This is a genomic window from Undibacterium sp. FW305-107 (assembly GCF_058788535.1).
In genome coordinates, this window is the sequence record NZ_JBYTAV010000010.1 from 57,672 (window position 1) to 115,342 (window position 57,671).

At 51.1% G+C, this 57,671-nt stretch carries 46 protein-coding genes and 1 other RNA gene (1 of these 47 only partly in view); 24 read left to right on the top strand and 23 right to left on the bottom strand.

Features of this window, described 5'->3' with window-relative positions; genetic code table 11:
• Window positions 1-273 precede the first annotated feature (273 nt).
• The 4 genes from AC3WQT_RS21415 to AC3WQT_RS21430 all read left to right on the top strand — a co-directional run bounded on the left by AC3WQT_RS21415 (window position 274) and on the right by AC3WQT_RS21430 (window position 5,738).
• The gene (locus AC3WQT_RS21415) at window positions 274-2,667 is read left to right on the top strand and encodes a glycoside hydrolase family 65 protein (protein ID WP_492706909.1); all 2,394 of its coding nucleotides are present in this window, start codon (window positions 274-276) and stop codon (window positions 2,665-2,667) included.
• Window positions 2,660-3,313 carry a beta-phosphoglucomutase gene (gene pgmB, locus AC3WQT_RS21420; RefSeq protein WP_492706911.1) on the top strand — a complete coding sequence of 218 codons (654 nt, stop codon included), beginning with the start codon at window positions 2,660-2,662 and terminating at the stop codon, window positions 3,311-3,313. Before AC3WQT_RS21415 ends, pgmB begins: the two co-directional genes overlap by 8 nt.
• A 75-nt stretch (window positions 3,314-3,388) precedes the next feature.
• On the top strand, window positions 3,389-4,645 hold the full coding sequence (locus AC3WQT_RS21425; protein WP_492706913.1) for an MFS transporter: 1,257 nt from the start codon (window positions 3,389-3,391) through the stop codon (window positions 4,643-4,645).
• Window positions 4,646-4,721: 76 nt separating this feature from the next.
• A complete protein-coding gene (locus AC3WQT_RS21430) occupies window positions 4,722-5,738 on the top strand; it encodes a substrate-binding domain-containing protein (RefSeq protein ID WP_492707350.1) in 1,017 nt (338 codons plus the stop codon).
• Here AC3WQT_RS21430 and AC3WQT_RS21435 read toward each other — a convergent pair.
• Complete coding sequence (locus AC3WQT_RS21435) at window positions 5,732-7,768, bottom strand: di-heme-cytochrome C peroxidase (protein ID WP_492706915.1); 2,037 nt, start codon at window positions 7,766-7,768, stop codon at window positions 5,732-5,734. The two genes, AC3WQT_RS21430 and AC3WQT_RS21435, sit on opposite strands and share 7 nt — an antisense overlap.
• Window positions 7,769-8,102: 334 nt before the next feature.
• Between AC3WQT_RS21435 and AC3WQT_RS21440 the strand changes: the two genes are divergently transcribed.
• Entirely contained in the window at window positions 8,103-8,846 is a 744-nt protein-coding gene (locus AC3WQT_RS21440; RefSeq protein WP_492706917.1) for a transglutaminase-like domain-containing protein, read from the top strand.
• Between the two features lie 194 nt (window positions 8,847-9,040).
• On the opposite strand, the gene AC3WQT_RS21445 is transcribed toward AC3WQT_RS21440, so the two are convergent.
• Complete coding sequence (locus AC3WQT_RS21445) at window positions 9,041-11,584, bottom strand: DUF4962 domain-containing protein (protein WP_492706919.1); 2,544 nt, start codon at window positions 11,582-11,584, stop codon at window positions 9,041-9,043.
• 402 nt (window positions 11,585-11,986) lie between these two features.
• Here AC3WQT_RS21445 and AC3WQT_RS21450 point away from each other — a divergent pair, with 402 nt between their 5' ends.
• Window positions 11,987-12,646, top strand: coding sequence for a glutathione S-transferase family protein (locus AC3WQT_RS21450; RefSeq protein ID WP_492706921.1), 660 nt, complete (start codon window positions 11,987-11,989; stop codon window positions 12,644-12,646).
• A gap of 93 nt (window positions 12,647-12,739) precedes the next feature.
• Here the strand turns inward: AC3WQT_RS21450 and AC3WQT_RS21455 are convergent, their stop codons facing one another.
• From AC3WQT_RS21455 to AC3WQT_RS21490, 8 genes are all read right to left on the bottom strand, one after another.
• Window positions 12,740-13,348 carry a hypothetical protein gene (locus tag AC3WQT_RS21455; protein ID WP_492706923.1) on the bottom strand — a complete coding sequence of 203 codons (609 nt, stop codon included), beginning with the start codon at window positions 13,346-13,348 and terminating at the stop codon, window positions 12,740-12,742.
• A gap of 224 nt (window positions 13,349-13,572) precedes the next feature.
• A complete protein-coding gene (locus AC3WQT_RS21460; RefSeq protein ID WP_492706925.1) occupies window positions 13,573-14,247 on the bottom strand; it encodes a hypothetical protein in 675 nt (224 codons plus the stop codon).
• Window positions 14,248-14,340: 93 nt separating this feature from the next.
• Entirely contained in the window at window positions 14,341-14,925 is a 585-nt protein-coding gene (locus tag AC3WQT_RS21465; RefSeq protein WP_492706927.1) for a hypothetical protein, read from the bottom strand.
• Between the two features lie 751 nt (window positions 14,926-15,676).
• Window positions 15,677-16,036: a transfer-messenger RNA gene (ssrA, locus tag AC3WQT_RS21470) on the bottom strand.
• Window positions 16,037-16,080: 44 nt separating this feature from the next.
• Window positions 16,081-16,758 carry an HAD family hydrolase gene (locus AC3WQT_RS21475; RefSeq protein WP_492706929.1) on the bottom strand — a complete coding sequence of 226 codons (678 nt, stop codon included), beginning with the start codon at window positions 16,756-16,758 and terminating at the stop codon, window positions 16,081-16,083.
• Window positions 16,759-16,864: 106 nt separating this feature from the next.
• Window positions 16,865-17,569: a bifunctional 2-polyprenyl-6-hydroxyphenol methylase/3-demethylubiquinol 3-O-methyltransferase UbiG gene (ubiG, locus tag AC3WQT_RS21480; protein ID WP_492706931.1), complete on the bottom strand. Its 705-nt coding sequence runs from the start codon at window positions 17,567-17,569 to the stop codon at window positions 16,865-16,867.
• A gap of 237 nt (window positions 17,570-17,806) precedes the next feature.
• Window positions 17,807-18,463 (bottom strand): outer membrane protein OmpA, encoded by a 657-nt coding sequence (ompA, locus tag AC3WQT_RS21485; RefSeq protein ID WP_492706933.1) that lies wholly within the window; start codon window positions 18,461-18,463, stop codon window positions 17,807-17,809.
• 306 nt (window positions 18,464-18,769) lie between these two features.
• Window positions 18,770-19,354, bottom strand: coding sequence for an OmpA family protein (locus tag AC3WQT_RS21490; RefSeq protein ID WP_492706935.1), 585 nt, complete (start codon window positions 19,352-19,354; stop codon window positions 18,770-18,772).
• 297 nt (window positions 19,355-19,651) lie between these two features.
• Here AC3WQT_RS21490 and gyrA point away from each other — a divergent pair, with 297 nt between their 5' ends.
• The 12 genes from gyrA (at window position 19,652) to rfaE1 (ending at window position 34,116) form a co-directional block, all read left to right on the top strand.
• Window positions 19,652-22,303 carry a DNA gyrase subunit A gene (gene gyrA, locus AC3WQT_RS21495; protein ID WP_492706936.1) on the top strand — a complete coding sequence of 884 codons (2,652 nt, stop codon included), beginning with the start codon at window positions 19,652-19,654 and terminating at the stop codon, window positions 22,301-22,303.
• A gap of 6 nt (window positions 22,304-22,309) precedes the next feature.
• The gene (gene serC, locus AC3WQT_RS21500) at window positions 22,310-23,413 is read left to right on the top strand and encodes a 3-phosphoserine/phosphohydroxythreonine transaminase (RefSeq protein ID WP_492706937.1); all 1,104 of its coding nucleotides are present in this window, start codon (window positions 22,310-22,312) and stop codon (window positions 23,411-23,413) included.
• A 238-nt stretch (window positions 23,414-23,651) separates the two neighbouring features.
• A complete protein-coding gene (gene pheA, locus AC3WQT_RS21505) occupies window positions 23,652-24,725 on the top strand; it encodes a prephenate dehydratase (RefSeq protein ID WP_492706939.1) in 1,074 nt (357 codons plus the stop codon).
• A gap of 7 nt (window positions 24,726-24,732) precedes the next feature.
• Window positions 24,733-25,641, top strand: a complete 909-nt coding sequence (locus tag AC3WQT_RS21510; protein ID WP_492706941.1) for a prephenate dehydrogenase — start codon at window positions 24,733-24,735, stop codon at window positions 25,639-25,641.
• A gap of 51 nt (window positions 25,642-25,692) precedes the next feature.
• Window positions 25,693-27,030 carry a 3-phosphoshikimate 1-carboxyvinyltransferase gene (aroA, locus tag AC3WQT_RS21515; protein WP_492706943.1) on the top strand — a complete coding sequence of 446 codons (1,338 nt, stop codon included), beginning with the start codon at window positions 25,693-25,695 and terminating at the stop codon, window positions 27,028-27,030.
• Window positions 27,031-27,047: 17 nt separating this feature from the next.
• Window positions 27,048-27,725, top strand: a complete 678-nt coding sequence (gene cmk / locus AC3WQT_RS21520; RefSeq protein WP_162059727.1) for a (d)CMP kinase — start codon at window positions 27,048-27,050, stop codon at window positions 27,723-27,725.
• A 151-nt stretch (window positions 27,726-27,876) separates the two neighbouring features.
• Window positions 27,877-29,580 carry a 30S ribosomal protein S1 gene (gene rpsA / locus AC3WQT_RS21525; RefSeq protein ID WP_110257122.1) on the top strand — a complete coding sequence of 568 codons (1,704 nt, stop codon included), beginning with the start codon at window positions 27,877-27,879 and terminating at the stop codon, window positions 29,578-29,580.
• A gap of 23 nt (window positions 29,581-29,603) precedes the next feature.
• Window positions 29,604-29,909 (top strand): integration host factor subunit beta, encoded by a 306-nt coding sequence (locus AC3WQT_RS21530; protein WP_110256992.1) that lies wholly within the window; start codon window positions 29,604-29,606, stop codon window positions 29,907-29,909.
• Between the two features lie 156 nt (window positions 29,910-30,065).
• The gene (locus tag AC3WQT_RS21535) at window positions 30,066-30,380 is read left to right on the top strand and encodes a LapA family protein (RefSeq protein ID WP_162042230.1); all 315 of its coding nucleotides are present in this window, start codon (window positions 30,066-30,068) and stop codon (window positions 30,378-30,380) included.
• Window positions 30,381-30,509: 129 nt separating this feature from the next.
• A complete protein-coding gene (gene lapB, locus AC3WQT_RS21540) occupies window positions 30,510-31,685 on the top strand; it encodes a lipopolysaccharide assembly protein LapB (RefSeq protein WP_492706946.1) in 1,176 nt (391 codons plus the stop codon).
• Between the two features lie 111 nt (window positions 31,686-31,796).
• On the top strand, window positions 31,797-33,170 hold the full coding sequence (locus AC3WQT_RS21545; RefSeq protein ID WP_492706948.1) for a UDP-glucose dehydrogenase family protein: 1,374 nt from the start codon (window positions 31,797-31,799) through the stop codon (window positions 33,168-33,170).
• Between the two features lie 19 nt (window positions 33,171-33,189).
• Window positions 33,190-34,116, top strand: a complete 927-nt coding sequence (gene rfaE1, locus AC3WQT_RS21550; RefSeq protein ID WP_492706949.1) for a D-glycero-beta-D-manno-heptose-7-phosphate kinase — start codon at window positions 33,190-33,192, stop codon at window positions 34,114-34,116.
• A 53-nt stretch (window positions 34,117-34,169) separates the two neighbouring features.
• Here the strand turns inward: rfaE1 and AC3WQT_RS21555 are convergent, their stop codons facing one another.
• Complete coding sequence (locus AC3WQT_RS21555; RefSeq protein ID WP_492706951.1) at window positions 34,170-34,973, bottom strand: DODA-type extradiol aromatic ring-opening family dioxygenase; 804 nt, start codon at window positions 34,971-34,973, stop codon at window positions 34,170-34,172.
• Between the two features lie 173 nt (window positions 34,974-35,146).
• Between AC3WQT_RS21555 and AC3WQT_RS21560 the strand changes: the two genes are divergently transcribed.
• The 3 genes from AC3WQT_RS21560 (at window position 35,147) to cysM (ending at window position 37,840) form a co-directional block, all read left to right on the top strand.
• Window positions 35,147-36,031: a LysR family transcriptional regulator gene (locus tag AC3WQT_RS21560; RefSeq protein WP_492706953.1), complete on the top strand. Its 885-nt coding sequence runs from the start codon at window positions 35,147-35,149 to the stop codon at window positions 36,029-36,031.
• A 153-nt stretch (window positions 36,032-36,184) separates the two neighbouring features.
• Window positions 36,185-36,688, top strand: a complete 504-nt coding sequence (locus AC3WQT_RS21565; protein WP_492706954.1) for a ComEA family DNA-binding protein — start codon at window positions 36,185-36,187, stop codon at window positions 36,686-36,688.
• Window positions 36,689-36,937: 249 nt separating this feature from the next.
• Entirely contained in the window at window positions 36,938-37,840 is a 903-nt protein-coding gene (gene cysM / locus AC3WQT_RS21570) for a cysteine synthase CysM (protein WP_492706956.1), read from the top strand.
• Window positions 37,841-38,181: 341 nt separating this feature from the next.
• Here the strand turns inward: cysM and AC3WQT_RS21575 are convergent, their stop codons facing one another.
• The 5 genes from AC3WQT_RS21575 to AC3WQT_RS21595 all read right to left on the bottom strand — a co-directional run bounded on the left by AC3WQT_RS21575 (window position 38,182) and on the right by AC3WQT_RS21595 (window position 43,914).
• A complete protein-coding gene (locus AC3WQT_RS21575; RefSeq protein ID WP_110257001.1) occupies window positions 38,182-38,481 on the bottom strand; it encodes a hypothetical protein in 300 nt (99 codons plus the stop codon).
• 334 nt (window positions 38,482-38,815) lie between these two features.
• Window positions 38,816-39,955: a lytic murein transglycosylase B gene (gene mltB, locus AC3WQT_RS21580; RefSeq protein ID WP_492706958.1), complete on the bottom strand. Its 1,140-nt coding sequence runs from the start codon at window positions 39,953-39,955 to the stop codon at window positions 38,816-38,818.
• Between the two features lie 17 nt (window positions 39,956-39,972).
• Window positions 39,973-41,985, bottom strand: coding sequence for a transglutaminase TgpA family protein (locus AC3WQT_RS21585; RefSeq protein WP_492706959.1), 2,013 nt, complete (start codon window positions 41,983-41,985; stop codon window positions 39,973-39,975).
• Between the two features lie 5 nt (window positions 41,986-41,990).
• Window positions 41,991-42,965: a DUF58 domain-containing protein gene (locus AC3WQT_RS21590; RefSeq protein ID WP_492706961.1), complete on the bottom strand. Its 975-nt coding sequence runs from the start codon at window positions 42,963-42,965 to the stop codon at window positions 41,991-41,993.
• A gap of 28 nt (window positions 42,966-42,993) precedes the next feature.
• Window positions 42,994-43,914, bottom strand: a complete 921-nt coding sequence (locus tag AC3WQT_RS21595) for an AAA family ATPase (protein WP_492706963.1) — start codon at window positions 43,912-43,914, stop codon at window positions 42,994-42,996.
• A 287-nt stretch (window positions 43,915-44,201) separates the two neighbouring features.
• Here AC3WQT_RS21595 and AC3WQT_RS21600 point away from each other — a divergent pair, with 287 nt between their 5' ends.
• Genes AC3WQT_RS21600 through AC3WQT_RS21610 form a run of 3 tightly spaced genes read left to right on the top strand, consistent with a single transcriptional unit; the run spans window position 44,202 to window position 46,257 of the window.
• Entirely contained in the window at window positions 44,202-45,140 is a 939-nt protein-coding gene (locus tag AC3WQT_RS21600; protein WP_492706965.1) for a histone deacetylase family protein, read from the top strand.
• A 3-nt stretch (window positions 45,141-45,143) separates the two neighbouring features.
• On the top strand, window positions 45,144-45,698 hold the full coding sequence (locus tag AC3WQT_RS21605; RefSeq protein ID WP_492706967.1) for a GNAT family N-acetyltransferase: 555 nt from the start codon (window positions 45,144-45,146) through the stop codon (window positions 45,696-45,698).
• A 49-nt stretch (window positions 45,699-45,747) separates the two neighbouring features.
• Window positions 45,748-46,257, top strand: coding sequence for a nuclear transport factor 2 family protein (locus tag AC3WQT_RS21610; RefSeq protein ID WP_492706968.1), 510 nt, complete (start codon window positions 45,748-45,750; stop codon window positions 46,255-46,257).
• 31 nt (window positions 46,258-46,288) lie between these two features.
• Here the strand turns inward: AC3WQT_RS21610 and AC3WQT_RS21615 are convergent, their stop codons facing one another.
• The 7 genes from AC3WQT_RS21615 to AC3WQT_RS21645 form a co-directional block, all read right to left on the bottom strand.
• On the bottom strand, window positions 46,289-46,783 hold the full coding sequence (locus tag AC3WQT_RS21615) for a phage tail protein (RefSeq protein ID WP_492706970.1): 495 nt from the start codon (window positions 46,781-46,783) through the stop codon (window positions 46,289-46,291).
• 96 nt (window positions 46,784-46,879) lie between these two features.
• Window positions 46,880-47,353 carry a phage tail protein gene (locus tag AC3WQT_RS21620; protein WP_492706972.1) on the bottom strand — a complete coding sequence of 158 codons (474 nt, stop codon included), beginning with the start codon at window positions 47,351-47,353 and terminating at the stop codon, window positions 46,880-46,882.
• A 12-nt stretch (window positions 47,354-47,365) separates the two neighbouring features.
• Window positions 47,366-48,922: a hypothetical protein gene (locus AC3WQT_RS21625; protein WP_492706973.1), complete on the bottom strand. Its 1,557-nt coding sequence runs from the start codon at window positions 48,920-48,922 to the stop codon at window positions 47,366-47,368.
• 82 nt (window positions 48,923-49,004) lie between these two features.
• Window positions 49,005-53,360 (bottom strand): hypothetical protein, encoded by a 4,356-nt coding sequence (locus tag AC3WQT_RS21630; protein ID WP_492706975.1) that lies wholly within the window; start codon window positions 53,358-53,360, stop codon window positions 49,005-49,007.
• A 21-nt stretch (window positions 53,361-53,381) separates the two neighbouring features.
• On the bottom strand, window positions 53,382-54,359 hold the full coding sequence (locus AC3WQT_RS21635) for a hypothetical protein (RefSeq protein WP_492706977.1): 978 nt from the start codon (window positions 54,357-54,359) through the stop codon (window positions 53,382-53,384).
• 1 nt (window position 54,360) lies between these two features.
• A complete protein-coding gene (locus AC3WQT_RS21640) occupies window positions 54,361-55,881 on the bottom strand; it encodes a hypothetical protein (protein WP_492706979.1) in 1,521 nt (506 codons plus the stop codon).
• Window positions 55,882-55,954: 73 nt separating this feature from the next.
• Window positions 55,955-57,671, bottom strand: the 3' portion of a protein-coding gene (locus AC3WQT_RS21645; protein ID WP_492706980.1) for a DUF6603 domain-containing protein. 1,547 nt of this gene lie beyond the right edge of the window; 1,717 of the gene's 3,264 nt are visible here — the last part of the coding sequence; its start codon lies beyond the right edge, outside the window; its stop codon occupies window positions 55,955-55,957.

Genomic DNA, 57,671 nt, shown 5'->3' on the forward strand with positions numbered 1-57,671 from the left:
GAAGGCAGGAGCCTGGCAGTGTCGTTCGTCGATTGACCTCGTTCACCTTAAAAGCGAATGCACAAAAGTTTCCTTAAATTCCTTCCATTTCCTGTCTTCATTTACAAATTTTAAAAGCAGGGCTGGAAAAATAAAAATTTACTTCATTGACTTTTAAAACCGGTTTAAATAGAATTAATTCAAATTTCAAACCGGTTTGAATAAATTTAAAAATTATAAAACTGGAAAAGACCTCATAAAACACCCATAAACACCCAAAATCAAGAAAAAAAAATGAAGGACAACACCGTGCAAACAAGCGATGCCTTGCAACATCAATTTCCGCTGGAAGGCTGGGGGATTACAGAAAATCAACTCGATGACGGGCATCACCTGCTCAGCGAAACCCTGTTTGCCCTGGGAAATGGCTACATAGGCTTACGCGGCACGGCAGAAGAAGGTAACCAAAGAATCGCAGCAGATTCACTGAACGGCAGTTACCTCAACGGTTTTTATGAATCCGAAGCCATACAGTACCCAGAAAACGCCTACGGCCTGGCACGCACCAATCAATTCATGCTGAATGTGCCGAATGCCAAATGCCTGGCATTAATGCTGGAAGATGAGGCTTTCGATTTACAGCAGGGCAGGGTAGACAGTTACCAGCGCCAACTGGATTTTCGTACTGGCTTGCTGACGCGCACGCTGGAATGGACATCCGCACAGGGGCGCAGCATACGCCTGCACAGCCAACGCCTGGTCAGTTTTGACAACAAGCACGTGTACGCGATGTCGTATAAAGTCACGCCGCTGAATTTTTCTGGCGAGATCAAACTGGTTTCTGCCATTGATGCAGCGGTTAAAAATATAGCGGCTGGCGACGACCCGCGCGTAGGCTCGGCTATCAGCGGCCCGGTGCTGCACAAACTCGAAGTGATGCAGGAAGATGATTTCTCCGCCTTCCTGCACCGCACCCACAATAGCGGCCTGAGCCTGGCAACTGCCATGCAAAATCATTTGCAAACACAGAGTGCTTACACCAGCAGCTTGCAGCAGGATGATGAGAAGCTGGAACAGCAATTCACTATCCAGTCAGTACAAGGGCAGGCAATAAAGCTGGACAAATTCTGCAGTTATTTTTCATCCCGCGATTATCCTGCCGCATCTTTGCTTTCACTCAGCCAGCAAACACTAGACAAGGTACGTGAACAAGGTTTTGCACAACTGGCAGCCAGCCAGCAAGCTTATCTGGATGACTTCTGGGCGCAGGCCGATGTACACATCAGCGGTGACGCTGCCTTGCAACAGGGCATACGCTTCAATATGTTCCACCTGCTGCAGTCAGTAGGGCGTGACGGCAAGACCAATATTGCTGCCAAGGGCCTGACAGGTGAAGGTTATGAGGGCCATTATTTCTGGGATACAGAAATTTATATCTTTCCCTTTTTCCTCTACAACAAACCAGAGATCGCCAGGAAGTTGCTTGAATACCGCTATCAATACCTGCCGCAAGCTAGGGAGCGTGCGCGTCAGATGTCGCATGCCAGCGGCGCACTCTACCCATGGCGTACCATAGACGGTGAAGAATGTTCAGCCTACTTCCCAGCAGGCACGGCGCAATATCATATCAATGCTGACATAGCCTATTCCATCAAGCTGTATATGGACGCAACGGCAGACATGGATTTCTTGCTCACGCAAGGTGCAGAAATCGTACTGGAAACTGCCCGCCTGTGGATGGGCCTGGGCCATTACACCCGCTTGCCTGGGCACAACGAGGAATCATTCTGCATCAATGAAGTGACCGGCCCTGATGAATACACGGCGCAAGTCAATAACAACTATTACACCAATGCCATGGCGCAAATGCATTTGCGTTTTGCGGTTGATATCGTCAGGCAATTGCAGGCTGAACACACAGAGAAATTTTCTGAACTTGCCACAAAAATCCACCTGCAAACGGATGAAGAAAACGCATGGCAACGCGCCGCTGATCTGATGGCTTTGCCCTATAACCAAGAGCGCGGCATCCATGAACAGGATGACAGCTTCCTCAATAAAAAGGTCTGGGACTTTGCCAATACCCCCAAAGAAAATTATCCTCTTCTGCTGAATTACCACCCGCTGGTTATCTATCGCCATCAGGTTTGCAAGCAGGCAGATGTAGTGCTGGCCTTGCTCTTGCTCAGTGACCAGTTCAGTCTCGATGACAAGCGCCGTGACTTTGATTTTTATGAGAAGGTCACGACCCATGATTCATCCCTGTCCACCTGCATCTTCAGCATCATCGCTGCAGAAGTTGGTTATCAGGACAAGGCCTATGATTACTTCATGCAAACCGCCAGGCTGGATCTGGATAATACCCATGGCAATACCCACTATGGCGTACACACGGCAGCCATGGGCGGCACCTGGTTGGGCATTGCCTATGGCTTTGCAGGCATGCGCATCAGCAAGGGGCAATTGAGTTTTGCGCCGGTCTTGCCTAAGCAATGGCAGGACTACCAGTTCCGCGTACATTTCCAAGGGCAACTACTGGAAATCACCGTGGGCCAAACCCATGCCGAATACCGTCTCATGCGCGGCGCGGCATTGCAATTCCAGCACAATGGGCAAAGCCTGCAAGTGACTGAGCAGCAAGCGACATGCAAAGTAGTTTTGCAGGCACAGGAGCTGAGCCATGCGTAAATATGATTATCGCGGTGTCATCTTTGATCTGGATGGCGTGCTGACAGACACTGCGCATTATCACTATCTGGCCTGGAAAAAACTGGCTGAGAGTGTTGGTGCGAGTTTTGACGAAGCCTTCAATGAGCAGCTAAAAGGTGTCGATAGAATGGGTTCGCTGAACCTGATCCTCGCAACATCCGGCAAAGACTTTAGCGATGCAGATAAACTGGCACTGGCAGATCAAAAAAACCTGCATTATCAAAGCTTGATCGCACAACTCAGTCCTGCTGACTTATTGCCCGGCGCGGCAGCGTCCTTGCAGCAGATACGAGCAGCCGGTTTAAAAACAGCCTTGGCATCCGTCAGTAAAAATGCCCAGGCAGTGATAGAAAGACTGGGTATCGCAGATCAGTTTGATGTTGTCGTCGATGCCGCAAAAATAAAGAATAGCAAACCGGACCCAGAAATTTTCCTGACCGCAGCAGCAGGGCTGGGTTTGACTGCAGATGTATGCTTTGGCATCGAAGATTCCATCGCAGGCATACGCGCGATCAAATCTGCGAACATGTTTGCGTTGGGCATAGGCAGCCCGGCAGTATTGACTGAGGCAGATGTCGTCATCGCAGGTTTGCATCAATTCAGTTTGCAGGATTATTTGAAGTAAGAGCAGTAAAAGCAGTAGCAGTAAAAGTAAAACATAAAAAAATAAGCAGTAAAAATAAAAAAGGCAGGAGACAACATGACCAATCAGGCTCAGCACGCAGCCAGCAGGCGGCGCATTATTCTTGCGCTATTCCTGCTGTATTTTGTATTCGCCATCCTGCTCAACAGCGTGGGCACGGTGATACTGCAAGTCATCAAGACTTATGGCGTCAGCAAATCTGCTGCCAGTGTGCTGGAGGCTTTCAAGGATATCCCCATCAGCATAGTCTCGTTTTGCGTCGCGTCTTTCCTGCCGCGCCTGGGCTATAAATATGCAATGCTGACAGGCATGGCGATAGTGACCGTCAGTACGGCAGCCATGCCGCTACTACCGGGTTTTTTAATGACCAAGCTGCTGTTCCTTAGCGTGGGTGTTGCCTTTGCCCTTATCAAGGTATCCGTCTATGCGACCATAGGCCTGATCAGCGCTGACCGCAAACAACATGCGAGCCTGATGAATACGCTGGAAGGCTTTTTCATGGTGGGCGTGCTCAGTGGTTACTGGATATTTGGTTATTTCATTGATGCCAATGATCCCGCCTCACCAGTCTGGCTGCACGTCTACTGGCTGCTGGCAACCTTGTGTGCCTTGACCTTCCTGCTGGTGGCGACCACCAGCTTCACCGAATTTGAAGCAAAGCTGACAGTCAGTCATAGCAGCCTGCTTACCGATTTTGCCGATATGCTTAAACTGATGGCGCGTCCCCTCGTCTGTGTTTACATAATCTCGGCTTTTTTATACGTACTGCTGGAGCAGGGCATAGGCACCTGGCTGCCCACTTTCAATAATGAAATCCTCAAGATGCCGGTAGACATGAGCGTGCAAGCCACCAGTATCTTCGCGGCTTGCCTGGCCATAGGCCGGCTGGGGGCAGGTGCAGTCATGCGCAAGCTCAACTGGTACCTGGTCTTGAACATCTGCCTCATCAGCATGGCAGCGCTGGTCTTGCTGACGCTGCCATTGACCCATAACATCGTCGCCAACCCCGATCTGCGCTGGAGCAATGCGCCGCTGGCGGCCTTCATCTTCCCTTTGATAGGCCTGTTCATGGCACCGATTTATCCTGGCATTAATTCTGTCATGTTGAGCTCTTTACCGACTAACCAGCACGCCGCCATGACGGGTTTGTTGGTCTTGTTTTCAGCCCTGGGCGGTACCAGCGGTTCCATGATCACTGGTTATGTGTTTGGTGCGATGAATGGGCAAACGGCGTTTTACCTCTCCTTGTTGCCCTTGAGTGTTATCTTGATGACTCTGTTTTTCTTCAAGCGAGCCATTGAGAGGCTGGACTGATCCACCCTGCACAAGTATATAATCCCAGCTTATTTCCAGCTTATTCATTTCCATCTTTCTCATTTGCCCTATGTCGATTACTTTAAAGGAGCTTGCTGCCAGTCTGGGGATGTCCAAGACCACGGTCAGCCGTGCCTTGAACGGCTACCCTGAGGTCGGCGAGCAGACGCGCAAAAAAGTATTGGCAGCAGCAGAACAGCATGGCTATGAAGCCAACCCCATGGCGCGCAGCCTTGCCGTAGGCCGCACCAATGTGTTTGGCCTGATCTACCCCTTGCTGCCATCTGACTTGGGCGACCCCATGTTCCTGGGTGTCGTCGGTGGCATGGCCGAGGCGCTGGAAGCGCGCAAGATGAACCTGATGATTGCGCCTGTCTCGCCCGGCAATGAATTACCCTCGTACGAGCAAATGGTCAAAGGTCGCCGCGTCGATGGCCTCATCGTCAGCCGCACCATGGTGCAAGACCCACGCATCGCTTATTTGTCGAGACAGGGTTTTCCCTTCATCGCCCATGGCCGTACCCAGACAGACAAGCCCTATGCCTGGTTTGATTACGACAATGCAAACGGTATACGGCTGGCTGTGCAGCACTTGCTGGGACTTGGCCACCAGCGCATCAGCCTTATCAGCGCACCGCTGGAATTGAACTTTGCGCGCCAACGACGTACCAGCTTTGTCGAAGCCATGAGCAACGCCGGCCTCGATATTGATACCCGCTATCTGATACAGGATGCTCTCGACAGACGCAGTGGCTACCTGGCAGTGCAGCAGCTATTGAACTGTTCACCAAGACCCAGTGCCATCATCGTCGATAACCATCTCTCAGGTGTCGGTGCCATGCGCGCTCTGATGGATGCTGGTATTACCATAGGCCGCGACATCTCCGTCATCGTCTGGGGCAATATGGAAGACACCCTGGTCGGTGACCAGGTCACCATCATAGACCAGCCCGACCCAAGAGCGGCTGGCACCAAGATGAGTGAAATGCTGCTGGCGCTGATGAGCGGCACACCCGCAGCAGACTTGCAGGTCTTGTGGCAGCCGGTGCTGATCGCGGGATCAACCACCGGCCAATGTGAAGATCATCACTGATCCTTCAAGTACTCCAGCAAATCCAGCCTTTGTTCCTTCGTCAGCATAGGCAAGTCACCTGGCTCTTTTGCTGCCTTGGTACCATATTCATGACCAAAGTTACGGTTGCCATTGAGCCTGGTATCGAAGGTAAAGCCTTCATAACCTGTGCTCTTCATGCCGACTTTTTCTGCATCAAATTCACGCGAACCAACGAGGAATTTTTCAGGGCGGCATTCTGCATCTTTCTGGTCTGCAGGGCAGGTCGCTGGCAGCAACAAATCATACAAGGTAGGCACCGAACCATTATGCAGATAAGGCCCGGTCGCCCAGATGCCATTCAGTGAGCGTCCCTTGTAGGCTTGCAGTGAAGAGTAGGGATTCATCGTGGTATCAGGTATGTAATTACCATGCTTGTTTGAATCCTTGATCTCATTGCCAAACAGAGCCTGGATGATATTGTGCAACCACTCAGACCAGCGGCGTATGAAACCCTTGTCTGCATCTGGTGTAGTCACCACGCCCAGAGTCGCCTTGGTCAGCAGGGCAGCGATAGGGGCTTTTTTATCCAGCAAGACATCACCCACACCCGCGCCTACGTATTGATTGCGCAAGATGCCTGAATAACCATCGTATTTGATACTGTTGTCGGCCATGGTGGGGTCGGTACCCACTTCTTCCAGCTTGGACATATGCGCCACCACGCGCCGTTGTGGTGAACTGCGGTCTATCTCTGCATGGCAGCTGACGCAATAATTGGCAAACAGTTTTTCACCACGCTTGATGCGGGTCTGATCCAGCTTGCCCAAAATCTCTTGCGGCCATTTGGGTGACTGCAATTCAGTCAGCTGGTTTTCTATGCGGCGCAAGTTCTGGGTATTGATGGAGCTGTTATACTCAACGACCTTCTTGGTCCAGCCCTGGCCAGAAATCAATGAAGTAATAGAGAAGCGCTTGCCTTCATGCCAGTCCAGCGAGCCAAATACGCCAATGACTTCTCCTGTATTGCGCCCCAACGGCCCCAGGCCACCATTGCCACCAAGGCCATTCCACTGCACATAGTCATGCTGGGCAATATCCCACAGAAATGGGTAACTGACAGGCGCATCCGCCTTGATGAATAATTCCTGCCTGAGTTTGACGATGTTCTTGGCCGAGGTCGCCACTCTTTCCACGATCTTGTCGCGGTCGGCAGAACTGATATCCGGCCCTATGCCAGCCAGCGCTGTCCTCACTTCATCTTCAGTCAACACCTTGCCCAGCACTTCTTCTATCTGCTGGCGGTTCAGCAAATGTTCCAGCGTGCGGTTATAGATACGGCCAAAGGCATCCAGCCGCGCGTAACCATAATCGACCGGGCTGTGGTTGATGATGTTATAGCTGGTCAGGCGCAGGGTATAAGTCTTGATATCGGCAATCACATCCGCTTCATTACTATAAGCACCGAGTTTCAAAACAGCCTGGACAAAACGTTTTTGCACATCAGGTTTGTCCCTGACTGCCACCATCGCCTGGGTCAGTCCTTTCAGGAATCCCGCCATGTCTGCACTGGCCGGGCCACCGTCAATACGCATGCCCGTACCCTTGTAATTGACTTGCGCAGTATGGCAGGCGGCGCAGGTGAAGCCCATGTAATTCTTGCTCAGGTAATTGTCTTTGACAAAGCCCACAGGCAAGGCATCAGGGTTACTGGAGGTTTTTTTCTGTGGCAGATAACGGTAGCGATTAATGTTCTCATCACTGCGGAATAGCTCAGGCTTGTCGTCCTGTTCCAGCACCAGGAAAAAATCATAAGGCAGCAAGTTGGAGCCCTGCGTCGTGGTGTAGAACCACAGACTCTGCTCAGGCTTCCAGTTCTGTTCCAGGTAAACAATCTTGCTTGCGCTGTCACCAAATACATCCTGCTTGACCGTCATTGCACCGCGATCAGGATCACTGTCAGACACTTCCCATCTCTGTGACAAAGTGATGATGAGGGGCGGGATGATGAATAGCAAAATCAGCAGCAAGAAGCCATGCCATATTTTGAATTTTATTTTTGGAAGTTTCATGATGCTCCCTGAGTGGAAAGACGCGGGAAATCCGGTGATTTGGCGTTGTTTATGATTGTATTTTTATCATGTCGATATTTTAAGTGTTTTTTTGTGGACCATTGTTTTAGTTGAAGTGGTTGTGCGTATTTAGCAACAACATTTTGAGGCAGGCAAGCCAGGTTTTTCTCACAGGCGTGTGGCTGGGTTGCAGCAAACACTTTGTCGCTGGCAAGCGGGGGTGAGCTCAGGGTGTCATTTCACATTGAACTAAAAAAGTGATTGACTCTATAGTTACTACAGGGTTTTAAATGGTTATCAGACTCAAATTTAATTTTAAGAAAATAACGAAATCATGGCTGATACAAACACAAAAGAGGCACAGGCTCGCAATTTTGCGACGGAAAACGCGCTGCTCAAACCCAGTGCCTTGCTTGATTACCAGCACCCTTCCATACAGAAACTGATTGCAGTGCGTGGGTGGAAGAATCTGGATGAATTCGACCGCATTGGTGCAGCTTATGGTTTCGTGCGTGATGAAATCGCTTTTGGCTATAACACGGCAGATGATTTGCCTGCATCACGAGTGCTGGCAGACGGTATAGGGCAGTGCAATACCAAGGGCACTTTACTCATGGCCTTATTACGTGCATTGGATATCCCTTGCCGTTTCCATGGGTTCACCATAGACAAGGCTTTGCAAAAAGGGGCCATCACGGGCCTGGCTTACGCCCTGGCACCACGCAGCATTATCCATAGCTGGGTTGAGGTCTGGTTTGCCGGGCGCTGGCTTCATCTGGAAGGGTTCATTCTCGATAAAAAATACCTTTGCCAATTGCAGCAAAGATTTTCACGTGAGCAAGGCGCGTTTTGCGGCTATGGAGCAGCAACGCCAGATTTACAAAACCCGCAAATTGAGTGGAAGGGAAGTGATACCTATATACAAAAAGATGGCATCAATGCTGATCTGGGTATCTATGAAACGCCTGATGAATTCTATGTGCAACATGGGGTGAATTTGTCGGGCATAAAACGCTGGATTTTCCTGAATATCGTCAGGCGATGGATGAATAATAATGTGGCAAATATCCGTGGATGAAGAGTACGCTTCGTTTGCATAAAGATGTAGAACATGAATTTGCAAATGGAGAACTGGCGATGCCATGCAAACTCAAATCAGAGCTGATTTAGTTCCAGGCATACAAGGCCGCTTGCGTAATACTTGAACTCATCCCTGTTGATGAAATGAGTTCAAGCTCCGTGAGACCACCTTGGATGCGGTGGGCCAATTATCTATTTCTTGAGGATGGAAACGACCTTCTTGTTAAATTCCACGCCCTTGCTGCCTATCATGACCTGAGCATCCGTACCGCTCACGTTGATGTTAATCGGCGTTATGGCGCAATCTTCACGTATTACGGTGATGGCGGTCAGTTCTTTACTTGGGGCTGTTGCCGTCGAGCGCAGATGGTACTGGCTTGGAGATGGCTTGTCTGGCTGGATATCGACCTGATCAGTCATCGTCATCACCGATGGAAAGTTGTGGTGAGTGATACAGATGGACGACGGGGCGTTGACAAGCCTGGCCGCGCCGGTAGTATCAATATTAAACGGTTGCAAGGCATGGAAGTTCAATTCCCAGGTGCGCGCTGTTGAACTATTGGCCCAGTCATAGATGACGATAATACGCTCATCCTTGAAATAAGCCATGGAACGTATCGCATTATCGAGCAGTGGCACCCATGTCGCTGGCGTGCCGCTGGCAGTCTGGCGGCGGTAAGCTTTGCTCGCATCGCCGGTCACGATGGCAATGCCGTTACTCTCGCCACCGTTATAGAGCTGGCCTGCGGCATCCGATGTGCTGACCGGGACAGTTGGTTTGAGTGGTGACACCGTCGTCTGGGATTCTGACTGGCCTATCCCGCCATCAAAGGTCAGGGCATTCTGTGACCTGGTTGAACGGGTTTGCCTGTGATGTTCTGAATCATAAGCATAATAATAGCCGCTGCTGATGAGCATGTCCCTGCCTTTGGAAACCAGGGTAAAACTGTTCTGGTCCGCATAGGAATGGTTGTAGGCACCCCATTCACTGGACCGGAAGGCAATGCTGGACCTGTTTGCATCCGTGAACTTGCTGGTCAGCGAGGCCAACCCCGCATTCGGGAAGAACCAATTGTCCTGCGTTGGCGCAACCGGGGTGACCGGTTTGGCACCCATGGCGACCAGATTAAAATAATAAACCGGACGGATATTCTGATTGCTGAGATTGTCCTTGTTTGCCTGGAAATACCATTCATGCGTAGCATTTTGCGTCAGCAAGGCAAATGGCTGCAAGGTGTCGAATGAATAGGCCAGGTAATCATAGTTATAGGTGTGGTCATCGCCAAATGGCGTCATCAACTGCTTGTACAAAGGCGCGGTGAATGCCATTAGGTAATCCACATACTTGGCATAGTAGGGCTGATTGCTGATATCGTAGCCAGTAACAGATTTGATGTTGATCAGGGTTTCGAGCAAGGTTGCGACATACCAGCCATAACCTGTACCGTTCTGGAACGCGCCATCGTCACCACCATGGGCGGTACTGCTGACCAGGAAGGTGGTATAGGCATCACGCAGATATTGCTCTGCTTCCGGGAAGTTCTGGTCGCCTGCCAGCAGCAATAATACATTCAGCAAGAAACCGACATTGGTCACGCCATGCGAATCTTTTTTGTGCAAATGATGATTGGCAATCAGCGGCATCATTTGTTCCGCTCTCGTTTTGATGACGCTGATGACCTTGCTTTTTTCTGCAGCGCTCAGATCATCATAGAAATAATCATAGCCTTTGGCCAGCGCCAGCAGCACCTGGCGTGCTGCCTGATCCTGGAACGCATAGTTGCTGACACCATTAACCGGGTCCCAGTCTGCCAGTGCCAGCAAGCGTGCCTTGCCAGCGGTAGCCATACCGGCGTCATTCGTCAGCTTTGACACGTAGCCAAGATAATTCATGTCGCTGGCGGCGGCTGAGGCGATGTTGTTGAGTGAAATCAGCCAGCTTGTATAGTCAGTCGGGTTTGGTGTGTTGAGAGGCCGTTTCTGTGGTTCTGGATCAATTGGGTTCGCCTGTATTTTTTTTGCCCTTTCTTTCAGGATTGCAAATGGGGCGCTGGCATTTTGCGTGATATTGGCCAGCATGGCTTCCTTGCTCAAGCCTCTGGGGAACATGCGCGGCCTGATCGCTGATTTTGTTGCATTGATGATTTGCGTGGGGTTATAACTGGCCACATCAATCGCAGTGGCATCAACATAAAAACGCCTTGTCTGGCTCTGTGGTGTCGTGCCGTTCTTGCTTTTGTAACTGACTGTCCATTCGTAACTACCAGCAGGCAGATTACCTGGCAACTGATATTGCGGGTACTTGCTGGTGGCCGACAGATAAGGCTGGCCGTCCTTGATAATATTAATATTCCAGGGTTCTGCAATGGCGGTGTTCACCGGCAGATAACCTTCTGGCCATTGTAAAACTGGAGCTTTGGTTTTTGAGATACCACAATCTTCAGGATAAACACTCCCCAAAAGCTGGGGCTGGTTTGAAATAAAATCGGCCACCTGGTTTGGCGTACAGGCCTGGTTAAATCTCGCCTTATAGATATTGCCATCATAGGTTGCGACGACCGTAACGCCTGCTGGCGGTGCCTGCATGGCCAGTTTGGCCTGGGCCTTGTCACCATTGTCAGCGATTGAGCCGCTGCTGCAGGCAGTCAGTACAAAGACCGGCAGGCAGGAGCAAAAAACCGGTATGGCTTTAAAGATTCTTTCGATATGTGCATGTATATGTGCTTGTAAGGGCATAGTTTTAACTCACTTTTATTTTCATGAAAATGAAGCGTGTATCCATTCTTCGGGGGTAGAGAGGACCGCGTTTAATCACCTTTGCGCTGATGAGATAAATGCTTCCGCGGGCAACATCTATTGCCCTGTACTCACTTGTCGCCGACGTTGTTATATAGCAAGTCGTTTCATGATCATTCTCATTTTACAAGTTGTTGCATTTTTGACATAGTCGGCAAATAATAAGACTTGCCGCCGAATGGCAGTTTTGGATTCAATATGTGTGGCCGCGGAGAATCGGGCCAGGCGTGTATTTGCGGCGCATGACCGGGATGGCCCTGGTCATACGCACGGCCACAAAGCGAGACGAATACTTGGGCAGCGTGAACCTCATCAACGAACACATACTTAAAGGTATAGGCAATGTCACTCGCACTATATGGTCACCCATTCTCTTCCTACACCCAGAAAGTCCTCATCGCCCTGTATGAGAATGACACTGCCTTCGAATTCCGTTGCATTGGGCCAGATACCCCCGGATACACAGCAGAGTGGCTGCAACGCTGGCCCCTGGGCAAATTTCCCCTGTTGGTCGATGGTGAGCGCAATGTCGTCGAGACCAGTATCATCATCGAGTACCTGCAACTGGCCCACCCTGGACCAGTGCGCCTGCTGCCCGCAGATCCCATGCAGGCACTGGACGTGCGCTTTCTTGACCGCTACTTCGACCTGCACATCATGACCCCGGTGCAACATGCGGTAGGCGCAGCACTGACAGGCGACACTGTAAAAAGGCAGGAAGGTTTGGCCCACGCCGCCAGCAAGCTAGACCTTGCCTACGCATGGCTGGAGGGCCACCCCGATATCGGCACATGGACAGCCGGTGAAAGTTTCACACTGGCCGACTGTGCCGCAGCACCTTCACTTTTCTATGCAGACTGGACCCAGCAGATCGCAGAAAAATACCCACGACTGCGCGCCTACCGCAACCGCTTGCTGGCCCGCCCATCATTCGCAAGGGCAGTGGAAGAGGCACGGCCTTACCGACAGCTATTTCCGCTTGGGGCACCGGATAGGGATTGATGTGGGATGAGTCAGGGATTGATTTCCCTGAACGCTTGAAGATCTGTAAGGTGGATAGAGTCGTGAACTTTTTTGCGTGTGATTTTCTTGTCTTTAGATAAGAAAATATCCTATGCAACAGATAGCCAATATCATAAAAGGCAGGCCAAACAAGGCGATTCTGGCAAAACCTGTTTGCTGTGGGCGGGCTGGAAATCCCGGCTCAAGAAAAGAAAATGTCATGCCACGGCCAGCTCCATATTCCAGATTCCACAGCAAGCCCGCACTAAAATAAAGCACCGAGGATGCATAGATATTTGCCTCCCAGGTAATCGGGTAATGACCATCCCTGATCAACAGATACAAGTCATAACACCAGCTCGCCGAGAACATCCACAAGCCAATTGCGACCAGCACATGCCTGAGCCTGGCCTTGCCTCTTATCCCCAGGTAGAGCATTCCCGTTGCCCAAGGTGCAGTCAAGAATGTGAGTGCCGACATCATGGCCGCATCAAAATAATCCCAGGTCGGGTCAGCGGTGTAAGGTGCGACGACAGTAATCCCAATTGCAGCAATGCTGAAAGTAATCAGCTTCCAAGGCACGTACAGAAATGCTTTGTAAGCTTGTAGAGGAAAGGAATTACGGTCAGACAGATATAGCCAGATGCACAGGATGCAGTAGCTGATCCAAGTGGCGAGATAAAATTTGAGTTCTGTGGTCATAGATAATTGTATTCGGGATTCATTCACTATGACTCTGTGACCGAATCTGAATCACTAGGGATGCTGGTGTCGGCGGGAATCGAAAATGATGCTAGTAAAGGCTTCAAGAGGGTTTTGAAAAATTTACTGCGATAGTTACTGCATTTCGGTATTGCTCAACTCTGCTGACCCGAAGACTCGGTGTGAATGTCAGATCAGGTCGCAACTACTACAGTTAATTTTTTTTAATCGTCGCTATGCCTAATTACGCCATATATGTCACGCACTTGATATTTGCTTTGACTGTCAACGATATTTCCAAACATGTCCCTTGTTTTGTAGTCGCTTCTGCTATTTACTAGATTCCCATTCATATCTGTAGTTTGATAGCTACTTCTACTATTAACCAAGTTGCCGAGACTATCCTTGGTCATATATCCGTGTTTGTTCTGCTCAGTTGAATTTGAAATTGTTGATGCTATTGGCGTATAAATCTGGTTTGAAGCTGTACTGCCTTTTATATTATTCCTCGCCTCAAGTGCGGCATTCGTTGCATCAAGTAAAAAAAGTAATGCAGAGTTGTCACCGCCATAGTTTTCTTTTGCATACGCAAGGTCAATTTCAAGATTGGGATATTGCGGACGTTTCATTATGATTTGCAAATGACCGCCTGCAGAGACTAAGTAATTTTCAGTCACCTTTGCTCCACTTTTCCAGAAGGCGGTGACTGCGACAACTTTTCTACCCCCATTTGTCGAAAAAGTCCAAGTTAAGTCTGCTTGATTTTTTCTGGTTTGTGAGTCCACCAAAATAATTCCACCTTCAGGAGCGGTTTTAATCTCTAATCGCCCCTGATTTGATTTCATTGGAGTAGAACATGCCGTAAGAGCAAAAAATATAAGTATTAAAAAGCTTTTCATGGGTTTTCCTTATCCATATCTCGCTTCATACGCACTAACCAGTTTTTACAGTACTTTTACTGACAATCAGATATCCTCCAACGCTTGAACAGATTATTTATCATCATTTTCTTTCTTAACACGCGATCCCAAGTTGCTTAGACATTCTATAAGGGCTTGCTGCTCTGGAACGGACATTGGTGCGGAAAATTGAACGGTGGTATATAGAGACTCATTCTTCCTGGGGATTTGTATTTGCATTGTTTCACCCGTTGAAATGGCATCTAAAACTCTTATCGCGGATGGGGAGTCCTTAAACAAAGCAAGTGTGTAATTTTCACTTTCTGACTCCATAGGATGTTCAGAAGCAAGATTTATATTCTGTGCTGGGAATGCGAGATAAACCTTTTCTTGCCGACCGATTGGTAAAACACCTCCGGTATTTGCGTTAACGTTCAAGACCCCAAATTTAATGACGGTCATCATGGTCGAATAAATCACCAAAGAAAAATCTATAGCTCGCGCACTCTGTTTTTGTAATGGATCGTTATAAACAATCATTGAGCGGATGCCGCAAGATTTCTGGCCGCCTTCGTCTCTGGTTATCTGAAAGTTGGAATTTGCAGCAAGTGATACGGAGAAATTCTGCGCAAGTACGGCATTGCAATTGAGCATTGCAAGAAAAAGTATCTTCTTCATTTTTTCTCTAGCCTCTAAATATAGTGTAACTTTCAACTAAGGATGCGGTCGAAGTTTGCTGGAGGAGCCTCTTGTAGCTTTATTATAGTCCCCTAGCATCAAAGCTTTAATGCTAACGTGGCATTCTTTCCCGTATTCATTGTTCTTATGAGGCTGTCAGCGAATTAGCTTTCCCTGTTTCAGCTACTCATCTGTGGCTCACATTCTCATGCTTATGCAGCATCAGATTTTGCATTACACCTAAAGATTCTTCTCAAATCAAATCAACAAAAACAAAACAAGTCACCCAATAAATTGGATGGCTTTTGATATTCTGGTGGAGTCGGCGGGAATCGGCCATCCTGGCCAGCCATGGTGCTTGCAAGCGCCATGTCGCTCGTGGGTTCGCTGCATGCAGCTCGAATTCCCCACTCGCCCCGCGTCCCGCGGGTTCGTTTCCCATCAAATCAACAAAAATAAGAAACCACCCGATGAAGCTGAGTGGTTTTGTATTTTTGGTGGAGTCGGCGGGAATCGGCCATCCTGGCCAGCCATATCGCTTGCAAGCGATATGTCGCTCACAGGCTCGCTGCATGCAGCTCGAAATCCCTGTTCTCCACTTCGCAGCTTGCAAGCTGCTCAGATTCGTGAGGCAGGTGACAGCACGCAGGTGCTTTCACCTGTCCGCACTCATCCCCGCGTCCCGCGGGTTCAATTCCGCAGATCGTCAAAATAAAAAAGCCACCCAATAAATTGGGTGACTTTTTTATTTTGGTGGAGTCGGCGGGAATCGAACCCGCGTCCAGAAGCACTCTACAGACAGTTCTACATACTTAGTGCTGCCATTTGATTTAATCCTGACGACGCGGACGCACACGCTGCGGCAGGACGAGTTACCTATTATTTAATCGAGAGTCAAGTAACCCGGCTCAAGACGATTCCATATGAATGTCCTTACTGCTGTTGCCAGCCCACCCTATGGACGAAGTGGTGTAAGGTTAGCCGGTATTAAGCGGCTAATGCGTACGAGTTATCGTTTGCAGTTATATAGTTCAGATTGTATTTACGAGGTAGTCTGGCCTCGGTATGCCCTGCGCTGCTTTGCAACCCCTGTCGAAACCTGGTCGACCCCTAAGCTTTGCTAGTATATCCCATATATAGGCTGGTACGGAAGATTCAAGAGCCTGCTACCTGTAAATGTTTGGCGCGTACCAGTTCCAGTAGTTCCAGCGGGCTGTCGATGATGGCGTCGGCTTTCCAGTGTTTGGGCTCGGTCGCACCACAATAACCCCAGGCGGCGGCGATGCTGGTCATGCCGGCGGCTTCGGCAGCCTGGATGTCGCGCAGGTCGTCACCAACGTACCAGCAATTTTCTGAACGTATGCCCAGCTGCCTTGCTGCTTCCAGCAAGGGGGCAGGGTGGGGTTTGGAATGGGGGGTGGTGTCGCCGGAGATGACGCAGCGTGCTTCCTGCAAATCCAGCAGCGGGATCAGCGGGCGGGTAAAGCGCATGGCTTTGTTGGTGACTATGCCCCAGGCAACACCCATGACATCAAGGCCGCGCAGCAGATCTGGCACTTGTTTGAAGAGCTTGCTATGGACGGCGATGGCGGATTCATACTGGCACAGGAATTCATCGCGCATGGTGGGGTAGTCGGGGTGTTCCGGCGTCATGCCAAAACCTGCACCCAGCAAGCCGCGCGCGCCTGCAGAGGCATGAGGGCGCAAGCTGTGATAATGGACGGGAGTCAGTTGGCGGTTTGCACGCATGACGTTAACAGCTGCTGCCAGGTCGGGTGCCGTATCTGCCAGGGTGCCGTCCAGGTCAAACAGTATTGCTAGTGGAGTTTGCATAATAAAAGATCAAAGGAATCAAAAGCACGCGCTCATGTTTGGTGAGGGCGTTTTGTTAAGTTCATTGAGCACATCGGATTTATCAGGCTCATCAAATTTATCCGGTTCAAAGCTGGCGTGTACAGGCGACCATGTAGTTGACGCTGGTGTCGGCATTCAGTGAATAGATTTGGGTGAGTGGGTTATAACTCAAGCCCTTCATCGCATGTAATTCGAGACCTGCATTGCGTATGTCTTGCGACAATTCTGCCGGGGTAATGAACTTGGCATAGTCATGCGTACCTTTGGGCAGCATTTGCAGCAGGTATTCTGCGCCGATGACGGCAAACAGGTAAGCCTTGGCATTGCGGTTCAGGGTTGAAAAGAATATATGGCCACCGGGTTTGACCATCTTTGCACAGGCTTTGATGATGGATGCGGGGTCGGGCACATGTTCCAGCATTTCCATGCAGGTGACGATGTCAAACTGGCCAGCTTCGGCTTCTGCCATGTCTTCTGCAGCGATCTTTTTATAGCGCACGTTGACACCAGATTCCAGACCGTGCAGGTCGGCGACTTTGAGCGCTTTGTCAGACAGGTCTATGCCGGTAACGGTCGCGCCTTTTTTTGCCATGGACTCGGCCAGGATGCCGCCGCCGCAGCCTACGTCGATGACTTGTTTGCCCGCCAGCGGTGCGCGCTGGTTGATCCATTCCAGACGCAGGGGATTGATTTCATGCAGTGGTTTGAATTCGGAGGTGGGGTCCCACCAGCGATGGGCAAGTTCACTAAATTTCTGGATTTCTGCGGGATCAGCGTTCAAGGTCGACATGATGTGGTTTGAAGTGCCGGGTCAGGGCATGAGCTGCGAAACCGCTATTGTAGGCGATTCGGGGTTGTACCGCATTGGCGGAAAATAAACATAGTGTGGAAATGATCTGGAAGGGATTTGGAAAAGGATTTGGAAGGAGTTTGGAGCTGAAGCGGAAACGAAGCAGAAATGTATGAGCGCAAGCCACAAATAAAAAAACCCGCCGAAGCGGGTTTTTTTATTGAAGCCAGGCTTCGATTACTTAACGTTGCGTGTACCAACAACTTCGATTTCAACGCGACGGTTTTTAGCGCGGCCATCAGCTGTTTTATTGTCAGCTACTGGTTGTTTTTCGCCTTTGCCTTCGGTGTAAACACGGTTAGCTTCGATACCTTTGCTTACCAGGTAAGCTTTGACTGCTTCAGCGCGACGGATAGACAATTTTTGGTTGTATTCGTCAGAGCCTACAGAGTCAGTGTGACCAACAGCGATCACGACTTCCAGATTGATTGATTTCAGTTTGGATGCCATGTCGTCGAGTTTGACTTTAGCTTCTGGTTTCAGAACTGCTTTGTCAAAATCAAAGAATGCGTCAGCTGCAAATGTTACTTTTTCAGAAGTAGGTGCAGGTGGAACAACCGGTTTTGGTGGTTCAACTGGTGCAACAACTGCTGGTGCTGCTGGTGGTGTAGGTGGAGCTGGTTGTACCAATGGTGCATCGCAACCTGGAACTGCGTCAGCAGGAGTCCAGTAGCCAGTACGCCAGCACAGACCAAATGGGTCACGTGCAATTACACCGCGACCATCTTGTACATAGGCGCTGTGTGGCTTGTTAGCCATAATGTCTTGCTGTGCGGAAGCAGAAAAGGATGCTACTGCGGACGCTGCGATAACGAGCTTGACTAAATTTTTCATATTTCTCCTCTCGGGTGAGATTATTACCGCAGATGAACTGCGCAAATTACTGCATAAAACCAGATATTAACACGGCGATGATGACATTACTATTTCGTCAAACATCATCACGGCCATAAATCAACATTCGTTCTATTTTGCCATAGTCATCCATATAAAGACGAAAATTGTTAAATAGACAAAGTTACAGTTAGTTAAATATGTCGTATTTTGACAACGAAATGTATGGTTTGGCAAGCTAATATCAATTCCGGAGCAGAAATGTTTTGTTTTTGACCAGAAATTAGACTGATTTCTCACATGAAATTATTTTGCTAAACCGCGTCCTTCGATGACTATGCGCCTGTTTGGTGCAAGACATTCTGCCAGTTTTGCTTTTGGCAATTTGTCATCGCAAGCCTTGATTTGCTGGGTTTTACCCATGCCCATGGTATCCATAGGGGCATTCAGGCCTTTGCTGCCAAGGTAGGCCACGACGGCATCAGCATTCTTTTCAGATAATTTCTGGGTTTGCGCATGGCTGCCAATCAAGTCGGTATGGCCACTGACGACGATCAGGTCAACTTTGGTGCAATTTGCCAGTTTGGCCATGACTTCGTTATCGATGCGCTCTTTGCCCTTGCTATTTAGTACAGACAATTGTACGGATTTCTTGTGTTCAAAAATCTCATCGCTTTGCAGGGTGAGGGCAAAGTCACAGCGCTTGGGCGGTGCTGGTGGGGTAGCTGCTGCTGGCGCTGCTGCAGGTGTAACGGGGGCAGCGGCAGAAGCAGGGGCTTCAGCACTTTGTGCTGTCGATGCTGGTGCAGCCGCAGCATTCTGAGCCAGGGCTGATGAAGCAGGCAAGGCGAATGCTGCAAGCACACAAAGTGCTGTCAAATTTTTTAACATGGTTGTCTCCGTAGGATGTTGATTATTTTGTCAGGTGTTTTTTATTATGCTTTTGATTAAATCATATAAATTTGCACCCCGGCTGTCATTTGAATGACAGTGTTGCATGCTGATAGTTGGCTATTTTGCAGGCTATTAGCTGTGTTTGGCCGACTTAATTGCTATAAATGGAATTCAGCGGGGGAGGCATGTTAGAATCAAGAGTTAAACGTCAGTCTTTAGCAGTCTTAATAAGATTTTATTAAAGACGTTATTAAGACGTTATTAATTAACCAAGCTCTAATTCGCCGGCCGCCAATGGATCAATTCGCAAAAGAAACACTCCCGATTTCCCTTGAAGAAGAAATGCGCAAAAGCTATCTCGATTACGCGATGAGCGTTATCGTAGGTCGCGCTTTGCCGGATGTGCGTGATGGCTTAAAGCCTGTGCATCGTCGCGTATTGTTCGCGATGCACGAAATGAACAATGTCTATAACCGCCCCTTCGTCAAATGTGCGCGTGTGGTGGGTGAGGTCATGGGTAAGTACCATCCCCATGGCGATGCCTCCATTTACGACACGCTGGTGCGTATGGCGCAAGACTTTTCCCTGCGTTATACCCTGGTCGATGGTCAGGGTAACTTCGGTTCCATCGACGGCGACAATGCTGCGGCGATGCGTTACACCGAGTGCCGCCTGGACAAGATCGCCAATGAAATTCTGGCGGATATCGAAAAAGAAACTGTCGATTTCGTCCCCAACTATGACGGTAAAGAGAAAGAGCCTTCGGTTCTGCCTACTCGTATACCGAATCTGCTGATCAATGGCGCATCCGGTATTGCGGTGGGTATGGCGACGAATATCCCGCCACACAATATTACCGAGATCATCAACGGCGCCCTGCATGTCTTGCGCAATAGTGATTGCACGATCGATGAGCTGATCGAGATCATCCCTGCACCAGATTTTCCTACCGGCGGCATTATCTATGGTGTGTCCGGTGTGCGCGATGGTTACCGCACTGGCCGTGGCCGCGTGGTCATGCGTGCCAAGACGCACTTTGAAGAATTTGGCAAAGAAAACCGTACGGCACTGATCGTTGATGAGTTGCCTTACCAGGTCAATAAAAAGTCCCTGCTGGAACGTATCGCTGAACTGGTACGTGACAAAAAGCTCGATGGTATTTCTGATATCCGCGATGAATCCGATAAATCGGGCATGCGCGTGGTTATCGAACTCAAGCGTGGTGAAGTACCTGATGTCGTACTGAATAATCTGTACAAGCAAACGCAATTGCAAGACACCTTTGGCATGAACATGGTGGCGCTGGTGAATGGCCAGCCAAAACTGCTGAACCTGAAGGAAATGCTGTCCTGCTTCTTGTCACACCGCCGTGAGGTAGTGACACGCCGCACCCTGTTTGAACTGCGTAAAGCGCGTGAACGCGGTCATGTGCTGGAAGGTCTGGCTGTTGCGCTGGCAAATATTGATGACTTTATCGCCATCATCCGCGCTGCGCCTACGCCACCGATCGCGAAACAGGAATTGATGACCCGTGCCTGGGATAGTTCCATGGTGCGCGAGATGCTGGTGCGTACTGCGGCTGACAATACTGCTGGCATCGATGCTTTCCGCCCTGAGAATTTGCCCAAGCATTACGGCATACAGCCTGATGGCCTGTATAAATTGTCTGACGACCAGGCGCAGGAAATCCTGCAAATGCGTTTGCAACGCCTGACTGGCCTGGAACAAGACAAGATCGTCAATGAATACAAAGACGTCATGGCAGAAATCGCCGATTTGCTGGATATCTTGTCCAAGCCAGAACGTGTCACCGTCATCATCACTGATGAACTGACCCTGGCCCGCAATGAATATGGCGAAGGCAATAAAGACGTACGCCGTTCAGAAATCACCCATAACGCTACAGATTTGGGTACGGAAGACCTGATCACGCCGCAAGACATGGTCGTGACCCTGTCGCACACTGGCTATATGAAGTCGCAACCCTTGTCTGAATACCGCGCGCAAAAACGTGGTGGCCGTGGCAAGCAGGCGACGGCAACAAAAGATGATGACTGGATCGAGCAATTATTCGTGGCCAATACCCATGATTACATCCTGTGCTTCAGTAACCGTGGCCGCATGTACTGGCTGAAGGTGTGGGAAGTGCCACAAGGCTCGCGTACTTCGCGCGGCAAGCCTATTGTGAACATGTTCCCATTGCAGGACGGTGAAAAAATCACTGTCATCCTGCCTTTGTCTGGCGATAACCGTACTTTCCCTGAAGACCATTATGTCTTCATGTCCACCAGCCTGGGCACAGTCAAGAAAACACCTTTGACTGACTTCAGTAACCCACGTAAAGCCGGCATTATTGCGGTCGATCTGGATGAAGGCGATTTCCTCATCGGCGCTGCGCTGACCGACGGCAAGCACGATGTCATGCTGTTCTCTGATTCTGGCAAGGCAGTGCGCTTTGATGAAAACGATGTACGTCCTATGGGCCGTACAGCCCGTGGCGTACGCGGTATGAACCTCGATGAAGGTCAGCAGGTTATTGCATTGCTGGTGGCTGAAAACGAGCAGCAATCTGTGTTGACTGCGACTGAAAACGGCTTCGGCAAACGTACCCCTATCACTGAATACACCCGTCATGGCCGTGGCACCAAGGGCATGATCGCTATCCAGACTTCCGAGCGTAACGGCAAGGTTGTAGCGGCTACCCTGGTAGAGACAACGGACGAGATCATGTTGATCACTACCGGTGGTATCCTGATCCGTACCCGCGTTTCCGAAATCCGTGAAATGGGCCGGGCAACCCAGGGCGTGACCCTGATTGCGGTGGAAGATGGCACCAAACTGTCTGGCCTGCAACGTATTGTTGAAACAGATGCGGATGTAGATACAGGCGATAACGGTGCTGGCGAAGCAGAAGGCAGCGCACCAGAAGCCGACGCAGCGGAGTAAAACATCATGACGACGATCTACAATTTCTCTGCAGGCCCGGCAGTATTGCCGAAAGAGGTATTGCAGCAAGCCGCTGCCGAAATGCTGGACTGGCATGGCAGTGGCATGTCCGTCATGGAAATGAGCCACCGCGGGCCAGAATTCATGTCCATCCTCGCTGCTGCGCAAAGTGATTTGCGCGAGCTGCTGGCGGTGCCTGATAATTATAAAATCCTGTTCCTGCAAGGCGGTGGCCTGGGCGAAAACGCCATCGTCCCCATGAATCTGATGGGACGCAAGCCGCAGCCTGCGACGGCAGACTTTGTGCATACTGGTTCCTGGACGGGCAAGTCCATCAAGGAAGCAAAAAAATACGGTAACGTCAATATCGCAGCGTCTGGTGAAGCCAGCGGCTACACCACTGTGCCGCCACGCGATAGCTGGAAATTGACGCAAGGTGCCGCTTATGTGCACCTGTGTACCAATGAAACCATCGATGGTGTTGAGTATCAGTTTGCCCCGGATGTAGCGGCAGAAACTGGTGATGCACCCATCGTTGCCGACATGTCTTCGCACATTCTGTCACGCGTGATTGATGTCTCCAAATATGGCGTCATCTTTGGTGGTGCGCAAAAGAATATCGGCCCGGCAGGTTTGACCATCGTCATCGTGCGGGAAGATTTGCTCGGTCATGCCTTGCCCATCTGCCCGTCAGCTTTTGACTGGAAAATCGTTGCCGACAATGATTCCATGTACAACACCCCGCCAACCTATGCGATTTATATCGCGGGCCTGGTTTTTCAGTGGCTCAAGCAGCAGGGCGGTGTGGCAGCGATGGAGCAAAGGAATATTGCCAAATCCAGCTTGCTGTATGACTACCTCGATTCCACAGATTTTTATGAAAACCGGGTAGAAAAAGGCAGCCGTTCGCGTATGAATGTGCCTTTCTACCTGAAAGATGAAAGCCTGAATGCGGCATTTCTGGCAGAAGCGAAGGCGAGTGGCCTGTTGCAATTAAAAGGCCATAAATCGGTGGGCGGCATGCGTGCCTCGATTTATAACGCCATGCCTATAGAAGGCGTGCAGGCCCTGGTCAGTTTTATGCAAGAGTTTGCCCGCAAACATACTTAATTACTTAAGCCAGGGGCTTAAGCACATGGCGTCTGTTTTGTTTACACTATAGACAGGTGCCGCTAACATTATTTTCATCATCAGCCCTTTCTGAGCATGGTACTCACCATCACCTGGAAACCGTGGCGCTGATGAACCAGGTCAAAAGCCTGGCGAAAAAAGCATATCCGGCATTGCAGTCATGCGCTACAGTATTGCTGCCTGCCCACACCCTATCAAACACGGTTTTTAGGTCATTATGAGCGACAATAAATTACTCCCCCTGCGCATCAAGATCGATGCCATTGATGCACAAATCCTGGATTTGCTGAACCAGCGCGCCCGCGTGGCGGAAGAAGTTGGTCATGTCAAAGCAGAAACCAATGCGCCAGTGTTTCGCCCTGAGCGCGAAGCCCAAGTCTTGCGTGGTGTGGCCGAACGCAATCCCGGCCCTTTGCTGAGCGACGACATACAATTGATTTTCCGCGAAATCATGTCAGCCTGCCGTGCGCTGGAGCGCCGCGTGGTCGTGGCTTTCCTGGGGCCTGTCGGCACTTTCAGCGAGCAGGCTGTCTACAAGCAGTTTGGTCATGCCATCCAGCCTCTGCCTTGCGTGTCTATCGATGAAGTTTTTCGTGCGACGGAAGCTGGTACGGCGGACTTTGGTGTCGTGCCTATCGAAAATTCATCTGAAGGTGCGATCAACCGTACTCTTGATTTGCTCTTGCAAACCAGCCTGGCCATCAGTGGTGAGCTGGCGATACCTGTACAGCATAGCCTGATGAGCAAGTCTGGCAATATGGAAGGCGTCAGCCGCATTTGCGCCCACTCACAAGCTTTGGCACAATGCCAGGCCTGGCTGAACCAGCATTTCCCGCATGTGGAAAGACATGCGGTGGCATCGAATGCTGAGGCAGCGCGTATGGCAAGTGGTGACTATACCGTGGCAGCGATAGCCAGTGAAATTGCCGGTCACCAGTACAACCTGGGCATAGTCTCTGCACATATCCAGGATGATCCACATAACCGTACCCGTTTTGCTGTCATTGGCCGCCTGCGTACTACGCCCAGTGGCAAAGACCAGACTTCCATCGTGCTGGCGACGCCGAACAAGGCAGGCGCTGTTTATAATCTGCTGGCCCCATTGGAAAAACACGGTGTCTCGATGACGCGCTTTGAGTCACGCCCTGCACGTACCGGCAATTGGGAATATTATTTCTATGTCGACGTAGAGGGGCATGTCATGGATGCCAAGGTAGAGGCTGCCATGTCCGAATTGAATGATAAGGCAGCCTTCTTCAAGGTGCTGGGTTCTTACCCTTGTACAGTGTGAGCGCCTGATGCAAAAAGCTTTTCAACGCATAGCGATTTTTGGCGTAGGTTTGATTGGTGGCTCATTTGCCCTGGCTTTGAAAAAGGCAGGGGCAGTTGAACAGATAGTCGGGGTAGGGCGCAGCCAGGCTTCGCTGGAAAAAGCGCAGCAACTGGGCATCATTGATGAAATCGCCCTGAGTGCCGAACAGGCATTGCGCAGCTGTGACCTGGTGCTAATAGCTGCGCCAGTGGCACAGACCGGCGCGATATTGACAGCGATTTATCCTCACCTGCAGCCGGGCACGATAGTGACCGATGCTGGCAGTACCAAGGCTGATGTGGTTGCTTCAGCGCGCGCCAGCCTGGGCGAAAAGATCGCGCAATTTGTACCCGCGCATCCGATCGCCGGTCGTGAATTGAATGGCCCTGAGGCAGCACTGGTGGATTTGTATGCAGGCAAAAAAGCCGTCATCACCCGCCTGCCAGAAAATAGCGATGTGGATGTGGCGAGAGTGGCATGGGCATGGCAGCAATGCGGTGCCATCATCCATCATCTGGAGCCAGCAGCCCATGACGGCGTATTTGCCGCAGTCAGCCATTTGCCGCATTTGCTGGCTTATGCCCTGGTCGATGATATCGCCCGCAAGCCGCATGCGGATACCTTGTTCCAGTATGCCGCCAGCGGTTTTCGCGACTTTACCCGCATTGCCGGTTCATCACCAGAAATGTGGCGTGACATCAGCCTGGCGAACCGCGCTGCGATGTTGCAGGAACTGGATTCGTATACTGCCCGCCTGTCCGTCTTGCGCCAGCATCTGGTGGATGCCGACAGTGAGGGCATAGAAGGTATTTACGCCAATGCCCAGCGCGCGCGCCATAACTGGATCAGCGCGATTGAGGCAGCCGAGAAACAGCAGCGTGAAGGTGGGGATTGACAGAGCTCATAGCTCTTCTCCACATCGACAAACTCAACATTGAATAAGACCATGACACAAGCAAGCAAACATTATCCGCATTACCTTGATCTGCAACCTGTCATGCAGGTGCAGGGCACGGTCAAATTGCCGGGTTCCAAAAGTATTTCCAATCGCACCCTTTTGCTGGCGGCACTGGCAGAAGGCAAGACCCAGATCATGGATTTGCTGGCATCTGATGACACCCTGGTCATGCTGAACGCCCTGACGCAACTGGGCGTGTACTGGGAACAGGATGGCGATAGCCAGAATTACACGGTAGAAGGTGTAAAAGGTCATTTCCCCAAACACCAGGCTGATTTGTTCATGGGCAATGCCGGTACAGCGATACGCCCGCTGGTCGGCGCATTGGCCGTGCTGGGTGGTGACTACACCATCCACGGCGTGCACCGCATGCATGAACGTCCTATCGGTGATCTGGTTGATGCACTGAATGAGGCTGGCGCGCAGATAGAATATACCGGCAACCCCGGTTACCCGCCCTTGCATATACGCCGTGGCCATATCCGTGCCCAGCGTTTGCAAGTGAAGGGTAATGTTTCCAGTCAGTTTCTGACTGCCTTGCTGATGGCCGCACCTTTGATGGCACGTGAACATGATGTGACGATAGAAGTGGTAGGCGAGCTGATCTCCAAGCCTTACATAGAAATCACCCTGAATCTCATGCAAAAGTTTGGCGTGACGGTAGAGCGTGATGGCTGGCAGGCATTCACCGTCACAAAAGGTCAGCATTATGTGTCGCCTGGCGTCATCCACGTCGAAGGCGATGCTTCTTCTGCATCTTATTTCCTGGCAGCAGGTGCCATTGCTGGTGGGCCTATCCGGGTTGAAGGTGTGGGCAAGTCCAGCATACAAGGCGATGTTCGTTTTGCCGAAGCGCTGGAAAAAATGGGCGCAAGCATTACCCGTGGCGATAACTGGATAGAAGCCACGTCGAATGGTGTCTTGCAAGCCATAGACATGGACTTCAACCATATCCCCGATGCTGCCATGACAATTGCGGTAGCGGCGCTATATGCAAATGGCACCACGACGCTGCGCAATATCGCCAGCTGGCGCGTGAAAGAAACTGACCGCCTGTCTGCCATGGCAACAGAATTGCGCAAACTGGGGGCAATAGTGGAAGAGGGGGCAGACTATATGACGGTGACCCCACCGGAGCATATCCTGCCAGCGACCATAGATACCTATGACGATCACCGCATGGCCATGTGCTTCTCTTTGGCCAGCCTTGATGGCCGGGCCCGCAGAGGTGCTACTATGCGCATCAATGATCCAAAATGCGTGGCCAAGACTTTCCCTGATTATTTTGAAGTCTTTGCCAAAATTAATCACAAAGATTTGTTTTAAAGGTTTTTATTGTTTCTATGACTACACGTAGTCCTGTTATCACGATAGACGGCCCTACCGCATCCGGTAAGGGCACGGTGGCACACAGGGTGGCCAAGCATCTGGGTTTTCATTACCTGGATTCTGGTGCCCTGTACCGCCTGACTGCCTTGATGGCTACCCGCCATGGCATCGCTCTGGATGATGAAACTACCATTGCCAGTATGGCAAGAACCCTGCCTTGCCGTTTTGTTCACGGCCATGTTTTTCTGGAAGATGCTGATGTCACCGACGCCGTAAGGGCAGAAGAAGTCGGTGTGGCTGCTTCACGCATTGCTGTTTTGCCAGCAGTACGCCAGGCGCTGGTTGATTTGCAGGTGGCTTTTCGCTATACGCCCGGCCTGGTGGCTGACGGGCGCGATATGGGGACGGTGATCTTCCCAGATGCCAGCTTAAAAGTTTTCTTAACAGCAAGTGCTGAGGCGCGCGCAAGCCGTCGATATAAGCAATTGATTGAAAAGGGAATTTCTGCTAATATGGAAAACTTGGTAAAAGATTTGATGGAACGTGATGCGAGAGATAGTGCCCGCAGCACAGCGCCGCTCAAGCCCGCGCCAGATGCGATCATCCTGGATACATCTGAATTAACTGCTGAAGAAGCAGTCAATAAAGTACTGGTCTGGTATGCGCAAACACAGACAAACAACACTATATAAGTAAGTATTTAAGTATCTGGTGAAGTTTGCAGGTGTCGTTTCAAGAGCCTTTATTGACGCAAGGTCAATAAAGGGATGTTCAACCTAACCCGGTAAATAGTGCCTTTTGCACCGTTCCGGCTAACTTGTAAATACTATGTCTACTGTTTTCATGTCCCAAGATTTCGCAACCGGTGCAGATAGCTTCGCAGCTTTGTTCGAAGAATCCCTGTCACGTCAGGATATGCGTTCCGGTGAAGTGATTTCTGCTGAAGTCGTCCGTATCGACCACAACTTCGTGATCGTTAACGCTGGCTTGAAGTCTGAAGCCTTTATCCCTGTTGAAGAATTCAAAAACGACCAGGGCGACCTGGAAGTTAATATCGGCGATTTCGTTTCCGTAGCGATTGATTCGCTGGAAAACGGTTTCGGCGACACAATTTTGTCCCGTGACAAAGCTAAACGTCTGGCCTCCTGGCTCGCGCTGGAAAAAGCGCTGGAGTCTGGCGAGATCGTTACTGGTACAGTAAATGGCAAAGTCAAAGGTGGCTTGACTGTTCTGACGAACGGCATCCGCGCTTTCTTGCCAGGTTCTTTGGTTGATACACGCCCAGTTAAGGATACAACTCCTTACGAAGGCAAAACCATGGAATTCAAGGTTATCAAGCTCGACCGCAAACGTAACAACGTTGTGCTGTCCCGCCGCGCTGTTGTTGAAGCGTCCATGGGCGAAGAGCGTCAAAAACTGATGGAAACCCTGAAAGAAGGCACAGTGGTTACTGGTGTTGTTAAAAACATAACTGACTACGGTGCGTTCGTTGATCTGGGGGGCATCGATGGCTTGTTGCACATCACCGACCTGGCATGGCGTCGTGTACGTCACCCTTCCGAGGTGTTGACAGTTGGTCAGGAAATCACTGCAAAAGTATTGAAATTCGACCAAGAGAAAAACCGTGTTTCCCTGGGCGTAAAACAATTGGGCGACGACCCATGGACAGGTTTGTCCCGTCGTTACCCAGCGAACACACGTCTGTTCGGTAAAGTAACGAACCTGACCGACTACGGCGCGTTCGTTGAAGTCGAGCAAGGTATCGAAGGCCTGGTTCACGTTTCCGAAATGGACTGGACGAACAAAAACGTTGCTCCAAACAAAGTTGTTCAATTGGGCGACGAAGTTGAAGTCATGGTTCTGGAAATCGACGAAGAACGTCGTCGTATCAGCCTGGGCATGAAACAGTGCAAAGCCAATCCTTGGGATGATTTCGCGATCAACCACAAGAAAGGTGACAAAGTTCGCGGCGCGATCAAGTCCATCACTGATTTTGGCGTATTTATCGGTTTGTCCGGCAACATCGACGGTCTGGTACATTTGTCTGATCTGTCCTGGAATGAAACAGGCGAAGAAGCAGTACGTCGCTTCAAGAAAGGTGACGAACTGGAAGCCATCGTTCTGGCAATCGACGTTGAGCGTGAGCGCGTTTCCCTGGGCGTTAAGCAACTGGAAGGCGACCCATTCAATAACTACTGCGCAATGAACGACAAAGGTGCAGTTGTTACTGGTACAGTTAAATCCGTTGAAGCCAAAGGCGCAGTAATCCAGTTGGCAGACGACGTTGAAGGCTACCTGCGTGCATCCGAAATCTCCCGCGACCGCGTGGAAGATGCTGGTACACACCTGAAAGTCGGCGACACAGTTGAAGCCCTGGTATTGAACATTGACCGCAAAGCTCGTGGTATCCAATTGTCTATCAAAGCTAAAGATAGCGTTGAAACACAAGAAGCTATGCAAAAAATGTCCACTACTGATTCCAACGCAGCATCCGGCACAACCAGCCTGGGCGCTTTGTTGAAAGCCAAGCTCGACAATAAAAACTAAGCTTAGGTCATAAGGTTTTCACTATGACTAAGTCGGAGCTGATAGCTCGTCTGGCAGAGCGATATCCGCAACTGGTAGCTAAAGATGTGGATATTGCTGTTAAAACCATACTGGATGCAATGTCGGATGCCCTGGCAACAGGGCAACGCATAGAAATCCGCGGTTTTGGCAGCTTTGCACTGAACAGTCGTCCACCACGGATAGGTCGCAATCCTAAGTCCGGTGACAAGGTGATGGTCCCTGAAAAACGGGTGCCGCACTTCAAACCAGGTAAGGAATTGCGCGAACGTGTTGATGCCATGGTGGGGCAACCGATACACGATGACTAAGTCAGGTTGACTGGTTAAAGATCGGGCTTCGACAGCGATGTAAAAATAAAAACGGCATATCGGTTTTCCGATATGCCGTTTTTTTTCAGTACAATGCTCTTTTCGGGATTAATTGCTTAATTGACGATTTCCCTGCTTATCCTCAAGGATGCATACATGAAATATATTTCAAGATTTTTCGCCATCGTGCTGTTTGTCCTGTTCTTTGGCTTTGCCTTGAAAAACGACCAGATTGTCACGCTGCAATATTTCTTTGGCTATCAACAATCTGCGCCACTGGTCATCATGCTGCTGGCTTTTTTTGCCGGCGGTGCTACGCTGGGCGCACTGGCCATGGTGCCTATGGTATTCCGCCACAGACGCGATCTGCACAAGCATAAAAAGACCCTGGCAGAAATTGAAAAAGAACGTGAAGCCGCGCAAAGGGCCAGCACACAAGCGCCCCAGCCTGATAGCATTCGCAATATCTGACACCTGCGCTGGCACTTTCAGGCACTTGTTGCAGCATATGAGCACTGGCATAAGAAGATCCACAGAGTAAGCTTGAAGTTCGCTCTCACATTGGCATCACATTGTTCTCAACAATAAGAAGAAATACACATGGAATTTGAAATTTGGTGGCTGCTAGGCATACCCTTATTCTTTACCCTGGGATGGAGTGCTGCGCGTATCGATATACGTCAGTTAATCTCCGAATCCCGCAGCCTGCCGCGCGGCTATTTCAAGGGTTTGAACTTCCTGCTCAATGACCAGCCAGACAAGGCCATTGATGCTTTTATCGACATCGTCAGGCTCGATCCTGAAGCGGTAGACCTGCATTTCGCCCTCGGTAACCTGTTCCGCCGCCGTGGTGAGACTGAGCGCGCCATCCGCGTCCATCAAAACCTGCTGGCCAGGCCAGACCTGCCAACCGAGCAAAAGACCCAGGCCATGTATGAACTGGGCCAGGATTACCTGAAGGCTGGTCTGCTCGACCGGGCCGAAGAAACCTATAACCTGCTCGTCAACAGCCCCTTTGAAGCCCAGGCCAGGCGCGCCTTGCTGGAAATTTACCAGCGTGAAAAAGAATGGGCGCGCGCTATAGAAGCTGCCAATGCCCTGCAGGAATGCGGTGCCGGTGGGCGCCAAAAAGAAATTGCCCAATTCTATTGTGAAATAGCCCAGGATGAACTGGTGCATACCAATACTGACGCTGCCCTGGCCAATCTGGAAAAAGCACTGGCAGCAGACCGCAATAATGTACGTGCCATCATCCTCATGGGTGACATGTATATGGCCAATGGCGACACCGAGATAGCCCTGGCAACCTGGCGCAGGGTAGAGCAGCAAAGTGTGCCGCATGTGGCATTGGTAGCCCAGCGTCTCATGGATGGTTACCGCAAGCTCGACAAGGCGCAAGAAGGCTTGAATCTGGTAAAGAATTACCTCGCCGAAGCACCGTCGATAGATCTGCTGGAAGTTGCCTTCAAAGCCACGCTGGAACTGGAGGGTGTGGATGCCGTCAATAGCCTGGTCAGTGAAGAATTGCGCCGCACCCCGACCTTGCTGGGTCTGGATAAATTGCTGGATGGCCGCATCATGGTGGTGCCACCTGAAGTCAGGCCGGAGCTGGCCATCATCAAGAACCTGGTACACGGCTATGCACAAAAACTGGCGCGTTATCAGTGTTCCAATTGTGGTTTCAAGGCCAGGCAGTTTTACTGGCATTGCCCTGGCTGCAGTAAATGGGAAACTTATCCTCCAAGAAGGACAGAAGAACTGAACGTTATGAACTAGATCCGCATTCATCCAGCTTTGAACGGGATATATCCCCCCAGGCTAGCCCGGATATGGCAAGCAGTGTCAGGTTCGATGGTGCGTCTTCTTATTAAATTTGGTGATCAAAAAATGAAAATCACAATTATTGGTACAGGTTATGTCGGTCTGGTCACAGGTGCCTGCCTGGCTGAATTGGGTAATGATGTGTTTTGCCTGGATGTTGACCAGCGCAAAATTGATATCCTCAACAATGGCGGCATCCCTATCCATGAACCGGGCCTGGAAGAAATCGTTGCACGTAATCGCGCTGCAGGCCGTATACAGTTTTCTACCGATGTCGAAGCCAGCGTCAAGCATGGTGACGTACAGTTCATCGCTGTTGGCACACCGCCGGATGAAGATGGTTCTGCTGACCTGCAATATGTCGTGGCTGCGGCAAAAAATATTGGCAAGTACATGACGAACTTCAAGGTCGTCGTTGATAAATCTACCGTGCCTGTCGGTACGGCTGACCGCGTCAGTGCTGCCATCTCTGCCGAGCTTGCAACGCGCTCCGCTGCAGTGGAATTCTCGGTTGTTTCCAATCCAGAGTTTTTGAAAGAAGGCGCGGCAGTAGAAGACTTCATGCGCCCCGACCGCATCGTTATCGGTTGCGACCAGACACCGCAAGGTGAAAAAGCCCGCAGCCAGATGAAGAAGCTGTATGCGCCTTTCAACCGCAATCATGAACGTACTTACTGGATGGATGTACGCTCGGCAGAGTTCACCAAGTATGCGGCGAACGCCATGTTGGCGACCCGTATCTCTTTCATGAACGAACTGGCCAATCTGGCTGACCATGTTGGTGCCGATATTGAGGCGGTGCGTCACGGCATAGGTTCTGACCCGCGCATAGGCCACAGCTTTTTGTATGCTGGTTGCGGCTACGGCGGGTCCTGCTTCCCTAAAGACGTGCAGGCGCTGGAACGTACTGCGCAAGACTATGGTTTGAATCTGTTGATCCTGCAGGCAGTCGAAGCCGTCAATGCGCGTCAAAAGCAGGTACTCGGTAACAAGATACAGCAGCGCTTTGGTGAAAACCTCAGTGGCCGTCATTTCGCCATCTGGGGTTTGGCATTCAAGCCGAATACCGATGATATGCGCGCAGCGTCTTCACGCGTCTTGCTGGGTGAATTACTGCGTGCAGGTGCGACGGTGGCGGTGTATGACCCAGTTTCCATGCAAGAAGCCAAACGCGTATTTGAATTGGATTTCTATGATGCACCTGAATTGCTGGGGGCCATACGCTATGCCGCCAACCCCATGGATGCTCTGGTGGATGCTGATGCATTGGCGATTGTCACCGAGTGGAAGGCCTTCCGCAGCCCCGATTTTGATGAAGTCAAGGCTCGACTGAAACAGCCTGTGGTGTTTGATGGCCGCAACCTGTTTGAGCCCACGGTCATGACCGAACTCGGCATTGAATACCACGGCATAGGCCGCTCCGTATTGACAAGTAAATGACGAACAAATAATGCAGAACATGAATGCAAAGATGAAGCGTATCCTGGTCGCTGGTGATGTCATGCTCGACAGATACTGGTTTGGCGAAGTTAACCGTATTTCACCCGAAGCCCCCGTGCCTATCGTACGTGTGGAAAAAAGTGAAGAGCGACTTGGTGGTGCCGCCAATGTGGCCCGCAATGCCGTCGCCCTGGGTGTGCAGGCTGCCTTGATGGGTGTCATCGGTGACGATGATGCAGGCAATAGCATGGAGCGTCTGCTGAAAACTTCAGGCATAGAAGCTTACCTCAGCCGTGACCAGCAAATTTCCACCATCATCAAGTTGCGCGTCATCGGCAGGCAGCAGCAATTGTTACGCATCGATTTTGAAGAACGTCCGACCGAGCATGTCTTGCGTGACAAACTCAATCGCTTCAATTCTTTGCTGACTGGCTATGACGTGGTCGTTTTGTCAGATTATGCCAAGGGCAGCCTGGTGAACGTCAGTGCCATGATCGCTGCGGCCAAGGCCGCAGGCAAGACCGTGCTGGTGGACCCCAAGGGTAGTGACTTCAAACGCTATGCCGGCGCCAGTTTGCTGACACCGAACAAGTCTGAGTTAAAGCAAATCATTGGTGATTGGCCGAATGAAGAAGCGCTGACATCCAGGGCTCAGCAACTGCGCGCAGATTTGCAAATTGATGCCTTGCTGCTGACCCGTTCAGAAGAGGGCATGACCTTGTTCACGGCTGATGGAGTGACACATGTGCCAGCCATGGCGCGTGAAGTATTTGATGTCTCTGGCGCTGGTGACACCGTCATCGCCACCATGGCTGTCATGCTGGCACAGGGTAAGTCCATGCAAGAAGCCGTGGTGATTGCCAACCGCGCTGGCGGTATCGTTGTCGGAAAATTGGGTACCGCTACTGTGACGCGGGAAGAGCTATTTCCCGAGGCCGCACATTAAATTGTTACCTGTGCTGGCTTGAAGTATTCAAGCCAGCATTCTTATTGTGTGAATCAGGCAATCGCCCCAAAGCGAAAACTCGATGCCACCACACCGCCAAAGATGTTTTCTTCATGATAAACACAACTGGCAACTTCATCTTCTGCGGCACCCACGGCCACCATCAGTGGCAGTAAATGCTCTTCCCTTGGATGGGCCACCCGTGCTGCCGGTGCATCTTCCCAATGGATCAGGCGCGCGACTCTTTCTGTCGTGCTGCTGGCGATCAGGCTGTCCTGCAACCAGTCATCAAAACTCGATGAGGGTTCTTTCGCCAGCGGGCCAAAGCGCCGCAGGTTATGGTAGCTGAGTCCGCTGCCTATGATGAGCACGCCTTCATCGCGCAAAGGCGCAAGCGCCCGTCCCAGCGCAAGGTGTTCTGCCGGATCCAGCCCTATGCGCAGTGATAATTGCACGACTGGCATATCAGCCTCAGGGTACATCACGGCCAGTGGCGCAAATGCGCCGTGATCAAAACCACGCTGAGCATCGGCCTGGGCGGGCAAGCCTGCATCTTTGATCAAGCCCATTACCCGCTCTGCCAGCTCAGGCGAACCCGGTGCAGAGTAATGCACTTTATAGGTGTGCTCAGGAAAGCCGCCATAGTCATACAGCATGCCTGGCCAGGGATTTGTCATGACCTTGAATGTGCTTTCTTCCCAGTGTGCCGAGATCATCAGGATGGCTTTGGGCTTGTGCGGTAATTGCCGTGGCATATCCACCAATGACTCTTCCAGCACATGCATGGTTTTGCGCATGTCTTCCATATACGGCCAGGGACCGCCGCCGTGCGAGATAAAGTAGGTAGGTAATTTCATATGAGTATCCTCCGCAGATCATTTGGTGCCAGGCTCCATTTTTTCAATTAAGTTTCATGAAGCCCAATGTAATTCATCATAATGTTTCCTGATGAGGAAATCGATGGTGGTAAAGTAATTGCATTGTTTCCAAAAAGTGCAACAATAATCTATTGAGCCATGAGGGACGGGATATGGACGAACTTGATATCAGTGGCATCAGGGTGTTTCGCGAGATTGTCGAATCCGGCAGCTTTACTGCTGCGGCTGACAGGCTGGGTATGGCAGCACCCATGGTCAGCAAGCATATTGCCAGGCTGGAGCGCAAGCTGGGCGCCAGATTGCTCAACCGCAGCAGCCGCAGCATGAGCCTGACGGAGGCGGGCAAGGATTTCTTTGCACAGGGCAGGCAGGCGCTGGACATACTTGATGCTGCCGTTGCCTCGGTCGCGCAAGAAAGTGGGCCACCACGCGGTGAATTAAAGATCAGTGCCCCGGTCTGGTGTGCCAACCCTGGGTTTGCCAGGGTGCTGGCAGACTTTCGTGAAAATTATCCTGAAGTCAGGCTGGATCTGCACCTCGATAATCATATGGTCGATCTGGTGGCAGATGGCTTTGATCTGGCCCTGAGGGCGACAGACGAACCATCACCAGCCCTGATTGCCAGGCGTTTGTGCAAAGTCGATTTTCATCTGGTTGCCACACCAGCGTTTGTGAAAAAACTGGGGGCTGGCAAAAAAGACGAACCCATCAACATGGCGATGATATTACCCAATTACGTGCAATTGGAAAGATTTCATATGCCAGTGCAAACAGGGGGCGCGCCACTAAAGCTGGATGCCATCATGAAGTGCGGTGACACGACGCTGAGTTATCACTGCGTACTGGCAGGTATGGGTGCTGCATTTTTACCCGAATGGCTGGTGAGTGAAGATCTTGCTTCTGGCCGTTTGCAACTGGTGGCCGGTAATGAGCCGGGTTTTACCGGTAATTTGTATGCGGTCTATGCCAGCCGTCGTCAGATGCCACCCAAGTTACGCTGTTTTATCGACTTTTTGATAGACAGGTTGGGTGATTAGTCATATTGACATTAAATTGTGGAATACTTGTCAACGGAATGAATCCAGTTCCGTTGATAGTTGCATAGCCAGCGATAAAACCAGGCTATGTCGGTTAAAAATCCGTTTTAAAATTCGCTTTAAAAAATGTTCAATTATTGAGGGAGTGTTCGCATGTTGAAGAAAATTATATTTGGCCTGATGGCTTTGCTGGCTGCTACTGGTTTTGCATTTGCTGATGTCGATGTCAATAAAGGCGATCAGGCTGCACTGGATGGTATCAAAGGTATAGGCCCGGCCAAATCCAAGGCCATCATAGAAGAGCGTACCAAGAATGGCGCCTTCAAGGATTGGGCAGATTTTGAAAGCCGCGTCAAAGGCATAGGCGAGAAAAGCTCCAGCAAATTGTCTGAAGCGGGTTTGACTGTTAATGGCCAGGCTAAACCTGGTGCAGCTGCAAAACCAGCGGCCAGTGCTGCATCTGCTAAAGCGGATAAAGCTGCAGCCAAAGCTGAAAAAGCCGCCCCGGCAGCTTCTGCGGCATCTGCTGCATCCACTGCTTCTGCAGCCTCGGCTGCATCGGCAGCTTCCAAAGCCTCAGCAGCATCTGCTGCGTCAGTGGCTTCGGCAGCATCTGCTGCCTCCAAGGCCAGTACCAAAGAAGTCAAGACCAAATAATTTGGTGTTGATGCTGGTAGCAAGCAAAAACATCAGGGGCTACCCTGAGGTTTTTTATTAGCTTATTCAAAATCTGTATAAGCAAATTTGCGACATCATATAAAGCGGCGAAGGGCTTGATCTGTCTGGGAAATACGCGGATTTAAACATGTTTACCCGGCGTTTTGCCATCTATTTGCTTGCTTATGCGGCAAGCGTCTAAAGGTAACTGCGATTAGAATAAGAGTTTGTCTTTTTAAGCTGCTTACCATGACCTATCTGACCATCGAAGACACCATAGGCAATACACCGCTCGTTAGATTGCAGCGCATACCCGGCGAAGAAAACCACCGACGTAATAACGTCATCCTTGGCAAACTGGAGGGTAATAATCCTGCCGGTTCTGTCAAGGACAGGCCCGCCTTGTCCATGATCAAAAGGGCAGAAGAGCGTGGCCGTATCAAATCTGGTGACACCCTGATAGAAGCCACCAGCGGCAACACTGGTATTGCCCTCGCCATGGCTGCGGCCATGCGCGGTTACAAGATGATCTTGCTGATGCCAGAAAACCTGAGCATAGAGCGCCGTCAAAGCATGGCTGCCTATGGTGCGCAAATCATGTTGACACCCAAGACTGGCGGTATGGAATATGCGCGTGACCTGGCAGAACAAATGCAGTCAGAAGGACAGGGCGTGATACTCGACCAGTTCGCCAATCCAGATAATCCTCTGGCTCACTATGAGGGTACAGGGCCAGAAATCTGGCGTGATACCAAGGGCAAGATTACTCATTTCATCAGTGCCATGGGAACCACCGGCACCATCATGGGTGTATCTGCTTATTTGAAGGAACAGAATCCGCAGATCCACATCATCGGTGCGCAACCGGAAGAAGGCTCGCAAATACCAGGCATACGCAAATGGCCAGAGGCTTACATGCCCAAGATTTTTGATAAAGCCAGGGTAGATCAGGTGGAGTCCGTGACGCAGGCAGATGCCGAGCACATGGCACGCAGGATGGCGGTGGAAGAGGGAATATTTTGTGGTATTTCTGCCGCAGGTGCATGCGAAATCGCTTTGCGCGTTGCCCAGACTGTAGAAAACGCCACTATCGTCTTCATCGTCTGTGATCGTGGCGACCGTTATTTATCGACGGGTGTATTTCCTGCCTGAGGATTCGCAGGTGTGAGCGCAGATATTGCGCTCACTAATTGGTTTACGGACCAGGCACACCCAGAGCATTCACGTGCAGGGCTTACTTACTGAGCTCATTCAGAGAACTCACTCAGAGAACTCATTCGGAGAACTCATTCAGCTGAATCCTGTCAGCGACACATCTTTGTTATACATCTTTGTCAGCTTTTACATCAAGCTGTCATAAATCCGGTGCAAAATAAAGCAATAAAAAAATACCGAAATCACGCTTGTGGCGCGTTTTCGGTATTTTTCAATGAAGCAATTATCCTGAAAATCCAGAGATTTATCAGGCAGCAATCACCGATCAAATAAAAGACTTAAGCTGCGTCTTTTGGTTTGAATTGTTTGTCGCTGATACGGAACTTCGCACGACGGTCGCCCATCAATTCGCGCAGTTCTTTGATACTGACATCGCTGATTTCATGCATGCGGATCAGCAGTGATGCGCCGACCGGCAGGCGACGATGCCTGATTTTACTGATTACTGGTGGTGCCACTTCCAATGCTCTGGAGAGTGCTGCATCATTTTTCAAATGCAATTGCTTGATCAGAGTATCCAACAGATTGTTTGGATCATAGTCGATTTCATCGGATTCAAGCTGGGTCAAATTTGCCATAATTACCTCGCTGTGTAGTTTATTGACGCTTAATTAGTTGCTTCAATAAAAAATTAATCAAACGGTAATATTGTATCTTTAAAATATAATTTGCTTGTCAGAAAAATAGCAAACCATTGTTAAATCTCTTGACACTTTGCTTAGTTAAGAAGTAAATGTGTCAACTAGATAACAGCACTTTAGTTTAGAAAATACTGAATGGCAATGTTTATTCCAGTAATTAGTTACTAGAATAACATAAATTAACAATTTTATTCGGTTTATTAAAATCTGTTAAATTACGGCCTTCCTCCTTCAACACTCTGTAATGCTATCTATTTCGCTTGAATACGAATTATTTTTGTCTTGCCGCAGCAATGACACGCCCTAGGTCAAAGACTGACATTGCGTAAAAATAACTGCGGTTGTACAGCGTGATAGCAAAAAAATTCTCTGTTGCCAGCCAGTATTCTGTTGCGTCGTTGCCATTTTGCAGATCGACAAGACCATATTGGATGTTTGTTGGCGCCTCACTACTGGCTGTTGTTGCAATGGCTTTTAAATCCTGCAACTGATAGCTGACCTGTAAACCTTTCCCCAATGCAGTGTTGAGCAGTTCACTTTTCTCATTCAGCACCAGAGTGGCAGGGAATGCGATGGGCAAATTGCGCTTCCATCCATGCACCGCAAGATAGTGGGCGACGCTGCCTATGGCATCTACGGGTGAATCAGTCAGGTTGATTTTGCCATCGCCATCAAAGTCCACGGCATATTTTCTGATGCTGCCTGGCATGAATTGCGGCCAGCCTATCGCGCCTGCATAAGAGCCTTTAAACACGAAGGGATCCAATGAGGCTTCTCTCGACATCAGCAACATGTTTTCCAGCTCGCCACGGAAAAATTGCATGCGTATATCACGGGTAGGTGTGTCGGGGTAATCGAAGGCCAGCGTGGTCAGCACATCCATCACGCGAAAGCCACCGGTCTGTTTGCCAAAGATGGTTTCGACACCGATCAGGCCGACGATGATTTCTGGCGGCACACCATATTCCTGCTCAGCTTTTGTCAGTGCATCGGCATATTTATCCCAGAAGGCAATACCGGCTTCGATACGGTAAGGTTCGACAAAGCGGGCGCGATAGGCCTTCCAGTTTTTGGGTTTGCCGGGTGGTGCAGGGCGCATTAATTGCCTGGCGGTTTCTATGTACTTTGCCTGCTTGAAGATGGCTTTCAATTCTGCTTCGGTATAACCATGTTTGCTGACCATTTCAGAAATGAAGTTGGACACTTCCTTCCATTGCTCAAAATGGCTTTCATCTTTTTTAGCTTTGGCAGCCGGGGCTGATGCAATATTCGCAGCGGTTTTTTTTGTATGCTTTTTCCCTGTTGCATGTGCTTCGCCCGCAGTGAGCATGGCGGTAGCGATGATCAGGGAGTAAACGCCATTCAGCAATGTGCGGGGCTGGTTTGATGCGGAGGTGGTCAGTGAGATCAAAATACGTCAATAAAAAATTAGCGGCATGCGGCCAGCAAGGTTTTCAAACGCCGGATCAGCGTGCTTTCCGGGCCAGGATTTTTGCCGTAGCGGGCACTTGCATAGAGTGTCAGAAAACGCTCGGCGTTTTCAAAATCAGCTACGGGCAAGCTGCTGCGCAGTCTTTCCAGATAGGCTTTGGGCCCTTCATGTAATGCGCGTGCTGCGGTCTTTTTTTCCATCTTGCGACAGAAAGAAAAGTATACCTTATCAAGCGCTGTGATACGTGGCCGGTTGCGAATCAGGGGTAAAGCGATCAGACCCAGTATCAGACTGGTTGCAATAAAAAACAACAAGGTCAGTTGAGCCCAGTCAACTTTCATGAAACCCAGAGAATTCAGCAAGCTTCTTTGGGTATTCTGGTTGTAATTCAGTACCCACTGGTTCCATGAATTGTTGACTGCACTCCACTGCATGCGTACCTGATTGAAAAAAGAAATTCCATCCGGGCTCAGATTCATCAGACCGGCCAGTCCCTGACGTGGCACTGCGTAATTAAGTGAGCGTTGCACCCTTTCAGGTGCGACGGCTGCTGTCGGATCGACTCTGACCCAGCCTTTCGTTTCCAGCCAGACTTCAGCCCAGGCGTGGGCATCGGATTGGCGTATTTCGAGGTAGCCATCAACAGAATTCAGATTGCCACCCTGATAGCCAGCCACTACCCGCGCCGGTATATTGGCTGCGCGCATCAGCAAGACAAAGGCACTGGCATAGTGTTCGCAAAAGCCGGCCCTGGTGTCAAACAAAAATTCATCAGCACTGTTTTTGCCCAGACGGGGTGGCTCCAGCGTGTAAGAATAAGCCTCGCGACGGAAATAATTGAGTATTGCCCAGATCAGTTGCATATCATCTGGATACTGCTGACGTAAGGTGGCAGCAAAAGCCAGGGTGCGCGGGTTGTAACCCTCTGGCAATTTAAGTGAATCCGCCATCATTTCCCGGCTGCTTGCTGCTTCCAGGGTATAGCTGGTGTAAGACTCTATTGTGTATTTGAGCCTTTCATTTGTGGCTTGTTCGCGCCGCGTCTCCATCAGTTTGTTGATGATGGCAACGCTGCCCGTGTTCGCTTCTAATTCCGGCTTGCCTGCAGGCATGTCCAGTGCAAACAACCAGTTCTGTCCATTCGCTTCCAGCGTGATTTCCTGATGGATCGCCTGACCACCGTACTTGATCCAGTTTTTATCCTGATCAGTTTTATAGGATGACCTTTTTTCTTCCTGTGACCAGCTACGTCCATCGAATTGATTCATGACGATGCCGCGCCAGTATAGCTGGGGTTTGGCAGGAATGAATTTATCGAACTTGACGCGAAATGCAATTTCTTCAGACTGGGCCAGTTCGCTGATATTGCCTGGTGACATGGAGCTTGACAGCCCGCTGCGCCCGGACTGTGCATCACCTGGCAAGCCCCAGAGTGGCCCTTGTATGCGTGGGAATAGCACAAAGGCGATGATGGTCAGGGGAATTGCCAGCCCAAGTATACTCGCCCCTAGCTTGAGCCTTTGTAGTAATGGTGGTACTACACCGGTGTAATGAAATGACAGTTGCGCTGTTAACAGCAGGCATAAACCAGTCAGTGTCAGCATGGCGGCGAAGATCGTCTGCTGATAAAAGAAACTGGTCAGTAATAAAAAGAAACCAAGGAAAATCACTACGAACAAATCGCGCTTGGCATGCATTTCCAATAGCTTGCAAGTCAGCAGCAAGACCAGCATGGTAACGCCAGCTTCCCTGCCAAAAAAAGTCCTGTGTGTCAGATACACGCCTGCCATCATCATGGTAGCGACAGGTAATAGTAGCAAAGGCGGTGGCAGACGGCGGCCACTCAGTGTCAGCCAGCCTCGCCACACCAGAAGCAGGGCACAAGACGCATTTACCCACCATTTGACATGATCTGCATGCGGCAAGAGTACGAAGACACAGGCAAAGATCAGCAGCAGGGTATCTGCTTTATCACGTGAGAGTATGGTGCGGAAGACGGGCAGTTTCATGATGCTCATATCTCGTACAGTGCCAGTGCGCGCAGGCAGGCTTCGCAATGCTCCGGTCCTGTGGTGGGCGGATACTGCGTTTGCGCGAGTTTGAAGCCGTAGGTCAGGCCACGTTGATCGGCTTCCAGTACCCAACTGGTCAGGCGCGATAATTTCAATTCTGTATCCAGATTCCTTGGCAGGGCGGCAAAGTCCAGCATGACGTCACTGCCAGAACCACCAGCGAACTGCTTGGTTACCAGCGCACCACCCAAAGCCGTATCGACTTTGGCTATCTGCTTCCAGGCCAGATGTTTCATGGCGTCCCCGGGCTGATAGGCGCGCACACCGGCAAAATCTTCGTCGCCTGCATGGCCTGGCAGATCCGTTTTTTTTCCAGCGCCGGACATCGGTAAAGGAGGTGGATTAGGTTCCGGCTGCGGGTAAACCAGGGCATTCGCATCTGGCAGCCAGGTACTCCATGCGCGCAGCAGACCGAGCGGATAATTGGTTTGCAAACGTATTCTTGGTATGGCCACCAGACCCCTGTTGACAGTGGGATAACTGAGTTGCACTGCGACCCGGCTGTCGGCAGCGATATCTACAAATTTTTCTGGATGGCCTTTTTCAGCAAAACCCACGCTGATGGCATAGCGTGGGTGAGCGCGGCGGTTGATCAGATAAACCGTATATTCGGTTTCTTCGCCGGCAAAGACTGCCCTGGCTGAGCCGGGCAACAGATGCAGGTAAGCCAGATTACGAAAACCATAGAAGACATTGACCAGCGCAATGCCGCCCAATACATAGGTCAGGCCAAAGCCCAGGTTCAGGCTGTAATTGGTGGCTGCCAAAAACATCAGCAGCAAAAGGACGACAAATACCAGCCCGGGTTTGCTGGGCAGGGTGAACACCCTTCGTTGATTCAGGAACACTTCACCGCTTTCTGGTTTGTGTTCCAGAAAAACGATTTTGCGCAGTCTTTTTTTTATCGATGTGAACATGCCGTTATTTATCAGTGGCTGCTCAGCTTCAGACGCTGACGCGTTTCATCAATTGCGCCAGCAATTCGCTACTGGCACTGACTTTGCCCGTCATGGATTTCAATGGACGCAACCTGTGCGCAATCACGGGTATCAAAACTGCCTGTACATCTTCTGGCAAGACGTGGTCGCGGCCTTCCATGGCTGCCCAGGCGCGCGCTGCCTGCAACAAGGCGATAGAGGCGCGTGGGCTCATGCCTTCTGCAAATAAATCACCCTGGCGTGTCGCGTGCGCCAGTGACTGTACGTAATCAACCAGTGCAGACGAGGTATGGATTTTCTTGAGTTGTTGTTGCGCTTCCATTAATTCTTCTGCCTGCATTACGGCTGGTAATTGCGCCAGCAGGCTGCGCCTGTCTTCTCCCAGCAATAGGGCACGTTCTGCCGCAGCATCTGGATAGCCGAGCGACAGGCACATCAAAAACCTGTCCAGTTGCGATTCAGGCAAGGCAAAAGTACCTACTTGATGGGCAGGATTCTGGGTGGCGATGACAAAGAAAGGCGAGGGCAGGTTGCGGGTCTGTCCTTCTACCGAGACCTGCCTTTCTTCCATGGCTTCCAGTAATGAAGATTGTGTCTTGGGGGTAGCGCGATTGATTTCGTCGGCCAGCAATACCTGGGCAAACACAGGGCCGGGATGAAAAACAAATTGCGATTTTTCCCTGTCAAAAATCGAGATGCCAACCACGTCAGCCGGTAACAGGTCACTGGTGAATTGCAGGCGATTGAACTTCAAACCCAGTGAAATTGCCAGCGCATGTGCCAATGTGGTCTTGCCGACACCAGGTAAATCTTCGATCAGCAAATGCCCACCTGCCAGCAAGCAGACCAGCGCCTGCCTGATTTGCTGCTCCTTGCCTATGATGACGCTGTTGACCTGTTTTGCTACTTTATGTACTTTGGAAAACATGTTTTTCCTTGCTGAGCGATGTTTATTATTGCCTGAAATTCATGCAGGGTATGTCTGAAGCCGGTAGATGCTGCCCATGAATTGTCAAATTTAAGTGCTCACAGTGTAAACCGAAATGTCAAAAACTGTTGCTCATAGTGAAAAGTTTCAGACAGACGGATTTGCAAAATCAGGCAAATAGGGTGAAACTGATAATAAGACAGATAAGATAAACGGAACTTATATCACTCATACTGCGCTGGCATGTCTGTGCCGGGCGGGATTTGTGGCAGTTCTGGCACAGAGACATGACAACTGCGTATTACACCCATGCTGACTGCAAACGCCATGAAATGGGCTCATGGCACCCGGAATCACCTGAGCGCCTGCAAGCCATAGACGATCAATTGATTGCCAGCCGTATCAGTACTTTGCTCGATCACCGTGAGGCACCGCAAGCCACAGAAGCCCATCTGGCCCGTGTGCATACTGCCGATGCCATCTACCGCATACGCGAAAACTGTCCTTCAGAGCGGTCAGAGTACGAGCATTTCCCGCTGGATGCTGATACCTCATTGAATGCTTATACCTGGCGTGCCTCGTTGCGTGCTGCCGGTGCCGCAGTAGCCGCAACTGATGCCGTGCTGGATGGCGAAGTGGAAAATGCCTTTTGTGCCATACGTCCGCCTGGCCACCATGCTACCCCTAGCGAAGCCATGGGTTTTTGCATGTTTAATAATGTGGCCGTGGCAGCCAAGCATGCACTGGAAATGCGCGGCTTGCAGCGCATCGCCATTGTTGACTTCGATGTCCATCATGGTAATGGCACGGAAGAGGCTTTCCGCAATGATGAACGGGTGCTCATGGTGAGTTTTTTCCAGCACCCCTATTATCCCTACACCGGTACTGAGCATCCAGCCCGCAATATGGTGAACATTCCCGTACCGGCGCATAGTTATGGTGACGTCGTGCGCCAGTTGATCACTGAGCAGTGGTTGCCTGCCTTGCGCAAGTTTGAACCGGAGATGATCTTTATCTCTGCCGGTTTTGATGCCCATCGTGAAGATGATATGGGGCAGATGGGCCTGGTCGAAGCTGACTATGCCTGGATCACCAAGGAAATCATGAAGATTGCCCAGGAGTTTTCCAATAAGCGCATCGTCAGTTGTCTTGAAGGTGGCTATAACCTGTCTGCCCTGGGGCGTAGCGTGGTGGCACATCTCAAAGTCCTGGCTGACCTGGATTGAACCATGATTAATTACAGTAGACTGAGTCCGCTGAAGACGGAGCGTCTCTTACTACGCAAGATGGAACGTAGCGATATAGACAGCGCTGCCACCATCCATGGTGACCCCGCCACCAATATCCATAACCCCACCGGCCCCAGATCACGCGAAACCACCAGGGTATTGCTGGATGACTGGGCAGGTGCATGGGATAGGCAGCATTTTGGTTACTGGACAGTCTGTTCTATAGATGAGCCAGATCAGGTGTTGGGCTTTGGTGGCATCATGCGCAAGCAGATAGGTGATTTCAGCGGCCTGAATATCTATTTCCGTTTTGCTGCTCACACCTGGGGCAGGGGCTATGCCACGGAAATGGCCATGGCAGCCTTGCATGCGGCCTTTGTGGTGCTGGCTGAGGATGCAGTATATGGCCTGGTCAGGCCTGCCAACACTCCCTCGCGCCGCACCCTGGAAAAAATCGGCATGCAGCTATACTCGGAAGTGGAAGATGTGCCAGGTGAAGCCGCCAGCCTGATTTATCGCATCACCCGTGCCGATTACCTGAGCCGACAAAACTGATACCCGGATCAGGTTACGAAAATCGTGCTATGAAAACCAGGACGTGAAAATGAAAAAGACACTGAGTGCTTTATTGGCAGCATGGGCCATGCAGACTACATTGGTTCATGCCGCAGATGATATTGCAAGCGTCACGAGCAAAGTTGCCCAGTTCATTGATGAATGGCATGACGATGCTGCCCATGCACGCCTGCAGTATTTCGACAAGATGGCAAAAGACGGTGTGTACATAGGTACCGACAAGACAGAACGCTGGACACGTGACGAATTCAAAGCCTGGGCCAAACGTTTTTTTGAACGTCCGTCTGCCTGGGCTTTTACTTCTTTTAACCGCCACATCAATATGTCACCAGACCGTAGCTGGATCTGGTTTGATGAGCAGTTGAAAACACAGATGGGCATTTGCCAGGCCAGCGGCGTCATACACCATACTGCGCAGGGCTTTGAAATCATGCACTACCAGTTGTCACTGACTGTGCCGAATGAACTGACTGATTATCTTGCTGCCGGTGTGAAGCAACTGGCTGAAAAACAGGCTGAACAGACGCAGAAAAAATAAATCCTGAAACTGCTCCAGCCTGCTTATGCTTTCAATACTTGATGATGTAAGTCAGGGCAAAATACGGCGGGCGGTTTTCATGCGCCTGATTACCGCCAGTATTGGTCGTGCCGTAATAATGGTTGTCATTGTCCATACCACCTTTGCTGCCTTTTTGATTGCTACCCTGATAGCCAAGCGGCCAATCGTCGTAAGCCTCGCCAAAACCGAAATGCTGATGGCTGGGTATCTGGTTGACATTGAGCGTGACAGTTTCAACACCGCCCGTGCTTTTGAGTGGGTAGTTGCTTAGGCCATTCCCCTGTCCTGTACCGATGACAAAACGGCTGCGCAAGTCTGGTACGGTGCCACCGATGACTGCGAACAGGTTGGGGTAGGTCGATTGGCTGATGGTCTGGCCGACGCAAAGCAGCCAACCGTTAGGCGCATCGCTGCCGCCAAAGGCAATGATGGAACCGACAGGCAAAGGGTTGATCGCTACTGTGTCGGCAGATTGGGCAGGGGCTGTGCTGGTTAATGTGCTCATGGTGGTTTTATATGAAAAAAAGTGAAAATGATGCAAAAATATATCTATGTTTGCACCACTACGATAAGTCGGCGCTTTGTACTTGGTTGCTGCAATTTAGTATTTGATGATGTAGGTCAACGCATAAAAGGGCGGCATATTGTTATGTGCCCAAGTGGAGCCAGCGCCGCCCGTCCAGGTTGTAAACGCCGAACTGGTTGTTGACCAGCCCTCCGAATTACCTGTGCCATTATTACCTCCGCCGTTACCGCCACCAACACCATAGGAATGGCTGTGGTTGGGCATTTCATTGAGGCTGAGTGTGTGGTTTTCTTCTCCCCCAATGTTATTCAGGGTACGGTTTGCCAGCCCATTGCCCTGGCCTACTCCGACAATAAAGCGGCTGCGCAGGTCCGGGACATTGCCGCCGACCAGCGCATACAAATTCGGATAGGTTGATTGTGCTATACCTGCACCATCGCATAGCAACCAGCCGTTTGGTGCTGCGGTTCCTGCAAAACTGACGACGGTGCCGACGGGCATCTGGATGGTAGCGATGGCTTGCGCAGTGACGACATTTGAATTTGGCATGGTATACTCCGGTCAGTCATTAGTAGTGTTGCCATACACATTCAGTGTATAGGTAGTTTGTGGCGAAGTTGGGTTGACTATATAAGTCGAAGCGGTTTGCGGAACTGGCAGTTTGAGTGGGCTGCCTGAACCGTTGTCGGCAATGATTTCAAAACTGTCCTGTCCCTCAATATCCCATTGCAGCTGGAAGGCATAACTGGCCGGTGGCACGATCGTGGTCGGCTGTATTGTAAAACTATTGATCACAGGTGGGAAGATCAACGGAACCGTGCACTGTATCTTGTTCAACTGATTTTGCCAGTTGCTGTCAGAGTAAGCCCAGCAATACACAGTCAGGGTCTGGGTCTTGGTAATGCCAGTGATCTGTGGATGCTCAGTGTCATAATTGAGTGCGGGATGTGCAGTAGTGCCGTAGGTATACTTTTGTTCCGGTATGGTCATGCCTGGTATATAGAAGCTCAGCTTGACACTGCCAACACCAAACATGCTCCAGGTCAGTGGAATTGAGACCTGTTCAGTTGAACTGTTAACAGGGATAGTTTCTGCCAGACTGTAGATGCCTATCGCGCCAGGATTGGGTGGAATCTGCTTGCTGATAGGAACGACAAACACCGTATCGTTGTAATGCGTGCCATCGTTCGCCATGAAGCCTGAAAACTGCACATACATCTGCGTAGGGCCAGTCGGTGTCATCGAAATGATATTGGCGAAAGAGAATGTCACATTTGACTGGTCACCGGTACCTATGATCTGTTTGTTGGTATTGTTGGGCGTCAGTGTCCAGGTTGGCGAATTCGCCTGGCCGGTAACAGAAGGATTTTGCACACTCCAGCCACCAGTCTGATCTACATAAATACCGGCGCTGATAGCCCAGGCTGAGCCCGTTTGTGTCGCTTGCTGTTTGTCGTCCGGCGCCAGCGAGCCGCTGGTTGTGCCATACACAAAACTGACTGATACCTTGGGTGAGCCTGTCCACATATTATTGCCATTGAACAGAGGTGTGCTACCTATATTCTTGAGGTTCAGGTACAGGGTATTGGTCAGTGGATTGCTGATGGCGGACACATAGACCGCGCCGCCAAATTCTGGTGCGACGCTGAGCACCTGTTGCAGATTCAGGTTGCCTGGCGCAGGTTGTGCAACCAGCGCCAGCGCTGACGATACCTGGCTAGGGACATTGGCACCGCTGATGTCATTGAAGTTGATCTGCACGACGTCAGCGGTAGGAGCATTCGACGTCAGCACATTGTTGATGCTGAAAGTGATGGCACCATTACTGAACCAGGAGGCGTTGCCGCCTGTCCATTTCAGTTGCAGGGCCATGTCAGTGCTGTTGTAACTGAAAGTCCAGCCTGCAGGCGAGATATTGCTGATTGCCATCTGCTCAAGTTGTGTTGCCGTGAAATACAGCGGCATGAACACTTCCAGATTGGCAGCGTTAGTGAGATTGATATCAGCCCCGGTGTCATTGGTGAGCGCGATATTCAGGCTGGCTGTGACCCCTGTATAAATGGTAGCGGGCGTGCCCGGTACCGCAGGGTTGTTCATGGTCATTATTACTGAGCTCATAATTTTTTCTGTCTGTTAGGGTTGATCAAAATAATAAATGTTCAGTAGTGCTGGCTTGGTTGTTACTGCTTATATGCATGGTTCATTCATTACTATCCGGGGTGAGTTCCAGCCAGCCCTCCTGCAGGGTCTGTGGTGAATAACCATAGACCGGGGTTTCATTGGCGGCGTTGGCGATCAGCGCTGTCTCGGTAGTGCTGCCCGGTGTGATCCACGACCATGCATAGCCGGCCTCAGCAGGTAAGGGTACGACCAGACCCTGGTTCATTTTCAGCATGGGTCTGGTGACGAAATTGACTTGCAGGCTGTTCATTGCGGTCGAATACTGGTCAGGCGGTATGCTCAGTTCATTGACAGGCAATATGCCTGTCGTGGCATGCACTGCCGCCCGCGGATCAACCAGCATGGTCAGGTGACGTGACGCTGCATTCAGGGTCAGTTGCACCGTGGTTTCAATCGGCGCCCGGACGCCGCCCTGCATACCAGGATCGGCTGCAGGTGCATAAAATACGGCACCGGTGTAGGGATTGTCGCCAGTGCCATCCATCAGGTAACCAACCAGCCCGTCATCCAGATTGGCGAGGTCCCCCAGCCGCAGTGGGAAGTTGAGGTTTTGCAGGTTGGCACTGCTGTAGGCCATGCGGTCTGTGTAATTGACGCGGTTATTATTCACGTCTTGCGGGAGTGGTGCGCCAGGGCCGCTGCTTGCCTGGCTGATTGGCAGCAGGTTGCCAGCAGTTTCCAGCCCGACCGAGGCCCTGACCAGGGCCAGGGGATTACCCAGCAGTACCGACAGATTCGCATCCCTGGCGTAATTGGCCGGGTTGATATAGTCGGCCGAGTCCAGTATCACCTTCATCAAGTCTTGCAGGTAGCTGGCGTTCTGGCCATTGATGTACCACATGTAGTTGGCCAGGTTGGCGTTCACCTTGGGTAAGCCTGGTTCGCCTATGTCATAGGCCAGGCTGCTGGTAGGATTGGCCAGGTTACCGGCACGGGTGCGATAGACCAGCGCTGGGTTGGTGCTCAGATGTTCTATGCCAAAAGTGCCGATCGGACTGCCATCCGCATTGTAGAAGAACAGGTTATTGTCGAGGTGATTCGGCATGATCCAGCCGCACACGGGTGAGGTGGCAGGGTGATGGCTCATCTCTTCAAAATCCCCGGTGATACCGGCGATGCTGGTGTCATACGAGGCTGACAACCATTGGAACCACAGGCGGCTAGAGGCCAGTAACCTTGGTGGCAGGTAAATCTTGCCCTGGTTCGCTGTATCTTCAGCAGGCGGCGTCATGGAGTAAGCGGTAATCACCTCAAGAGAACCGTCAGGATTGGTCGCCGAAGTTGCCAGATCCATGCGCTGACCAAAGGCATCGACGATTTCTATGCTCATGATCTCCAGGAAGCCAGAACGCAAGGGGCCAAAATTACCTTGGGCCAGCAAGCCCGTGGAGATAGGTTGCTGGCTGTTGAAGCCAAAGTCATACCAGTTGTCCCAGGCATTTTGTTTGGCGGCGTTGGCAACGGCGGTGGTCACGCTGTCGCGGCTGCCCTTGGTCAGGTCCTGCACCGCTACCTGGGCAACATCGGCAGTCAATATCTGCTGGATATTGAAGCCGCTGATCGATTGCGCCAGGAAGTTCTTGTCGGCATACAGGTCAGCTATGCTTTGCAGGGTAGGGTTGTCCGGGTCACCGGGGTGGCTGGCTATATAAGAGTTGATCTGGTACACCAGCACGCCGGTGGAGTTGGAACTCATCGTCGATGAATTGCCATAAGTGATGGCGTCTGGCGAGGTGAAGTTGACCGCCTGGCTGCCATTCATCTTATAGACGTAATCGACAGCATCTGTATCCAGAGTAAAGAAGTCCGTGAGATTGGATGGTGAATAAATCGCGTTGCCATTGCCGTCCCTGGCTTCCCACAGCAAAGGATTGAGCCTGACGTTCCAGACCATAAATACGGGCAGGAAGGGATTGACCTGGCTGGATGGGAAACCGGCTGGTGTAGCCTGGGTGCTCCAGCCTATGGTATTTGGTGCCCAGCCATTGTTGGTGGTATTGCTGAATGTGATATTCAATGACTGTGGTGCGCTGATAGCGATAACGGGATTGGCTGCGGCCTGGTAGTTGTCGCTTGCCACCGTTGTAAACAGACTGGTATCTGTGGATGCAGGCACACCACCGGCATTCGGTACAATATCAAGCGGGCTCAGGCCACCTTGCGCATACATCAGACTGGTGGTAAATGCGGACAGTGAGCTGACTGCCGGATTATTTGCCCCTCCTATTGCAGCGAGACCGGATGCAACTGCCGCTGCCAGCATGGGCGTGATCAGGCAGGCTTCGCCTAGCAGGGCGTTGACATCGCTACCCATGGGTATATTGCTGTTGATGGCAGGAACTATGCCTGTGTTGCTGGCCGCTACCCGGAGCTCATTGCCGTTGTAGCTGATATTGAGCTGCCCCAGTATTTCCTGGCTCAGACGTACAAAGGTCAGTGCTTTCTTGCCATTCCTGCTGGCAGGTTCCATCATGTCACCCTGCATCAATACCAGGGGTTCATTCGGCAGATAGAAAGCGTCACTCTTCGTGCATTGCACCTGCCAGGCCGGGTAAGCCGCCAGGGCATTTTGCACTACCTGATAATTGTCCCAGACCTTGTAAGCCAGACTGGAGAGAGAGACACCGCTGACTGGCTGGCTGACACCAGTGACTGCACCTGATTCTTCGTCCGTAATATACGACAACATACCAACCGCCGTACTCTTGGCGATGACGGCATTCAATTCACCGCCGCTGGCAGTGTTGATGAAATTCGTCATATTGCTGATACTGATATTCGGGTCTGTGATTTCACCCGTGTACAGCTTCACATAATGCGTCCAGTCCATGAACAATTGCTTGCGCATGGTGGAGAGCGCGGCGCGGCCCATGTCGTAGTTTTTCTGTGCCTGGTTCAACAGGTAGAGTTGTTCGGCCAGGTCCAGTGGCAGGGTGACCTCGGTATCGGGATTGACCGGGGTGTCACCATTCACTTCCTTGCTGCCGATAATCCATAAGTAACCTCCGGGGTCGGTGGAAAATGCATTGCTGTGCAGTGCTTCTTCCAGCGTGATCAACTTGTTGGGTGTTTTTTCCAGATCGGCAAGCAGGCCCAGTTGCAGGGCATCCAGCAGGTATTCATAATTGCTCAATACATTTGGATCATTGGTCTGCTGGCCCATGTCGGTCTTGAGCATGGCAGCCACGGCTTCTTCGGTTGAATTGCCGACGGCAATCTCGACCTGGGTATCCCAGACTGAAACGTTGCCTGCATTGTTCGACTGCAAAAAGTAAGTCGTGCCGGGATTGCTGAGCATGTTCCAGACAACTTCCTGGCTGGTGCCGGCAGACAGGGTTTCGTCTGGATAGTTGAGCGCTGCAATCGTGTGATCCTGATTGAGCTCATAGCTGACATCGGCCATATTGAAGGTCCACTTCATTTTTCCGCTGGTGATCTGCTGGAAAAAATCATTGGGCGTCAATTCAGGGGCAACATGGTTGTTGTTACAGTCAGCCAGGTAGCGGTTATAGTCGTCGGTAATATGGGCATCGATGTTAGCCAGAGGATCAGACATGCTCTCATTGAGCCAGCCCGTGACCTGATAACTGGTGCGGAACTGTATCGTCGCATTCGCCTTCAGGGCTTCATACAAAGACTTGTAGCCAGCGTAAGGCACGTCAGAAAAATTATCCCAGAAGCCAAACACACTGCAGCATTCAGGGTAGTAAGAGCCAAAATAGGCACCGACAAAACCTATTGATGTCAGGTACAGCGAGTTGCCATCAGTGGCCTTGTAATTCGGCAGGTAATTCGATGCCGGTGTATTCGCCGGGTTCCAGCTTGCTGCATCGACCACCCGCCCCATGTACATGAAAGGCTGCTGCTGGAAGCCAGGCTGGGCTGGGATAGGAACAGAGATGACAGGCCGTATGATGCCAGAAGCATCGGCCTGCAGCGTCGATGACAGGTAATCACTCTCGACTACCCAGCTCTTGCTGCTGATGCTGCCATACGCCTGGGTTTGCGTATCATAGAAACTCAGGAAGCGAGTTACCAGCCAGCGGTTTGGCGCAGCCGGGAAAACCAGGTTGCCGCCTTCGGCAGGTTGTGTCCCTTTGCGAAAATAATCAGGCAATTCCCATTGCAGATGCACGCCAACACCTAGGGGATTAGCCGGGCTGTTGAGTGGGTTGCCACTTGCTGTACTGCCCAGCGGAGCGTAAATCTTGTCACCGGTACTGGCCGCTGCCGGTGGCGTACCACCATTCGGGTTGTACCAGGGCATGGAATTGAAGCTGGCTGTCTTGCCCTGGAAGCCGCCGACAACGTTGGTGGCGTCGTTATTGTTGACGCGCAGCGCGGCAATATTGAGTGGAACGATTGCGTTCATCATAATTTTCAGTCGCTGGCTTAATTAATTTGATTTATAAAAACTGACCATGCCCACACCCTCGGTCATCTCAAAGCCCATCTCAGCAGAATCGATACTGTTGGGGGCAGTGGTGCCCGGTGGTGGTGCGACAGCGCGGTTAGCTTGCAGAATGAGTTTGGACAAACTGTCCATGCCCAGCACACGCGGCGATATGCTGCGGAAACATGAACTTATATCGGTCGGCGTCACAGTCTGGCTCATGGTGACGCTGTTCGTCGTAGTGCCATTGCTATTGGCAGTAGCATTGCCAAAGGTGTACAGATTCTTGACCGCGGCGGCGGCCTGGCCCCTGACGGTGCAGCCATTCTGGAAACAATCGATACCGTAATGCAGCGCCTGTGGTGCTTCATGTATGTCGACACGGTAGGCATCACCTGCAACCAGACAGATCAGCGTGTCAGACTGTGGCCCCAATTGTTCCAGTCGCAAGATTTGCAGCATGACAGGTGACACGTCTTTTGGTGTGCCACCGAGAGGATAGACATTCACGCCCATGCTCGGGTAATCAAGTACTAAAGAAGAGCGCAAGACAAAGCCGCTGATGACTGTCGAATTGCTCTCGCTGAGTTTGGCCGTAATACCAAAGGCCTTGGCCCTGACTTGAGTAGCGGTGCTCCTGACCTGCGTGGACACCTCGGGCAAGACGGCAGATTGCAAATTCATTTCTGGCGTATCAAGCTGTGTAGTCAGGTTGCGGCCTATACTCATGGCGCCGTCCGTCAGTGCAGAAACCCAGTTACTATCGAGATAAAAAAAGCGCAGGGATTCTGGCGGCAACATGCTTTCATCCGGCACCAGGTAATTGAAGGGCACGCCATGCAGCAAAGCCAGGTTGGCCAGCCAATCCACCAGCACTTGCGGCATGGCAGGATTGGCTAGATTTGCCTGCAGATTGGCGGGACTGGAATAAGCCGTCTGTAAATTCTTTATCAGCGCTGAGCGCGTGTACACGGATTTCATATTAATTCTCAGGATTGAGTGACATGATGGTGCGCTTTAGCAGCGAATTTGAACCATGCGGTGCTGGTGCGCCGACCATGAGTTTCATTTGTTTCGCTTGCGGTGCCAGGTCCAGCGAAGCCCCCAGGCTTTGTTCCAGCATCTGGTCTTCGACGGATTGTTGCACCTGCATTTCCAGATCACGCTTCCAGGTGTAATAGGCTGTTGAGAACGAAGTATCCTGCAAGGCCACCATGCGGCCTATGGTCCATGCGGCGGCGTAAGAAGTGTCAAGCAAACCCGTGGTAGGGTCAAAGATGGTGGCTGCATCGGGCGAGGCTATCGGTACCTGCAACCATGACTGCGTGACCTGGTAAGGTGTCAGCGGGCCACGGTACCATGACACCGTCTGGCCGGACGTGCGCAGGGTTTCATTGAGCGGCACATAGCCCATATTCAATGCCCCGCGTACCACAGCATTGCTGCCCTGGTAGGGCAGGCGCAGATTGGTATTTACAGCAGCTGGTGGCGGTTGCTTTTTCGGGTCATCAATGATGCGATCATTCAGGCTCAGCAACTGGTGGACAAAGGTCGCTGGCTGGCCGGTGCTGAAGAAAGTCCAGGTACTGAGTACTGCCAACCTCAGCGACAAATTTCCATTGTAAGTGTTGCCTGCCGGTGCGCCACCACTGCTGGTACTGGGCAAAAAGTTTTGCAATTCTTCGAGTGACACCAGAAAGGCTACGGTCTTCTTGCCAGTGGCAGGCAGACGGTTGCCAAATACGACGGAGAATGAACCGGTAGGCTCACCTGGGTTTGGTGTATTGGTCGTGGTTGGCTGGTTGATCAGGCTGACTACACGACCATGCGCCATCTGCTTCAAGTCCTCAACACTCGGTGCGATTTTCCAGAACAGGCTCAGAGGCACATCAATGGTCTGGATGGCATCGGTTAATGTCTCACCGGGTTCGAGACCCAATATTGTGGTGGCACCATTGAAGTAGGAATAATTATTCCCGAGGCTGCTGTTCGTGCCAGATGGCAGGGCAGTCTGCGGGAACAGGTCGGCCACACTGCGGGTCGCAGCAGACAGGCTCAGGCTCAAACCTTCAGCGGCGCAGGTGCTGACATCGTCTTCATCGAGCAACATGACCCACAGCCAGGTCGGTACGTCGGCATCGGTATCTGTACCAGCCTCTGGCGGTGAATATGGCAATTGATTGGTCGGGTAACGTACCCAGGGGAAGGTCTTTTGTGAGAACACCACATGCGGCAAGACGTTGCTGAATTCGCCTGAGGCATTATCCGAGGGGAATACAGAGCTGATCACATTACCCGGCTGTGAAATCGCAAAGCGGTCTGCCGTTACCGCAAAGGTATAGCTATTGCTATAGTCTGCACCGCTGACAGCGTTGCCTGCATTGTCGAGTATGTTTTGCCTTACGTTTAACTGATAACCGCCAGCATCCAGGCCAGGCAGGAAATGCTGGATAAAGGATACCTGTTGATGCAGCAAATAGGTTTCATCGTCATTGACAGCCATGTTGATCCACACCTTCAGAAAAAATATTCATCTATACATTATTTGTTGCGCTATTCCAGACAAGCCGCAATTGCTAGGCTGCTATTGCTTCACCCAGCACACCTACCAGTGGCCAGTCAGTCAGGGCTTCTGTCGTGGCCATGGCCGTCAGGTTCAATTGCGCAGGCGTGTAGGTGCCAAAGCCATTGGCCGTCAGATCATCCAGCACGGTATTGCGCTGGCTGCTGACCCAGTTATTCGTCAGCGAGCTGAGTACATAATTCTGGTTCGTCAGCGCTTGCGTACTGGCTCCTGTGACATTGATCTGCAATACTTCTGCCGGGCTGGTGATGGTCGAGGTCACCGTGTAATTCTGGTCAGACTGCTGTGAGGTATAGCTGAAGGTAGTCTGGTTGCCAGCCGTAAAAATCAGCTGTATCAATGGCACATTGTTGACCGTCAACGGGTTGCGCGGCAGGGCCGTGATATTGAAACCCATCAACGTATGTGGCAGCAGGGCCGCAGCATTGGCATCCTTGCTGGCATTCGGGTCACCCCACAATGCGGTATTCGAGTTACCCAATACAGGCTGGATTTGCACTTCATTGATGTAGTCAGTGAAGTTGCCGTTATTATCTGCCTTGGTCAGAGTGACGGTATGAATGGTCTGCACGCCTGACAGCTTCATGGGCTTGACGCTGATCGTCGGATTCCATATCTGTGTGCTTGAGTAAGACTCGCTGGCTGCCACCAGATGCGGCAGGGCTGTGGTGCTGGCGACAGGCATTACATTCGGTATCGTCGTTGTCGTGCCGCTGCCGGTACTCCAGCGCGCCACATTCGACGGTATGGTCGATGCAGTCATGAGCTGGAACTGATTTGGATCGACGATCCAGTCCCAACTACGGCCTTCGGCATCAACGATGTCCTGTTGCAACAAACCAACGGCGACGGATGCAGATGCATTGGTGTCGGTACTTGCATTTGCGCTGGCGGTGCTGAGCTTGGCAGTTTTTGTCATGCTGGCCGATTTCTGCATGCTCAACATACTCATGCTGCGGGCCGACACAGCACTGGCAGAATTCGATGAAGTTGAAGCGCTGCCAGGCAAGAAGTTGTCCGCTACATTCTGCCAACTGACAGGTGCAGGGTTGGGTGCAGAAGAACCGAAGCTGATGGTAAAGCTGACGATGTCGAGATCAACTTCGGCACGGCCACCAAATGAGGGCCCCCAGACCTGCAGATTCGCACCCACGCTGACACGTATCGTGAACAGGCCAAGATCAACCGAGCAACCGACATTGACATAGGCATCTGCCCGATAGACAAAGGGCGCCCAGGCGATCAAAAAGTCCATGCCGCAATTGAACCAGGCCTTGATGGAACCCAGCGAGAAGGTCGCAGAAAACTGCATGCCCGCCATGAACATCGCCGGTGTCAGGGCCAGGTAAGACGAACCCGATGCCTGGAAAGGCCCCAATGCAAAACCCATTTGCATGCGTGGCACGGCAGGGTACCAGGCCGGTTTGGAATAGGCGCTGTTATAGCCGCCCACCGTGACAACGAAATCACCCTTGTGCGCACCACTGAACCAGATATTGAAGGCAAAGCCACCACTGATCTTGACGAAGTCGCCATACAGGTAGGATGCAGGAGTGACCACGCCAGCCACTGCCAGTGCACCACTGTCTGGCGTGAACGAGGCGACGATATCAATCTCTATGTAAGCGAGCGGGCTGCTGGCCCCTTTGGGCAAGGTAATGGAGCAGGAACCCAGCAAACCTATTTGCGTGCTGACGCCAAACGACACC

Coding starts and splice junctions, on each gene's coding strand:
- AC3WQT_RS21415 (WP_492706909.1), top strand. CDS start 274: ATGAAGGACAACACCGTGCAAACAAGCGATGCCTTGCAACATCAATTT.
- pgmB (WP_492706911.1), top strand. CDS start 2,660: ATGCGTAAATATGATTATCGCGGTGTCATCTTTGATCTGGATGGCGTG.
- AC3WQT_RS21425 (WP_492706913.1), top strand. CDS start 3,389: ATGACCAATCAGGCTCAGCACGCAGCCAGCAGGCGGCGCATTATTCTT.
- AC3WQT_RS21435 (WP_492706915.1), bottom strand. CDS start 7,768: ATGAAACTTCCAAAAATAAAATTCAAAATATGGCATGGCTTCTTGCTG.
- AC3WQT_RS21440 (WP_492706917.1), top strand. CDS start 8,103: ATGGCTGATACAAACACAAAAGAGGCACAGGCTCGCAATTTTGCGACG.
- AC3WQT_RS21445 (WP_492706919.1), bottom strand. CDS start 11,584: ATGCCCTTACAAGCACATATACATGCACATATCGAAAGAATCTTTAAA.
- AC3WQT_RS21450 (WP_492706921.1), top strand. CDS start 11,987: ATGTCACTCGCACTATATGGTCACCCATTCTCTTCCTACACCCAGAAA.
- AC3WQT_RS21455 (WP_492706923.1), bottom strand. CDS start 13,348: ATGACCACAGAACTCAAATTTTATCTCGCCACTTGGATCAGCTACTGC.
- AC3WQT_RS21460 (WP_492706925.1), bottom strand. CDS start 14,247: ATGAAAAGCTTTTTAATACTTATATTTTTTGCTCTTACGGCATGTTCT.
- AC3WQT_RS21465 (WP_492706927.1), bottom strand. CDS start 14,925: ATGAAGAAGATACTTTTTCTTGCAATGCTCAATTGCAATGCCGTACTT.
- AC3WQT_RS21475 (WP_492706929.1), bottom strand. CDS start 16,758: ATGCAAACTCCACTAGCAATACTGTTTGACCTGGACGGCACCCTGGCA.
- ubiG (WP_492706931.1), bottom strand. CDS start 17,569: ATGTCGACCTTGAACGCTGATCCCGCAGAAATCCAGAAATTTAGTGAA.
- ompA (WP_492706933.1), bottom strand. CDS start 18,463: ATGAAAAATTTAGTCAAGCTCGTTATCGCAGCGTCCGCAGTAGCATCC.
- AC3WQT_RS21490 (WP_492706935.1), bottom strand. CDS start 19,354: ATGTTAAAAAATTTGACAGCACTTTGTGTGCTTGCAGCATTCGCCTTG.
- gyrA (WP_492706936.1), top strand. CDS start 19,652: ATGGATCAATTCGCAAAAGAAACACTCCCGATTTCCCTTGAAGAAGAA.
- serC (WP_492706937.1), top strand. CDS start 22,310: ATGACGACGATCTACAATTTCTCTGCAGGCCCGGCAGTATTGCCGAAA.
- pheA (WP_492706939.1), top strand. CDS start 23,652: ATGAGCGACAATAAATTACTCCCCCTGCGCATCAAGATCGATGCCATT.
- AC3WQT_RS21510 (WP_492706941.1), top strand. CDS start 24,733: ATGCAAAAAGCTTTTCAACGCATAGCGATTTTTGGCGTAGGTTTGATT.
- aroA (WP_492706943.1), top strand. CDS start 25,693: ATGACACAAGCAAGCAAACATTATCCGCATTACCTTGATCTGCAACCT.
- cmk (WP_162059727.1), top strand. CDS start 27,048: ATGACTACACGTAGTCCTGTTATCACGATAGACGGCCCTACCGCATCC.
- rpsA (WP_110257122.1), top strand. CDS start 27,877: ATGTCCCAAGATTTCGCAACCGGTGCAGATAGCTTCGCAGCTTTGTTC.
- AC3WQT_RS21530 (WP_110256992.1), top strand. CDS start 29,604: ATGACTAAGTCGGAGCTGATAGCTCGTCTGGCAGAGCGATATCCGCAA.
- AC3WQT_RS21535 (WP_162042230.1), top strand. CDS start 30,066: ATGAAATATATTTCAAGATTTTTCGCCATCGTGCTGTTTGTCCTGTTC.
- lapB (WP_492706946.1), top strand. CDS start 30,510: ATGGAATTTGAAATTTGGTGGCTGCTAGGCATACCCTTATTCTTTACC.
- AC3WQT_RS21545 (WP_492706948.1), top strand. CDS start 31,797: ATGAAAATCACAATTATTGGTACAGGTTATGTCGGTCTGGTCACAGGT.
- rfaE1 (WP_492706949.1), top strand. CDS start 33,190: ATGAATGCAAAGATGAAGCGTATCCTGGTCGCTGGTGATGTCATGCTC.
- AC3WQT_RS21555 (WP_492706951.1), bottom strand. CDS start 34,973: ATGAAATTACCTACCTACTTTATCTCGCACGGCGGCGGTCCCTGGCCG.
- AC3WQT_RS21560 (WP_492706953.1), top strand. CDS start 35,147: ATGGACGAACTTGATATCAGTGGCATCAGGGTGTTTCGCGAGATTGTC.
- AC3WQT_RS21565 (WP_492706954.1), top strand. CDS start 36,185: ATGTTGAAGAAAATTATATTTGGCCTGATGGCTTTGCTGGCTGCTACT.
- cysM (WP_492706956.1), top strand. CDS start 36,938: ATGACCTATCTGACCATCGAAGACACCATAGGCAATACACCGCTCGTT.
- AC3WQT_RS21575 (WP_110257001.1), bottom strand. CDS start 38,481: ATGGCAAATTTGACCCAGCTTGAATCCGATGAAATCGACTATGATCCA.
- AC3WQT_RS21585 (WP_492706959.1), bottom strand. CDS start 41,985: ATGAAACTGCCCGTCTTCCGCACCATACTCTCACGTGATAAAGCAGAT.
- AC3WQT_RS21590 (WP_492706961.1), bottom strand. CDS start 42,965: ATGTTCACATCGATAAAAAAAAGACTGCGCAAAATCGTTTTTCTGGAA.
- AC3WQT_RS21595 (WP_492706963.1), bottom strand. CDS start 43,914: ATGTTTTCCAAAGTACATAAAGTAGCAAAACAGGTCAACAGCGTCATC.
- AC3WQT_RS21600 (WP_492706965.1), top strand. CDS start 44,202: ATGACAACTGCGTATTACACCCATGCTGACTGCAAACGCCATGAAATG.
- AC3WQT_RS21605 (WP_492706967.1), top strand. CDS start 45,144: ATGATTAATTACAGTAGACTGAGTCCGCTGAAGACGGAGCGTCTCTTA.
- AC3WQT_RS21610 (WP_492706968.1), top strand. CDS start 45,748: ATGAAAAAGACACTGAGTGCTTTATTGGCAGCATGGGCCATGCAGACT.
- AC3WQT_RS21615 (WP_492706970.1), bottom strand. CDS start 46,783: ATGAGCACATTAACCAGCACAGCCCCTGCCCAATCTGCCGACACAGTA.
- AC3WQT_RS21620 (WP_492706972.1), bottom strand. CDS start 47,353: ATGCCAAATTCAAATGTCGTCACTGCGCAAGCCATCGCTACCATCCAG.
- AC3WQT_RS21625 (WP_492706973.1), bottom strand. CDS start 48,922: ATGAGCTCAGTAATAATGACCATGAACAACCCTGCGGTACCGGGCACG.
- AC3WQT_RS21630 (WP_492706975.1), bottom strand. CDS start 53,360: ATGATGAACGCAATCGTTCCACTCAATATTGCCGCGCTGCGCGTCAAC.
- AC3WQT_RS21635 (WP_492706977.1), bottom strand. CDS start 54,359: ATGAAATCCGTGTACACGCGCTCAGCGCTGATAAAGAATTTACAGACG.
- AC3WQT_RS21640 (WP_492706979.1), bottom strand. CDS start 55,881: ATGGCTGTCAATGACGATGAAACCTATTTGCTGCATCAACAGGTATCC.